Below are 57,671 nucleotides of genomic sequence, written 5' to 3'. Positions count from 1 at the left end.
GCACGGGCCGCAACCGAATCCGGCGAACGCGTCAGCGCTTGCGGGTGCCGAAGATGCTCCGGCTGATCTCCCGGCCGGCGACCGTGGCCGCCGAGCGCAGGAAGTTCTTGAACGCGGTGTTGTTCACGATCTTCTCCGCCATGGATTCGTCGATCGGCTCCGCCTTGGCCCGGCCGCGCGCAGGGGGCGCTTCCGGAGCCGCAGCGGCGGCGGCCGCGAGCTTCTCGGCCAGGATCTCGTAGGCCGAATCCCGGTCGATGGTCTGCCCGTACTTGCCGTACAGCGTGGACTGCTGTGCGCGGGAACGGATTCCGTCGTCACCGATGGTGTCCATGAGCGAGCGCGGCGGCTGCATGCGCGCCCACGCCACCGGGGTCGGGGCGCCCTTCTCCGACAGCACCGTGACCACGGCCTCGCCGATACCCAAAGAGGTGAGCGACTTTTCGAGGTCGTAGACCGCGGTCTTGGGATAGGTGCGCACGGTCTTGGACAGCGCCGCCTGGTCCTCGGGGGTGAAGGCGCGCAGCGCGTGCTGGATGCGCGCACCCAATTGCGAGAGCACCGGATTGGGGATATCGGTGGGCAGCTGGGTGCAGAAGAAGACGCCGACGCCCTTGGAACGAACGAGTTTGACCGTCTGCTCGACCTGCTGCAGGAACGCCTTGGACGCCCCGGTGAACAGCAGGTGCGCCTCGTCGAAGATGAAGACCAGCTTGGGTTTGTCCATGTCACCGATCTCCGGCAACGTCTGGAACAGATCGGCGAGCACCCACATGAGGAAGGTCGAGAACATCTGCGGGCGCGCGGCCTGCGCGCCGAGTTCGAACAGGGTGATCACGCCCTGCCCGCCGGCCACCCGCAGCAGGTCCGCCGGATCCAGTTCCGGCTCACCGAAGAAGGTGTCGCCGCCGTCGGCCTCGAGGTTGACCAGCGCGCGCAGGATGACGCCGGCTGTGGTCGCCGAGACGCCGCCGATGCCCTTGAGCTCCTCCTTGCCCTCGGGACTGGTCAGGAACGTGATGACCGCGCGCAGGTCCTTCAGATCGAGCAGCGGGAAGCCGTTCTGATCCGACCAGTGGAAGATCAGCCCGAGCGTGGATTCCTGGGTCTCGTTGAGCCCGAGCACCTTTGACAGCAGGATCGGGCCGAAGGAGGTGATCGTGGCACGGATCGGCACCCCGATGCCGTCGGTGCCGAGGGAGACGAACTCGCACGGGAAGCCCGTCGGCTTCCAGTCCGGATCCCCGGTTTCCTGTGCGCGCGTGCGGATCTTGTCGTTCTCCTGTCCCGGCTGCGCCAATCCCGAGAGGTCGCCTTTGATGTCGGCCACCACCACCGGAACCCCGGCGGCGGAGAGCTGTTCGGCGATGCCCTGCACGGTCTTGGTCTTACCGGTGCCGGTCGCGCCCGCGATAAGGCCGTGCCGGTTCATGGTTTTCATGGGGATGCGCACCCGCGCGTCGGGGTGCACGGTCCCGTTCACGATGACGGTGCCGAGTTCGAGGGCCAGGCCCTCGAAGGCGTAGCCCGCCGCGATGCTCTGCGCGGCGGCGGTGTCGGCGTCGGCGGGGGTCGCGTCGGCGGCGGCAGCCTTGCCCGCGCCGGTCTTCGACTCCTGCGCCGGCTCGGCCGCGGCTTTGTCGGCCGCTTCCTGTGCCGCGGCCTCCTGTTCGGCGGCCTCGGCGGCCGCCGCCGCTTCCGCAGCGAGCCGCGCCGCGTCCTCGGCGGCCTTTCGTGCCGCCGCTGCCTTCTCCTGCGGGGTGGTCATCGCGCTTCCCTCCGTCTGCTCTGCCAACTGCGACTGCTCCGACGAACTGCCCAACCAACATGCCGACCGCCTGGTTCTCGCGGCGCGCTGGCAAAGATAATGCCCGGTCGAACGGCAAGAGTGGGCCGACGCGGCCGGGCGCGGGGGTCGGGGAAGGCGAAACGACTACCCTTTCCCAGGTGTCAGACAAAGTGGTGTGGATAGATTGCGAGATGACCGGCCTACGCCTGGACAGCGACAAGCTGATCGAGGTCGCCGCGCTCGTGACCGACAGTGACCTCAATATCCTCGGCGAGGGTGTGGACATCGTGATCCACGCCGACGACGCCGCGCTCGCGGCCATGCCGCCGGTGGTGGTGGAGATGCACGCGCGCTCCGGGCTCACCGACGAGGTCCGGCGCTCCACGGTCACCCTGGCCGAGGCCGAGCAGCAGATCATGGACTACATCAAGCAGTACGTGCCGACCCCGCGGACCGTGCCGCTGGCCGGCAATTCCATTGCCACCGATCGCGGTTTCCTGGCTCGCGACATGCCCACCCTGGACGCGCACCTGCACTACCGGATGATCGACGTCAGCTCGATCAAGGAGCTGGCCCGCCGCTGGTACCCGCGCATCTACTTCGGTCAGCCGGAGAAGGGCCTGTCGCACCGCGCCCTGGCCGACATCAAGGAGTCCATCAAGGAGCTCCGCTACTACCGCCGGACCGCGTTCGTCCCCGCCCCCGGCCCGTCAACGGCGGAGATCGCCGCCGTCGCCGCCGAACTGAATGCCGAAAAGCAGACCGAAAATACGACCCAACCAGCCGATTAGGTTCTCGGCGCCGGGTCGCGCTACGATCTATCGCGCCGGAAACAACCGGCGATGGTGACCGTAGTTCAGTTGGTAGAGCACCAGGTTGTGATCCTGGCTGTCGCGGGTTCGAGTCCCGTCGGTCACCCGAGCACGAAGGCCCCGATCTCCGGATCGGGGCCTTCGTCGTTTTCCGCGGTGTCGGCGCCGCCCACTACTGTCCCGATCGTGTTGCCTATTCCGTTGCGGGTGGATGTTCAGGGCGCGATCGAGATCGCCGGGGCTGCTTTATCGTTCGAGTGGGCTTGGACGCGCGCGGACGTCGAGCGCTTCGCCCGGACCGTGGGCTGGGCACCACCGGATTCGCGTGGCGCGGCGGACGCGCCGAGCACGCGGACTTCCCTGTCGATCTGGGCGCCCGATGCCGTCTTCTGGCACCACGCCGGCGACCTCTGCCAGATCCACATCGCCGTGTCCGACGCCCCGGCCGGTGATCCTGCCGACAGCGAGCGACTGCGCACCTCGGCGGCCGGCGCAGCCGTGACAGCGCTCACCTCGTTGCTCGGCGACCCGGTGGACGGCCACATCGGCACCGCCGAGGGGTCGGTGTGGGAGCGAGGCGAGGTCAGCATCGGAATCTCCGCCGCGGACCGCGTCGAGCTGGTGCTGGTGAATCCGGCCTGGCAGAGGTTTTGGACACAGCGGCGGCGCGCCACCGCCGCGGGTATCGACTCCCTTCACCTCTCCGACGATCGAACGCGCCCCCACCCGGGTCGCCCATCACCCGAAAACGACTTCAACAGAACACGATTCGAGCCGAACTCGGATCGCCGGTGGAAGAGTTACGTCGACCTGGATCTGTCCGGAGCGCTCGCGATCACCCACACCGCCTCGGCGTTCGACTGGACCTGGACCCGCGTGGACGTGGAACGCTTCGCCGCCCACGCCGGATGGGAGCTGGAAGACGACGCCGCGCACGGAGACATGATCTACGCCGCCACCGGGTTCGAGGTGAACGATCCGAAAGCCATATTCTGGCTCGACGGCGAAGCCCTGACCTCCCTCGACATCATGATCAGCGATGATTTCAGTGACATCGACCTCGAGGACGAGGGTTATGCCCACCTGGTGACAGCGCTGGAGCTGGCCATGTGCGCGGCCCTGACCGGATTTCGCGACGAGCTGGGCGACCCGCTGCACGGCAGCCTGGGATCCGGCTCCGACCTGTGCTGGGAATTCCCGGGTTTCGTGGCCGGCCCGAACCACAACTACGACTCGATCCTGCTGCAGATCTCCGGTCCGGCCGAGCGCGAACAGGGCCTCGCGGACTCGGCCGAACGGGTCGTGTCCCGCGTCCGAGCCGCCATATGGGAGCAGCTCACGGCGGATTTCGCCGTGGTTGTGGCCGCCGTGCACGCGGGCGGTTCCGGCGTCCGGATCGAGGCCGGCGGGGGACGGTTCGCCACCGTCACCGGAGGCCCCGAGGGATTGGAGCTGACGCTCGGAGCCACGCCCACGGCGACGAGATGGAGATTCAGCGAAAGCACCCGGAACCACCTGGTCGAAGACCGAGGATGGACGGCGCCGAACCGCGCCCGACCGAACTGGCACAGGCGACTGGACGCGCCGGCGCTGTTCCGGGACTACCTGGACCTGGCCCGGTCGGCGATCTGGGCACTGCGGACGGCCGGGGAGGACTGCTCGCCTGCGACGCTGCGGTTGCACACCTCGGCGGCGGATCCCGGCGCCGCGTGGCCCTGGACCTGAAGGACGCGTCGAGCCCCGCCGGATCCACCACCGGTGCCCGCGCTCACGGCCGGTACGCGGTGACGAACTCCGTATCCGCACCCACCGCACCGACTCTCGCGGCGCCGCCGGGAGAACCGACGGGCTCGGTCCGGCCCGGGAGGACGTCGGTGAAGAACCGGGCGTTCTCGGTCACGAAATCTTCCTGGCCGGGCGGCATGTCGTCCTCGTAGTAGATCGCCTCGACGGGGCAGGCGGGTTCGCAGGCGTTGCAGTCGATGCACTCGTCGGGCTGGATGTAGGCCATGCGGCCGCCGACATAGATGCAGTCGATCGGGCATTCCTCCACGCAGGCGCGGTCGAGCACATCCACGCAATCCGCGCCGATGACGAAAGTCATTGCAAGCCTCCCTGGAGATAGGTGCCCGCCGGGTCGAGAAGGTGCGGGGGCACGGTTCAACCATCGCGGGGACGGGGGCCCTGCGGTAGACGGCGAACGGTGCGCACCTCATAAGGGCGGCTTATGGGGCCGGAGCGGGCGCGGGCACGCATAATCGACGCTTATGACCCTGCCCCCGGGAACGCCCGACCTCGAGGTGCTGGATCTGCTCGCCTCGGTCGCCGAACTCGGCAGTCTCGGCGCCGCCGCGCGCCGGCACGGCATCACCCAGCCCGCCGCGAGCATGCGGATCACCGCGCTGGAACGCCGGCTACGCCTGCGACTGCTCGAGCGCGGACCCACCGGTTCCACGCTCACCGAACCCGGGCGGGCGGTCGTCGGCTACGCGCGGCCGCTGCTGGCGGCGGCCCACACCTTCGCCGACGGCGTCGCCGGGCTCCGGACCGCCGATCAGCCGAGCCTGCGCATCGCCGCCTCGAAAACCATTGCCGACCATCGCATGTCCCAGTGGCTCACCGCGCTGCGCGCCGCGCGCCCGGAGGTGGCGGTGGCCCTCGAGGTGGGCAACTCGCGGCAGGTTCAGGACTGGGTGCGGGACGCGCACGCGGACATCGGATTCGTCGAAGGGCCGCATCCGCCGGTCGAGCTGGTCAGCCGGGTCCTGGGCGGCGACGACCTGGTGGTCGTGGTCGCGCCCGGGCACCCGTGGGCGCGGCGCACCGCGGTGACCGTGCCAGAGCTGGCCCGCACCGCCCTGCTGTGGCGCGAACCCGGCTCCGGCACCCGCGACACGGTGTGGGAGATCCTGGCCGCCACCGCCGAACCCGCCCGCCCCGCAGCCGAATTGGGCTCGGCCGCCGCGATCCTGGCGACCGCGCGCGGCGGACTCGCCCCGGCCATCCTGAGCGGCCTGATCGCCGAACCCGACCTGCGCTCCGGCGCACTCGTGGCCGTCCCCGTCGCCGACGCCGCCCTGACCCGCAAGTTCCGGGCCGTCTGGCGCCGCCAGGCCCCGCCCGCGGACCCCGCCGACCTGCTCGTGCGCATCGCCGAACAATTCGAACGACCGCCCGGCGCAGCCTGATTTCGCACCGGAATCGCTGTGCCAGAATGCGGCATGACCATCAAGATCGACGCATTGGATTCCGCGCTACTGGCGGAATTGGCGCGCGACCCGCGAACGCCGATCCTGGAATTGGCGTCCCGGCTGGGGGTCGCCCGCAATACCGTGCAGGCCCGGATGAAACGCCTGGAATCGGCCGGCGCGGTGCGCGGCTATCCGCCGAACGTGGATCTGCAGGCCCTGGGTTTCGCGGTGCACGCCTATGTCGGCGTGGAACTCGATCAGAACAAGATGGACGCCATTGTCGAAGCGCTGCGCGCGTTTCCGAACGTCCTGGAAGTGCACGCCACCACCGGCCGCGCCGATCTGCTCGTGCGCATAGCGGCCCGGTCGCAGCAGGATCTGCTGGCGATCATGCAGCAGGTCCACACCATCGCCGGCGTCAAACACACCGAGACGATGCTCGCCCTGGCCACGCCGATCGAATATCGCTGCCTGCCGCTGGTCGAGCATTTGACCCGAAATCCCGGCACGCCCTGATGTGATGCGGATCTCTTCGCGCTCGAGCAGAATGCTGCCCGCTCGCGAGTGCCGCAGATCACTTTTGAGCAGTCTGATCAGTTTTTCGACCGACTGTTGACACCCTCACCCCATCCCGGCAAGTTTCGCTGCACCGATTGCTTTACGTCCCTTCGTTCGCAGCTCACGACCTGGGCTGTGGGAAGAGTGGTGAGTAGTTCATGACCAGCGTTGCCTGCCCGTCCTCGCTACCGCGGACCACCGCGCCGTACGAGTTGGCCGACCGCTACCGCTCGGGCTCCGGCCCGGTCCTGCTCACCGGCGTTCAGGCCATCGCCAGACTGCTGGTCGAACAGCACGTGCGCGACATGCGCGCCGGGCACCGGGTCGCGACCTTCGTCTCCGGCTATCAGGGCAGCCCGCTCGGCGGGGTCGACAAGATGCTGCTGGGCATGCCGACCGTGCTCACCGAACACGACATCACCTTCGTGCCCGGCTTCAACGAGGAACTGGCCGCCACCGCGGTCTGGGGCAGCCAGGCCGACCTACCCGCCGGCAATCCGACCCACGACGGGGTCGTCGGGGTCTGGTACGGCAAGGGCCCGGGCGTGGACCGCGCCACCGACGCGATCCGGCACGCGAACATGTACGGGGTCAACGCCCGCGGCGGGGTGCTGCTGCTGGTCGGCGACGACCCGGCCTCGAAATCCTCGACGGTGCCCGCGGTCAGCGAACGGTCCCTGGCCGCCATGGGCGTGCCGGTGCTGTTCCCGCGCAACGCCGAAGAGATCATCACCATGGGTATGCGGGGCGTGGCTCTCTCCCGCGCCTCGGGCTGCGTGGTCGCGCTCAAGATCGTCGCCGATGTGGCGGACGGCGCGTGGACCGTGGACGGCTCGGTCGCCGACCTCGCGGTGACGGTGCCCGAAGTCCACTGGGAGGGCAAGCCTTTCCGCTACCGGCAGCGACCCATGGCGGCACCGACCGACAGCGTGCTCGCCGAGGCCGATCTGTACGGCCCGCGCTGGGATGTGGTGCGCGCCTTCGGGGCCGCGAACAACCTGGACGTGATCGAGGTCGACCCGCCCACGGCGCGTCTAGGAATAGCGGCCACCGGAACCACTTTCGACGCTGTGCGACAGGCCCTGCTCGACCTGGGCGTCGACGAGGCCGCCCTGCACCGCGCGGGCATTCGCCTGCTGCGCATCGGCATGCCGTATCCCCTGGGCGCACAGCAGGTCACCGAATTCGCCTGGGGGCTGGAGCAGATCGTGGTGGTGGAGGACAAGACCGCCTTCATCGAAACCCAGATGCGCGAGATCCTCTACGGCACGGTCGCACCGCCGCGCATCATCGGCAAGCTGGACGAGCGCGGCGCGGCGCTCATGCCCTCCGACGGCGAACTCACCCCCGGGCGACTACTCGGGCCGATGCGCCGGGTGCTGCGCGATCGCGTCGAGCTGAAAAAGGCCGCTCCCCCGGCACTCTCGCTGGAAGTGCTCTCGGCCAAGCGCACCCCCTACTTCTGCAGCGGCTGCCCGCACAATCGTTCCACCGCGCTGCCCGAGGGCTCGATCGGCGGCGGCGGTATCGGCTGCCACACCCTGGTCACCATGTCCGGGCGCGCCGACAGCGCGGTCACCGGGCTCACCCAGATGGGCGGCGAGGGCAGCCAGTGGATCGGGCAGGCCCCGTTCACCGATGTCCCGCACCTGTTCCAGAACATCGGCGACGGCACGTTCTTCCACTCCGGGCAGCTGGCGGTGCAGGCGTGCGTGGCGGCGGGGGTGAACATCACCTACAAGGTGCTGTGGAACGAAGTCGTCGCCATGACCGGCGCGCAGGACGTGGAGGGCGGGCTCACCGTCGCGGGCCTGACGCACAAGCTCACCACCGAGGGCGTGCGCCGCATCATCATCTGCGCCGATGATCCCAAGCGGCACAGGCGGCGTGCGCTGGCCCCGGGCACGCTGCTGTGGCACCGCGACCGGCTCGACGAGGCGCAGCGGCTGCTGCGCGAGGTCGAGGGCGTCACCGTCATCATCTACGACCAGCACTGCGCCGCCGATGCCCGCCGTCAGCGCAAGCGCGGCACCCTGCCCACCCGGAACACCCGCGTGGTGATCAATCAGGCGGTGTGCGAGGGCTGCGGCGACTGCGGCACCAAGTCCAATTGCCTGTCGGTGCAACCGGTCGAGACGGAGTTCGGCCGCAAGACCCGGATCGATCAGACCTCCTGCAACACCGACTACAGCTGCCTGGACGGTGACTGCCCGTCCTTCGTCACCGTCGAGGTGTCCCCGGACAAGAAGGGCCGCAAGGGTTCCGGGCGTACAACCGCCGAACCGCCGGCCGTGGCCGATCTCGCGTTCGGCGCACCGGTCGGCACGCAGAACGTGCTGCTGGCGGGCATCGGCGGCACCGGCATCGTGACCGTCAATCAGGTGCTGGCCACGGCCGCGCTGCGCGCCGGGTACGAGGTGGAGAGCCTGGATCAGATCGGACTGAGCCAGAAGGCCGGTCCCGTGGTCTCACATCTGCGTTTCTCCACGACCGCGCTCGAACCGTCGAATCGGCTCACGCCCGGCAGCGCCGACTGCGTGCTGGCCATCGACCTGCTGACCGCCGCCGATCACCGCTACCTGCAGTACGGCAATCCGGCGGGCACCATAACCGTGGCGTCGACGAGCGAGACGCCGACCGGGGACATGGTGTACGACCGGTCCGTCGCGCATCCGCCGGTCGCCGATCTGCTGGATCGCCTTGCGACCGTGTCCCGTTCGCTGCATCACTTCGACGCGCTCGCGGCCGCCGAACGGCTGTTCGGCACCACCGCGGCGGCGAACTTCCTCATGGTCGGCGCGGCCGTGCAGACCGGCGGGCTGCGGCTGCCCGCGGCGGCGATCGAGGAGGCGATCGGCATCAACGGCGTCGCGGTGCCGGCGAACATCGCGGCCTTCCGCTGGGGGCGGGTGGCGATCGCGGATCCGGCGGCCTTCGCGGCGGCGGTCGACGCGGTGCGAACGCCGGCCCGCGTGCCCGCGCTTCCCGCGGATCTCCTGGCGGACAACCCCTTCGAGGGTGAGGTACGCGAACTCGTCGAGCGCCGGGCCGGCGAGCTGGTCGCCTACCAGAACGTCAGGGTCGCGCGCCGGTACCTCGATACGGTGCGGCTCGCGTGGTCGGCCGAGCGCGCGATCACCGACCGCACCGACTTCAGCGCGGCCGTGGCGCGGGGACTGTTCAAGTTCACCGCGTACAAGGACGAGTACGAGGTGGCGCGCCTGCTGGTGGATCCGGCCTTCCTGGCCGAGGTCCGGGCGCAGGTGCCCGGTGGTGAGAAGCTCACCTACAAACTGCATCCGCCGGTCCTGCGCGCGCTCGGGCGCAAGAAGAAGATCGGGCTCGGGCCGAAATCACATGTGGCGCTGAAGGTTCTCGCCAAGGGCAAGGTGCTGCGCGGCACCCGGCTGGATCCCTTCGGGTACGCGCACGTGCGAAAGGTGGAGCGGGAGTTGCTGGCCCACTACACCGGGATGGTGCGGCGGCTCGCCGCCGAGCTCGACACCGCGGGTTACGACACGGCTGTCCGGGCCGCCGGACTACCCGATCTCGTGCGCGGCTACGAGGACATCAAGCTCGGCACCGTCGAGCTCTACCACTCGGGACTGCGGGAGCTCGGCATCGACTACTGATCCGGCTCAGGCACGTCCGAGGTCCGGGTCACCCGGTCGCATGAGGGGCGACCGGGTGATCGGGACGACCGATCACGTTCTCCGAACCACCATCCCGGCCCGAATCGATTCCGACCGCCGCGACTCCACCGACACGGCGGCCCAGACCTCTGCGTGGACTTGCTCGTCTTGCACGAAACAGCAAGTACCGCAATGAAAGACGAGAACCACGCCCCGCACGCTTCGGCCTGAACCGACGATGCGACACCGCCCGTCCAGGCCACCCGACACGCGAGGCCCGGCGAACCGAGACCATCACCCGGCCGACTCCCGGCCTCCCGCCGTGAAACAGCGGCGACCAGCGCCCCGCCCCGGCGGCCCACCCGGCCGCACCGGGCAGGGCATCCAGAAAGGAAGCACCCGTGACCGCAATGCACACCGACGCAGGGGTTTTCGCTCGCTCACACGAGCTGAGCCCGCGCAGCCACGAGCAGGTGGTGTTCTGCGAGGACGACCGGACCGGTTTGAAGGCGATCATCGCCATTCACTCCACCGCACTGGGTCCCGCGCTCGGCGGCACCCGGTTCTACCCGTACGCGAACGAGTCCGCCGCGCTGCAGGACGTGCTGCGCCTGTCCTGGGGTATGACCTACAAGGCCGCGGCGGCCGGGGTGAATCTCGGCGGCGGCAAGGCCGTCATCATCGGCGATCCCGCGCGCGTGAAAACCGAAGCGCTGCTGGCGGCGTACGCGCGCTTCGTGGATACCCTAGGCGGCCGGTACATCACCGCGGGCGACGTCGGCACCGACACCGGCGACCTCGATGTCATCGGCCGTCACACCGCGCACGTGACCGGTCGCAGCGTCGCCGCCGGCGGCTCCGGCGACAGCGCCCGTCTCACCGCGCTCGGGGTCTTCCACTCCATGCGGGCCGGGGCCGAGGCGGTGTGGGGCACACCGTCCCTGACCGGGCGCACCGTGGGCGTGGAAGGCGCGGGCAAGGTCGGCGGCGAGCTCGTCGCGCTGCTGCTCGCCGACGGCGCGGAGGTGTGCGTCAGCGACGTGAACGAGGCTGCACTACAGAGGATTTCACGAGCGAATCCCGCGGTGCGACTGTTGAGCACGGTGCGCACCGCGCCGGTGGACGTCTACGCGCCCTGCGCGCTCGGCGGCACGCTCACCGAGGACAGCGTGGCGGCACTCGAGGCGAAACTCGTGTGCGGCGCGGCCAACAACCAGCTCGCGCACCCGGTGGTGGAACACGCCCTCGGCGAGCGCGGCATCACCTGGGTTCCCGATTTCGTCGCCAACGCCGGCGGGCTGATCCAGGTCGAGGGCGAATTGCGTTCGGCCACAGCGGCGGACGTGGAATCGGATGTGGCCCGCATCTACGACCGCTGTCGCGACATCATCACCGTCGCGCGCGGCGAGGGCATCGGCGCGGGGGCGGCGGCGAACCGATTCGCCGAGCGCCGCCTGGACGCCATTCCGCGGGCGAACTGACCGCGGCGCCGGAAGTTTCGAGGAGGAGACAGTACGTGGCGATCACCAGCGGCATGTTCCGCACCAAATCCGTTGAACAGTCGATCCGGGACACCGACGACCCGGATTCCAAGCTCCGCAAGGACCTGACGGCCCGCGATCTCACCATTTTCGGTGTGGCCGTGGTCATCGGCGCGGGCATCTTCACCCTCACCGCGCGGACGGCGGGTTCCGTTGCCGGGCCCTCGGTGTCGCTGGCCTTCGTCTTCGCGGCGATCGCCTGCGGGCTGACGGCGCTGTGCTACGCGGAGTTCGCGTCGACGGTGCCGGTGGCGGGCAGCGCGTACACCTACGCGTACGCCACCTTCGGCGAGGTGATCGCCTGGATCATCGGCTGGGATCTCATCCTCGAGTTCGCGCTGGCGGTGTCGGTCGTGGCCAAGGGGTGGTCGCAGTATCTGGGCGAGTTGCTCGGGCACCAGGTGTCGATCGAGCTCGGATCGCTGCGGTTCGACTGGGGTGCGGTGACGATCATCGTGGTGGTCGGCACGCTGCTGGCGACGGGAACCAAACTCTCCTCGCGGGTTTCGGCGGTGGCGGTGGCCATCAAGCTGGGCGTCATCGCGCTCGTGCTGGTGGTCGGCGCGACCTACTTCAAGGCGTCCAACCTCTCGCCGTACATTCCGCCGTCGCAGCCCTCCGAGCACGCCGAGGGCGTGCGCCAGTCGCTGTTCGCCTGGCTCACCGGCTCCGGCGGCACCTCGTTCGGCTGGTTCGGCCTGCTGTCCGCGGCGAGCCTGGTGTTCTTCGCCTTCGTCGGCTTCGACGTGGTCGCCACCACGGCCGAGGAGACCAGGAACCCGCAGCGCGACGTCCCACGCGGCCTGTTCGGCTCGCTCGCCATCGTGACGGTCCTGTACGTCGCGGTCTCGCTGATCCTCACCGGCATGGTGTCCTACACCGAACTGCAGGGCGAGGACGCCACCCTGGCAACGGCTTTCGCCATCCACGGCGACACCTGGGTGAAGAACATCATCTCCGTCGGCGCGATCGCGGGCCTGTCGACCGTTGTCATGGTCATGTACCTGGGCCAGACCCGGATCCTGTTCGCCATGTCCCGCGACGGCCTGCTCCCCCGCTCACTGGCCCGCACCGGCGACCACGGCACCCCCGTCCGCCTGACCGTCCTGGTAGGCGTGGTCTGCGCCCTGCTGGCCGGTTTCGTGGACTTCGGCACCCTCGAGGAAATGGTGAACATCGGCACCCTGGTCGCCTTCGTCATGGTCGCGGTGGGCGTGCCGATCCTGCGCCGCACCCGCCCCGACCTGAAACGCGGCTTCCGCGTCCCCCTGGTCCCCCTGATCCCGATCCTCGCGGCCGTGGCCTGCCTCTGGCTGATGCTCAACCTCTCGATCGAGACCTGGCTGCGCTTCGTGATCTGGATGGCCCTGGGCATGCTCGTCTACGTCGCCTACGGCCGCAAACATTCGGTGCTGCGCAAGCAACCCGCACGGGAAGAGGTACCCGCGCGCTGACACCCCCGCGTCGGCCCCGCCGCGTCGGCCCCGCTCCGAATGGACCGGGGCCGTTGGCGTTCCGCCGGACCGACCGCGCCACCGGATCGGGTGTCGCCGATGTCGGGCACTGCGGGCAAGATCATCGGGAGGCCCGGTCGCGGGTGGGGAGTGCAAGTGGAGAGGCTGCGCGTGAACACGCACGATGACGAGGATCTGTGGGTCATTCCCGAGGAGTGGCGGGCCCGAGCGACCCCGGTTCGTGGACTGAACGACCCGCCACCGCACATCCCGAATCCGCATGCCGTCGAAGAATCGCAGCGGATCCTCGATCTCTATCGCCCCCAGCTCGAACTGTCCCTGAACGAGACGCGCGCGCAGGGGAACACCCGAATCGCCGAGGCCGGGTCGGCATATCTGAACGCCGCCGGCACACTCGCGGAACCGCTCGGCGCAGCAGCTGTCTGGACCCTGTTGCAGAACGACACCGTGAGTTGCGGTTGCCACAGGACCGACACCCACCACGCCCATCGGGCAAGGATGCTCGGCGACATCCTCGATGGCTGGATTCACACGCACGGTTACGCCTTCGCGACCGAGGCCGCGCTGTGCTGCACCGTCATGGACGAGCTGCCGCGGGGGCTTCCGTCCGAATTCCCCCGTGGCGCTTTTCCACTGGGTCCGATGCCCTCGGGGTACGAGGTACCGTGGACCTTCCGGCAACTCGGTCTCCCGCTGCGCACACGATTGGCGACCGCACCGGAGGACGAGTACCGAGCGGCGATGGCCCGGGCCGAACCTCTGCGCACGAACCCCGGCAGCTTCGCCATGCGGCTCGCGACCTCGTACCTTTTTCCCGAGCGCCAGGATTGGGTGGACGCGGACCTCACTTTCCCATTGCCGAAGGGCGGCAAGGCTGTTCGGTTTCTGCTGTCCGCGCTGAGCACGACGGATCAGCTTGCCTTCCGACTCACCTGCGGAACGGAGCACATCGATCGCCTGGACGGTGACTTCTTCGCCCTGCTGATCCGACTCGGCGTCCCCGCCACCACGCTGATCGTGCGCCAGTTCCAGCAAACCAGCGTCGTCGCCACCGAAGTCCTGCGCGAAGTCGCACAGCTGCTCGTCGAATTCCCTACCGACGAGGCATATCAGGCCCTGCTGGATCGCCGAGAACTGAAGCAGGTCGCGGCTGCCCTTCCGGCCGCGAATCGCCGCTATCCACGCCGGGCGATGCGATTGCTCTCGGCTCAGGTGGCCGAATCCGACGATGTCGCGCTGATCCGCATGTTCCGCAAGCACGCGGTCGAACACCGCGAACTGGTGGCCGACTACGCACATCCCGACACCCACCACCTGGTGGCATTGCGACACCACCTGCCGTGGGCGCAGCCCGACACACTGCCCGAACTCCTGATCTCACCCCCGTGGACGCGGCGGAGAAAAAGGCCCACAGCGCTTTTCGACACGATCGAGCACCGGCGGGCGGCACCGGCCTGGCGACCCGGGGAGAAAGAACGCTGGCGGGAATACCATGGCGCGGAAGCCGCCTACGGATACCACCGCACTCTGCCGTTCGACGACCAGCTGCGTGCCACACTGCCGGGCCACACAGCGCATCTGCTCGCCGACGCGCCCGATGCGGAAGCGCTGCACGGGCTTCGAACCATACGACCCGGTGCCCTGACCGCCTGGCGGGGAACCGCGCCGACGCGGCCACTGACCATGCTGCTCGGACGATTCGGCGCCGAGGCGGTCGGCTTCGTGCTCGCCGCGGCGACAGCGCGCCCGGCCGCCCTGGCACGCGCTCTGTTCCCGGTCGACGGCACCGCCGTCACCCTGGCCATGCTGCGCTGGCACGCGTCACACACACTGCGGGCGATCACCTTCGAATGGTTCGACCGGCATATCGGCACCGCCGCGACCGATCTCATCGCGGTGGCGCTGGGTCCGGCGGGCGCCGACCGCACTCTCGCCGAGAACGCGGTGCTGGATCTCACCGCGCGCGGCCATCGTGCCGCCATCGACGCGGCCGCCGCCCACCTCGGTGTTGCCGCCGAGAGCGCGATGTGCGCTCTCCTGGAGGGCGATCCGGAGCTGCTCAGGTCCGCGCCGACTCGATCCGTTCCGCGGTGGCTCTTTCCAGAGCTGCTACCTCAGATTCGCCTCCGCTACGAGGAGCATGCCCTCCCGGAGTTCGCGGCAGGCTATCTGATCACCATGCTCATGATGTCCACGCCGGCCGATCCGTATCCCGGCGTAGCACGGGTGCGGGCCGTGCTGAACCAGAACTCGCTGGCGGAGTTCGCCTGGGAGATCTTCGAATCCTGGTGCCGGGAAGGGCATCCCGGCAAAGACGTGTGGGCGCTGCACGCCTTGGGCCTGCTGGGCACCGACAGGATCGCCGACCGACTCGTCGCACGCATCGAGAGCTGGGCGGGGAGCTCGGCGCATGGCAGAGCCACCGCGGGCATCGCCGCGTTGGCGACGATGGGCACCGCAAGCGCCCTCGCCCGAGTGGAAACCATCGCGCGCGAATCCCCCTCGCGATGGCTTCGTGCCGAGGCGGAACGCCAACTGTACGAAGTGCTCCGAGCCCGGGGGCTGACCCCCGGCGAATTCCCCGAACAATTGGTACCCCGCCTGGACCTCGACGACAGTGGCACCCGAGCGCTGGACTACGGCCCGCGGCAATTCACCATCGGAATCGATAGGCGGATGCGGCCGACCGTCACTTCCAGCGGTCGCCACCTTTCCGAGCTACCGAAACCGGCTCCCACCGACGATCCGGAGCTGGCCCGGACGGCCCGCCGGGCATTTCGCACCTTCACCGAGGATCTGCAACTCATCACCAGCGAGCGAATTCGCCGGTTCGAACACGACATGCTGCGCGGGCGGCGCTGGCGGTCCGACGCGCACCACCGGCATTTCGCGGATCATCCCGTGTTACGTCAGTTGGGGCGACGCGTCGTCTGGGCCACGTTCGCCCCCGACGGCGCGATCACCGGATCCTTCCGGATAGCCGAGGACCTGACACTCGCCGATGTCAGCGACGCCCGCATCGAGGTCGGACCGGACACGCTGGTCGGTGTCGCGCATCCACTTCATCTCGGTGCTGATCGCGACCGCTGGCGCGCCTTGTTCGCCGACTACGAATTGCTCCAGCCGTTCGAGCAACTCCACAGATCCACGCCGGCTTTCACGCCCGAGGAGGCGGCGGAGAGCGTGAATTCCCGCTTCGCGGACATCACGGTCCCCACCGCCAAATTGATGGACATGGTGGCGAACGAGGGCTGGAGCGTCTACGAGCAGGACTGCATCGTGAAGCGAATAGGCCCCGACCTCGTCGCCCTGGCGCTCGACTCCGGCAATACCCTCCTCGATCTCGAGGCCGCCGAGCACACGATCCTCTTCCTCGAAGTCGGGAAGGGGAAGTTCGGCGACCTGGACCCCATCGCGGCCGCCGAACTCCTGCGCCGCCTGGAGCGCCTCACCGGAGCCCGCTCGTGACGACATCGCCGGGCAAGGAAGAACGCTGGCTCGTGCCGAAGAGCTGGCGGACGAAAGCGGCTCCGTTCCGGGGTGTGAACGATCCCGCGCCGCGGGCGATCGACCCGAATGCCGCTTCCGCGGTACAGCCGGTTCTCGAGGTGTACCGGCCGCAGATCGAGCGATCACTGCGGCTGACACGGGAACAAGGACATGGCGGGATCGCCGATGCGGCGGAAGGGTATCTGGAGGCGGCCGGAACCGGGTCCCCGCTCGGCGCCGCGGCGATCTGGTCACTGGTGGCCGAGGATTACCACAGCTGCGGGTGTACGTCTCCGCTCGTCCACGCCGAACACCTCGCGGAGGGCATTCTCGACAGTTTCCTGGATAGCTGGATCCTGTTGCGCGGGTATGGGTTCGCAGCCGAAGCCGCGGTGCTCTGCAATGAGCTCGATCCGCAGCGCGGCTTCGACACCCAGAAGCGCTGCCACCACTATCCGTTGCGCCCCATGCCCGCCGGTGAGGGCAGCCCGTGGGCATTTCGGCGGTTGGCGCTGCCGGTGCGGGCTCGCCTGGCCGAAGCGCCGGAGCGGGAGTACCGGGACGTTGTGGCGCGGCTGGCGAAACTGCGCGCGGCGCCCGGGACCGTGACGATTCGCGTGTCGACCTCGTACCTGCTTCCCGAACAGCAGGATTGGGTGAACGCCGATCTGACGACGCCCGCTCAGCGGGGTGCACCGTCGCCGCACAGGCTGCTCGCCTCCGCGTTGATCAGCCCGGAGCAGCTCGAACTGTTGCAGCCGAACGATATCGACGACAAGGTCGAGTACAACCTGCTCACACAGGTGGGGATCGCGGCAGTTCCGCTCGTGATAGCCGGATTTCGGACAATGAGCACGGACTGGATGCCCACTATTCGAGCGGCAGCCGGCCTCCTGGCCGAATTGCCCACCGATGACGCCTATCTCGCATTGCTCGACCGCAGCGACCTCAAACCCGTCGCGGCGGCACTGAGCAAGGCGGGCAAGCGGTATCCACGCCGTGCGATGCGGTTGCTGTCCGCACGGTTGGCGGAGACCGAGGATGCGGTGCTGCGCAAGGTGTTCCAGCTTCATGCGCTTGCACATCCTGAACTCGCGGCGGAGTTCTCGCCGGTATCGGAGACCGAGCCGGTGCTACCGGATGCCGATCCTCGGGATCTTCCCGAACTGCTCACCGCGCCGCCCTGGCCGACCGAGCGTCCCTACCCGCATCTGATCCCGCTGGCCGCGCCGCACCGCCCTGTCGTCCTGCGGTGGGCGCCCGGGGAACGCGAGCAATGGTGCGAACCGGCCCGGTTGGACTACCCCTACGACCCGGAACTGTCCTGGGACAGTCAATTGCGTGAGGCCATCGCGGCGGGAGCGCACGCCGCACTCCTCGATGCCGCGCCGGCCGAGTACGCCCTGGACGCGCTGCGAACCGTCGAGCCGGGCACGCTGTACTCCTGGGGCTTCGAACCCGCCCACTCTCCGCTGCTGCGACTGCTCGCCAGGTACGACATAGCGGCCGTGGGTTTTGCGGTGGCGGCCGCGCGCACCGATCCGGATCTGCACGCCGAGATCCTGGGTCCGTTGGACGGCACCGAGATCGCGCTCATCATGTTGCGTTGGTGCGGGGCGAAAGCCACCCGGGACCGTGCACTCCCCTGGTTCGAGCGGCATGCGGGGACGGCCGCGATCGACGTGGTGGCGGTCGCGCTGGGTCCGGTGGGCAAGGATCGCTCGCTCGCCGAGGCGACGCTGCGCGAACTCGTCGCACTCGGGCATCGACCGGAAATCGACGCGGCGGCGGCCGAGCTGGGATCCGCTGCCGTGGCAGCGATTTCGATAGTGCTTCCGGCTGATCCACTGCGGCTGCTGGGGGTGCCGGTGCGGAAGCCGCCGACATGGCTGGCACCGGAGCTGTTGCCGCGCATCCGAACACGCAGCGCCACGGCGGTGCTACCGCTCGCGGCGACACGGCATCTGCTGACCATGTGCCTGCTGACCACCCCGGATGAGCACTATCCCGGCCTGCCCACCGCCCTCGCGGTACTCGACCCCGACGACGTGGCCGACTTCGCGTGGGCTGTCTTCGAATCCTGGGAAGCGGCCGGATATCCCGGTAAGGATGCGTGGGTCCTGCACGTGCTCCGGCTCGTGGGCACCGAGGCGACCATGTCCCGGCTGGCCGCGGTCATCGGAACCTGGCCGGGCAGATCCGCCTACACCAGAGCGACTTCCGGACTGGCGGTCCTCACCGCGTTCGGCACGAGAACCACACTGCGGCTGGTGGAACGTATGACCCGGAAGCCGACATCCGAATGGCTCCGGAGCGAGGCCACCCAGGTGCTTGCTGCCGTCAGCGCGGCCCGGGGCGTCGATCCCGACGCCTTCGCCGAATACCTGCTCCCCGACCTGGGCTTGGACGCGGACGGCACCCGCGTCCTGGATTACGGGCCAAGGCAATTCGTGATCGGTATCGACGCGGCCCTACAGCCCACGGTCACCCTGAACGGCACCCCGCGGGCCACCGCTCCCGCGCCCGCCGCCTCCGACGATCCGGTCGCGGGACCGGCGGCGCATCAAGCCTTCCGCACCTTCAAGGCCGACCTGAAAACCTATACGAAAGAACAGATTCAGCGCCTGGAGCGGGCTATGGTCACCGGCCGCCGCTGGACCCCGCGGACCCACCGGGAGCTCTTCCTCGACCATCCGGTGCTGCGCCCGCTGGCGCGCCGCGTCGTGTGGGCGACCTTCGGCCCGGACGGTGCGCCCACCGGATCCTTCCGGATCGAGGAGGACCGCACACGCGCCGACGCCACCGACACCCTGTTCGACCTGCCCCCGGACACCTTGATCGGCGTCGCGCACCCACTCCACCTTCCGAACTCCCTGGGCCGATGGCGAGAGGTGTTCCACGACTACGAACTCCTGCAGCCCTTCGAGCAGATCGACCGCGCCGCTCCGGTTCTCACACCGGAGGATGCTGCCTCGAACCAGCTAGCCCGCTTCGTCGATCGCACCGTCACCACGGGCAACATCTACGGCCTGAGCAAGGACTACGACTTTGCCTGGAATCTCACCGACGGCATCTGGACCCAGCTCGACCCGACGCACATCCTGCGAATCCGATTCGATTCGGGCTCCGGTCATTTCGACCAGAATGCCAGCGGTCACCGCATAGTCGCCATCGACCTCGACCACGGGACCTTCGCCGACCTCAGCCTGACCCCGATTGCGCTGACCGAATTCCTGCGCCGTCTGGAACGCTTCGCGCACCTGCGCGCCGCCCCCGCGGCGCGCTGAGGATTCCACTCGGCCGGGAGGGGGCTCGCCGCCCGCAAGCTCCGATCACACCGCGTACGGCCGTCGGCTCCCGCTCCGGCCATCGATACCGTTGCGGGCGAGCCGAGTCGGATGTGCTTGCGATCAGGCGGGCGGTTCAGTCAAGGACAGGACGGCCGCGACGATCGCGTCCCATTCCGCGCGCGGCGGCATCTCGTGGCCGGTGTGGGCCAGAACGTGCAGGCGGGCGCCGGGGATCGCGGCGGCCAGGGCCTTGCCGTGGGCGAGGGGGAACAGGGGGTCCTCGTCGCCGTGCAGGACCAGGGTGGGGGCGGCGACCTCGGCGAGGCGGTCGCGCCAGGAGGGGCCGGGGTCCAGGAGGAACGGGTTGGTCAGTTGGGCGGCGATGTTCGAGGCGTGGGCCACGACCCGGGTCGCCTGGGCGCGGCGGGCGGGCTCGTCGAAGGGGCGGGACGTGGCGGCGAACGGGCGTTCGGCGGCGACCAGGTACTCCGCCACCGCGGCCGGGTCGGACCAGTCCGGTTCGGGCGCCGCGCCGCCGAAGAAAGCCTCGAGCTCGGGGGTCATGGGCGGGAGATCGTCGGCCCCGTGGCCCGGGCCACCCGGGGTCGACGACGAGAGCACCACGGCGGCAACGCGTTCGGGGTGCTCGATGGCGAGCAGCTGCACCACGGCCGATCCGCCCGACATGCCGTAGAGCGTGGCGGCGGACAGACCGTAGGCATCCAGGACCGCGAGCGCGTCACCCACCACGTCGCGCAGGCCGTGCGGCGGCGCGCCGACCTCCGAGCTGGACGACTTACCGGAATCCCGTGCGTCATAGCGGATTACGTAGCGTCCGCCGGCCACCAGCCGCTCGATGAACTCCTCGTCCCACGCCAGCATGGAATCCCCCGCGCCGTGCAGCAGCACGATCGCCGGATTGCCGGCGTCGCCGAAAGCCTGGGTGTGCAACACGATTCCCGCGTTCTCGACGTTCCGCTCGATACCACTCATGACCCTGCCTCCATCTCCGTTACATGTAACGCAAACCCTAGCGGCAACTTCGTTACATGTAAACAGAATCGGCTAAACTGACCCCATGTCCCGCCCCACCGCCCGCGACCTCGACGCCTGGCACGCCTATCGCCGCCTGCACCTGTTCGCCGACGCCGAGATCGCCCGCGAACTGGAGCAGGACACCGGCCTGTCCATGCCCGACTACGAGGTACTCACCGGAATCGACGACCTCTGGACCCCGGAATCCTGCGTCCGGGTCCGCGGCCTGGCCGCCCACCTGCACTGGCCGCACAGTCGCCTGTCCCGCCAACTCGGCCGCATGGAGAAGCGCGGTCTCATCGCCCGGGAAGCCTGCGAACGCGACGGGCGCGGCGACGACGTCCTGCTGACCGAGGCCGGCCGCACGGCGCTGCAAGACTCCACACCCGCACACCGGGCATCGATCGCCCGCCACTTCACCGATCTGCTGACCCCGGCCCAGCTGACCGCCCTGACCGAGATCGAACAGGCCGTCGCCCGGAATCGGACCACCGGATAGCTCCGGCCCGCACTCGCGCGGCGCGCCGGTTGCGGCGGACCGGGCCGATTCGCGAGGCTGACGGGGTGCGACTCATCGATCTGTCGGTTCCACTGCGCAGCGGCATGCCCGTCTATCCCGGCGACCCGGAGGTGGCGATCGAGCCGGCGTTGACGGTGACGGGGGCCGGGGTCAACGTGCTGCGGGTGCACATGGGGTCACAGAGCGGAACCCACGTCGACGCACCCCGGCATATCGACGACGCGCTGCCCGCCCTGGACGCGGTGCCACTGGAACGATTCACGGGGCCGGCGGTGGTCATCGACGCGCGGGGACTCGCGCCGCGCACGGCCATCGGGGCCGCGGCGTTCGAGGGGCGGGTCGCACCCGGACAGATCGTGTTGATCTGCACAGGTTGGTCGGATTTCTGGGGGACGGACGACTACCTCGGCCACCCGTTCCTGAGCGTGCGGGCGGCCCGCTACCTCGTCGACGCCGGAGTTCGGACCGTCGGCATCGACGCGCTCAGCGTGGACCCGACCCCCGCGCACGACATTCCGGCGCACCTGGTGCTGTGCCGGGCACACGCGGTGATCGCCGAGAACCTCACCGGACTGGCGGCGGTACTGGCCGCCCAGGAGGCCGGGGACACGGTCGAAGCGTCCCTGTTTCCGCTGCATATCCCCGGCGCGGACGGCGCCCCGGTGCGCGCGGTGGCCCGGATCCTGCCCGCGGCGAGGGCTCGGGCATAACGCTTCACCGTGCTAGCGCCACGGGTCGATCACGGGTATCCCCGCCGCCACGAACGGGGTGACATCCCGTGTGGCCACACTGAATTTCGACACGTCCGCGATGGCGGCGATCATGCCGTCGGCTGTCGCGACGGCAGATCCCGCGGCTCGCGCGGCAGCCATCAAGCGTCCATAGCTTTCGGCCGCGTCCAGGTCGTAGGGCAGCACGCGCCCTGCGAACAGCGGCAGCAGGTGATGCTCGAGCTGTTCGAGCAGAATGTCGCGGCGGCGACCGTCGGGCAGTAGCGCAGCGCCGTAACGCAATTCACCGACGGTCACGGCGGTCAGGTACAGGGTCTCGAGGTTCTGAGCGTCGATCCAGGCGATCACTCCCGCATCTGGAGCCTTGCGCAGCGGTTCACTGATGACATTGGTGTCGAGAATGATCACTAGTCGAACTCCAGAGGCTCGGCCGGCGTGCGATCCCGGTTGTCGAAAACGGCGTGCTCGTCATCGGTCAGCCCGACGTCACGCCCGATGCCGGCCAGGAGCGATCCGAGCTTGATCCGGCCGGGCGGCTGCACGGCATCGGTGATGATCTGCCGCAGCTCGGCTTCGGCACTGCGCCCGTGAGCGGCCGCACGCTGCTTTATCGCGCGATGAACTTCCTCGGATAGGTTCCGCACCACAACGCTCTTCATCTGATATCAGCTCCTCGGGGTTGCTATCAATGATAGCGTTGCCACAGAGTGATATCACGCATTCGACGCCGATCGAGGATGCCGAGGGCTCGGACATAACGCTTCGCTGTGACGGATGTGGCACTGTATCGGAATTTGTGGCGCGCAACACTCGATCTTCGTAAACTGCTGGGCGACACCCGGGCGGCGTCGGGGCCCCCGTTTTCCAATGCTCGACCAGAGAGATCCACGTGAACCGTTCCGCCGTCACCACCTTGCTAGCCACCGCGGCCATCATGGTCGCCGCTCCCGCAGCCAGCGCGGACATCGTCCTGTCCGAAGTTCCGAACTCGGTCGCCGAAAAGAAGAAGAACGACGACCCGATGCAGACGATCGCTCCCGGTTCCGGCGGATCATCCGACGACATCAACACCGGCACCTCGGGCGGCCTGGCCACCACCGGTTCCACCGGCACCGGCTCGTTCGGCCTGCCCAACCTCGACAAGCTGCTCTTCGGCGAATTCGACTCGCTCTGCGCGGTCACCGGTAGCGCCTGGACGATCCTGGGCGAGACCAGCTTCGGCTGCGGCAACCTGGAGAAGAAGCCCGGCGACGGCTTCTGACGCCGAACCCCCGACGGGTTCCAGCGCGCACTTCGAGCATGCGAAAGGGGCGCCGACTACACGGTCGGCGCCCCTTTCGCTGTCCTGACTCAGCGGTTGTCGTCGGCGTTGCCGGCCTTCCACTGCTCCCACGGGATGTTCCAGTCACCGAGGCCGTCGACGCCCGAGAGCGTCCCGCCCACGGTGTTCTTGACGATGGTGATGTCACCGCGCTTGGCGTTGTCGTACACCCAGCGCGCGTTCTCCGGGCTCAGATTCAGGCAGCCGTGGCTGGTGTTCGACGAACCCTGCGCCCCGACCGACCACGGCGCGGAGTGGAAGAAGATGCCCGAGTACGAGATTCGGGTCGCCCAGTCCACCGGCGTCTTGTAGCCGTCGGGCGAGTTCACCGCGACGCCGTAGGTGGAAGAATCCATGATGATCTTGTCGTGCCGGTCGGCGACGATGTAGATCCCGTTGTCGGTGGGCGTGCTGTTCTTGCCCATCGAGGTCGGCATGGTGCGCACGACCTGACCGTTCTTCTCGACCGTCACCTGCTTGGTGTCGTCGTCGGCGGTGAAGATCGTCGCGTCGCCGATGGTGAAGCTCGACGTGATGTCGGTGTCGCCGACCAGACCGTTGCCCAGATCGCGGCCGTAGACCTGCACGGCCACGTCGACCTTGGTGCCCGGCGCCCAGAAATGCTCGGGCCGCCAACGGACTTCGCGGTTGTTCACCCAGTAGAACGCGCCCTCGACCGCGGGGGTTGTCGTGATCTTGATGGCGTTCTGCGCGGCCTTGCGGTCCGGGATGTTCTCGTCGAACTGGATGGCCACCGGCTGACCGATGCCCACGACCTCGTTCTCACCGGGCAGCAGGTAGGGGTGGGTGCGGTTGTTCGGGGAGATGGTGGCGAAGCTCAGCGAGGTGCTGCTCGCGCCGCCCAGGCCGATGGCTTCGACCTTGAGGGTGTAGGTGCGCGCGAAGCCGAGCTGTTCGGTCAGCTTCCAGGAGCGGCCGTCCGCGGCCATCTCCCCCGCGACCGCGCGGCCCTCGGGGTTGGTCAGCGTAACCGAGCTGAGCTTGCCGTCCTCGACCTTCAGCACCAGCGGATCGGCGGGCGAGAAGCCCTTCTGGCCGTCCTTGACCGGTGCGATCAGCTTCGGCTTGACGAGCTCGCTGATGGGGTTGGAATCGATTGCGACCGAAGAGGAATCGGGTGTGCTCGACGAACAGCCCACCAGGGCGAGGGCGAGGACGGACAGCACCGCCGTCGACCCCAGCCACGTCGAACGGCGCCGGCTCGACCGGAGCCGACCCTGACCAATACTCATTGCAACCCCAATTCACGTCTCGGTGCGCAGCTGGACACCGAGGATTCGGCCCCGACCACACGTGTTCGACCCACCACGCCCGCGGGGATCAGGTCGAGATCACGCCTGCAGTCATTCTGCCAGGCACCACCGACCTGACAAACGACAACGCGTCCGGACCCCTCGGGGTTCATCCGGTTCATCACCCGCGGGCCGCACTTCGTTAACACCGTTCGAGGAGATCTTCGAACCACGCAAAAACCACCGACAACCAGGCGATTTCATATTTCGCGGCAGAGCCTGTTAATGTTTCTACCGCACCGCAGAGAGGCCGACACCGAGAGGGAGAGGCCGCGAAGCACGGAGCATGCGCCATTAGCTCAATTGGCAGAGCAGCTGACTCTTAATCAGCGGGTTCGGGGTTCAAGTCCCTGATGGCGCACTTCAGAAGGCCCCCGGCGATTCGCCGGGGGCCTTCTTCTTTTGTTGCCGAATCGATGCCGGCCCCGATCCCTTCGGCGGGTCGCCCGAATACCCACGGTCCCGCTCCCCACACCGAACGTGAGCAGAACCACATTCACCATTCCCCCAAATCACTCACTCGACCGCTGCCGGACACCCCGGTAGCTGCCGGGGGCCTTTTCCCGCAGTGCGGGTGGCCCGATCGTGATCTCCCGGCGCGGCGAGCCGCCCTGTCCGGTTCGGCGTGATTGTTAGCGTCGCCGAGTGGACCCCAACCCGCAGTGGTCACCGGAAACCGCCGTGCCCGAGGCGGACTCCGCGATCGCGCCGCGCACCGCGCGCCTGATCGTGCTCGGGTGCGTGATCGCGCTGATCGCCGCGCTGGCCGCCCTGGGCGTGCTGGCGCTCGGGCAGTGGCGCGACACCAGGGACACCGACGCGGGCGACCGGATCACCAGCTCCGCGGCGGGCATGAGCTTCGCCGCCCCCACCGGGTGGGAGGAGATGCCCCAGCAGGACGGCGGCGGCCTGGTCTTCGGCCAGGCCGCGCTGACCCGGATCGACGGCGCCGACGGCATGATCCTGCTGGGCCGCCTGGACCAATCCCTGTTCGCCGCCGCCGAATCCGACGACGCGCGGGCCGCCTGCGAGCTCGGCGGCGGGATGGGCGAGTTCTTCTTCCCCGACTCCGGACAGCGGATCGACGAGACGAGTCACGACCTCACGGGCCGGGACACCACCGGCAAATCCTGCTTCTACCGTGTCGATTTCGACGACACCGGCGCCACGACCGCCGAGGTCTACGCCGCGGTCGTGCGCTCGGGCGAGCAGCGCTGGTGGATCACCTGGCTCAGCGACACCGACGCCCCCATCGACCTCGACGCGGCCGCCCGGCTGGCCGAATCCATTCGGCCGCTCTGACTTCGGCGAGCCCTCAGCCGAGTTCGAGGCTCGTCACCCCGAAGACCCGATCCTGCCGGTGCGCCCGCAGCGGCCCGGTGTACATGCGCGCGGTGTCGAAGGTCGGTGTCAGCCCGGCCTTCTCGAACAGTTCGACCGCGGGCGCGTTGGTCAGCGGCACGTCGATCGCCAGCGCCCGGCCGCCGGCGTGCGCGGCCAGCGCCGCGACCAGTTCCCCGGCATCGGCCGCGCTGTCGGCGAACAGCGGGCCCACCCGCAGCGAATCCCGTGCGGGACGGACGGTTCCGAAGCCGGACACGACGCCGTCGACCTCGCGCACCACGGTGTGGTGCCCGGGCTCGGCGAGCCAGGCGTCCAGGAACCGGGGCCGATCGGCGGGCAGGCAGCCGGAGTCGTAGCGATGCAGGGCGGGCGCGTCGGCGGCGGTGGCCGCGCGCACGGCGGCGCCGGGGGCGGGCACGGCGGGAACGCCGACGAATCGCGCACTGCGATAGGCAAGTTCGAAGCCGCTGCGCCGATAGTCGTCCTGCCGATCGGGGACTCCGTCCAGGCCGATGGTCCGGGAGCCGGCGTGCGCGATCCCGGCCTTCCAGGTCGCCAGGCCCAGTCCGGTGCCCCGCCGGTCGGGCCGCACGAGATAGAACCCCAGGAACGCGTACTCGGTCCCGTAGTTGACCACCGAGATCGCCGAGACCGGTTGCCCGTTCAGGCGGCCGAGCAGAAAGCCCTCGGGATCCTGGGCGAAGAAGGCGGCGATGTCGCGCTCCCCCGGATTCCAGCCCTCGGCCGCGGCCCACTCGCGGACGAGGGACCAGTCCGCGGCGGTGGCCGTCTCGATGGTGAACACGTCAGCGGCTCCCCTGGCATCCGGCATCCCACCACGGTAGTGGCCCGCCACCCCCGCGGGGTCCGGTTGCCGCGGATCGGGGCGGCGCGGTCGCCGGGGATCGATGTCACCGCCCTGGACTAGGCTGAGCGACGTTCCCCAACCCTGTGAGCAGCCCATGAACGACTTCGCCCATTCCGATTCCGCCTCCAGCAGCCGCATGGACAAGGCGCGGCGACTGGCCGCCTACACCTGGCAGCGCGACATCTCCGGGGCCGAACTGCTCGCCATGCCCATGGCCGAGCGACGCAAGCTGGCCCGCGCCGCCGAGGCGAATCCGCCGAGCACCGACGAGACCTGGCAGGTCGTGGCGCGGCTGCTGGCGGAGAAGGACTCGTGGGCCGCGCGCAATCCGGGCCATCCGGCCGCGCGGCGGGAGCGGGCCGACGAGAAGATTCTCTGGGTGAAACCCCCGGTCACGCCCTGGCTCAGCTGACCCGACCCTTGACAGCAAGAAATGAACGGGGGTTCACTGCTTGAGTGTCACCCGACTTCGAGAACCACGCAGGAACCCGGCCCGCCGCCTGGCGCGATGAGCTGACCGGCGGCGACGATTCGCTCTTCGCCGACCGCCCCGCCCCCGACGGCGAATTCACCGGACGCACACTGACTTACGAGGTGACCGGCCGCATCGCCCGCATCACCTTCAACCGGCCCGAACGCGGCAACGCCATCACCGCGGACACCCCGATCGAGCTGGCCACCGCGGTGGAGCGCGCCGATCTCGATCCCCGCGTGCACGTCATCGTGGTGAGCGGGCGCGGCAAGGGCTTCTGCGGCGGCTACGACCTGTCGATCTTCGCCGAGAACGGCATGGAACCCGCGCCGGGCGCGCAGCCCACCGAGGGCACCGTGCTCGATCCGGTGGTGCAGGCCCGCAACCACAATCCGTGGGGCACCTGGGATCCCATGGTCGACTACGCCATGATGTCGCGCTTCAACCGCGGTTTCGCCAGCCTGCTGCACGCGAACAAGCCGACCGTGGCCAAGGTGCACGGGTTCGCCATCGCCGGCGGCACCGACATCGCGCTGTACGCCGATCAGATCATCTGCGCCGCCGACGCCCGCTTCGGCTATCCGCCCACCCGGACCTGGGGCATTCCCGCGGCGGGCATGTGGGCCCACCGCGTCGGCGATCAGCGGGCCAAACGCCTGCTGTTCACCGGCGACAGCCTCAGCGGCGCCCAGGCGGCCGAATGGGGCCTGGCCATCGAGGCGCCCGCCGCGGCCGAACTCGACGAGCGCACCGAGGATCTGCTGCACCGTATTTCGCAGGTGCCGATCAATCAGCTCGTCATGGCCAAACTGGCGCTCAACAGCGCGCTGCTCGGCCAGGGCGTGCTGAACTCCGGCATGATCAGCACCGTGTTCGACGGCATCTCCCGGCACACCCGCGAGGGTTACGCCTTCCAGATGCGCTCGGCCACCGCCGGTTTCCGCGAGGCCGTGCGCGAGCGCGACGAGCCGTTCGGCGACTGGAAGCGCGCGCAGTTCGATCGGCCGGACACCGAGAGCTAGCCGAGATCGGTGCGCTCGGCCTCGGTGACCACCCGGTCCGCGAGCGAGCGCAGCGCCGCGGCCTCGCCCGCGTCCATCTCGTCGATGAACAGCCGCCGCACCAGTTCCACGTGATTGGGCGCGGCGGCTTCGAGCGCCCGCCGCCCGGCCTCGGTCAGGCGCACCTCGCGCCCGCGCGCGTCGTCGGCGGCCTGGCAGCGATCGATGAGTCCGCGTGCGGCCATGCGGGACAGGTGCTTGGACAGCCTGCTCTTGTCCCAGCAGATCTCCGCGCCCAGATCCTTCGCGCGCAACTGCCCGTTCGCCGCGGACAGCGCGACCAGCACCTCGTAGTCCGAGGTGGACAGTCCGTCACGGGTCAGTCCGGCGGCGATCGCGGCATCCATGCGCTGCCGCAGCCGGATATAGGATTGCCAGGTCGCCTGTTCTTCGTCGCTCAGCCAACGAACCATGCGGTCCATGATATCCCGCTTTAGTTGACATGGACACTAACCCGGTGTATCGGCGCGCACGCGGCCGCGGCGGCGAACGTGTCGTAAAGTACGGGCAATTCGTCCACGACGCACGGCCGGAGATCGTTACCCGCAGTAGCGATTTCCGGAGCGAACGGACGGGACCCCTTCCCGCGGAACACCTTCGCGGGGGCGTCGGTCCGTAGCCTTTTACCTGGATGAATAGCTCATCCGGTTGACAATGCAACGGTCCGCAGAAACAGTAGACGCCGGACCCGTACCGGCCGCCGTGCCGCAACCCCGCGGCAGCGGTGGCAATCCGCGCCGAACCGGGCCTATACCAACCTATTGCGCCGACATTGAGGAATACATGAACGTTCGCCGGCTTCTCGTCACCGCCAGCGTCGCGGGACTGACGACCTTCGCAGCCCACGGGGTTGCCCTCGCCAACGTGCCCACGGGATCCTCCGGCACCGGGTCGTCCACCATCGATACCGGCTCGGGCGCCACGGGCTCGGCCAACCTGGCCCAGACCGGCTCCGCCGGTGGCTCGTACAAGAATTGCGACGAGGCCCGGCACGCCGGCCGCGCCCCGCTCTTCCGCGGCGAGCCCGGTTACGGCCCGCACCTGGACCCGGACGGCGACGGATTCGCCTGCCCGACGGTCTGATTCACCCCGGACTACGCGAAACCCCCGGTGCCGATGGCACCGGGGGTTTCTCGTGGTCCCGTATCGCTACGCCGGGTTCAGCGGAAAATCTTGACCAGCACCAGCGTCACGACCAGCGCACCCGCGCCGATGAGGCTGTACTTGATCTTCGGCTCGTTCACCTTCGCGATCAGCGCGTGCTTGGTGTTGTCGGCCAACCGCTGCGGATCGGCCCGCACCGCGAGTTCGTCGAGGGTGTTCGCGAGCCGGCTTCGCGCGGCCTCGATCTCCCGCTCGATCGCCTCGGTATCTCTCGCCACGTCACACTCCTGTCTGAAAGCCGCGTTCAGCGGCACTGTCGTCTCGAGGCCCCGCGCGCGGCCGGACTGCGGCTCGCGCGCCCGCTTACGAGCGGTGCTGTGGAGTGTATCGCTCACACCGCGTCGCGCCCGTCTACTACGGTGGCGGCATGACCGAGAACCACCGACTCAGTCCCGGCGACACCGCGCCCGCCTTCACACTTCCCGATGCCGACGGCAAGGAGGTGTCCCTGGCCGACTACCGCGGCCGCAAGGTGATCGTCTACTTCTACCCGGCCGCCAGCACGCCCGGCTGCACCAAGCAGGCCTGCGATTTCCGGGACAGCCTCGCCGAGTTGAACGGCGCCGGGCTGGAGGTCATCGGGATCTCGCCCGACAAGCCCGCCAAGCTGGCCAAGTTCCGCGACGCCGAGGAGTTGACCTTCCCGCTGCTGTCGGACCCGGACAAAGAGGTGCTGCAGGCCTACGGCGCCTTCGGCGAGAAGACCATGTACGGCAAGACCGTCACCGGGGTCATCCGGTCCACGTTCCTGATCGACGCGGACGGCAAGATCGAGGTCGCGCAGTACAACGTGCGCGCCACCGGCCACGTGGCCAAGCTGCGCCGGGAACTGTCGGTCTGATACCCGGGGCTGGCTGATCCGGCCCACGACACAGAGAAGTCCCGACCCCCACCGGGCCGGGACTTCTCGAATCTCGGTGCAGCCCCCGCACGCGCCGAGAATCAGATTCCCGCACAGGGCATTCCGCGCCGGACGCGCGCTGTCAGCGCCTCAGACGCGGGGCATGGTCTGGGCGGCCCACTGCAGCATCATGCGCCAGTGCCCGTCCCACCAGCTCGCGAACTCGGGGGTGCCTAAAGCGGGCGGCGCGATCTCGCCCGGGAACAGCCCGCCCTCGGCGGGCGACCCGACCGGATGCGTCGGCGCGGGGATGATGGAGTCGAAATTGCCGCCGGTCTGGGGCTCGGGCTGCGACTTCACCAGCGGCTTGGAGGGGCGCGCCTCGGCGTGCGAATCGAGCGCCCCGCCCCAGTTCAGGGTGGCCGGGTCGATGACGACGATCTCCGGATCCGGTTCCGGCGCGGGCTCTTCCAGCATCGGCGCCAGCACCTCGGTGGGCACGGCGGCGTCCTCGGGCAGCACGTCCACGAAAGGTCCCGCCGAACCGGTGTCCACCGGGGCGGTTTCGACCGGCGCGGCTTCGACCGGGGCCGTGGTGTGGAGGTCGACCGGCTGCGCCTCGGTGGTGACGCGGGAGTCGGCCAGCATGGGCTCGGGCACCGTCTTGGACCCGCTGCTCGCGGAGTACATGCCACCCGCGACCAAACCGCCCGCGAGCACGCTCGCCGCCGCGAACAGGGCGGCGGTGCCTCTGGCCCGGCGGATACGCTCGGCCGCCTCACCGGCGTACTCGACCTCGGGCAGCGCCGACAGCGCGGCGCCGATGGCGGGCGCCGCGGTGGCCACCGCGCACGGGATGACGGGCGCGCCGAAGCCGGCCTCCAGGGCGCCGACGACCGCGGGACCGCTTGCGGCGGAACCGATCAGCACCACGGCATCCGGTTTGACCCCGGCCGCGTCGAACTGATCCCAGGCCGCGGTGACCGCGGCGCGCATGGCCTCCTCGGTGGTGCCGCCGCCGTTCAGCGTGACCGAGGCGAGCACGCGGGTGCGCTCGGGGTCGATCAGGGAGAAGGTCTGCGCGCCGGGCACGACCTCGCAGATGGCGAGATCCTCGAACTCGTCCACCCAGGTCATGGCGCGGGCCACCGCGAGATGCGCGGCCTTGGCCGACACCATGGACGCCTCGTGCCACGGGCCGGCGGCCAGCTTGGTGACGATCGCGCGGCGTTCGGCGGCATCGTGGTAGGCCACGGCCGCACCGACGATGTCGCGATCGGGGCTCAACTTGCCCGCGAGTTCCTCGAGGACCAACTCGACGGCGGCGGCCAGATCGGCCTTGGTATCGCCGGTGATCTTCTCCACCCGCTCCAGCACCACGCGCTCGGGCAACTTGTCGCCGGTGTCGGCGAGGGCCACGGCACGCACGGTACCGCGCTCGGTGGCGACACCGATGGTCACCGCGGAACGAACTACTGAGGTGGGAACCACAGATCAGCCTTCCAAGGTCGCTATTGTTCTGGTCATTTACCTCTATGTCGAGACAGCCGGGAAGCAGCTGCGATGGAGGTTCGTCGCCATTCCCGGGTCCGGATGGGTAAAAAACGGGGCGAGATGGGGACACACGAACTACCGCAGCGTGTCATCGGAGTGTCGCTACCTCTAGGCTGTGAACGTGGATGCGCGCACGGGAACCAGGTCGACACGGCGACCGGACCCTGCGTTGGAGTTGCAGGACGACCCGCAGGAACTCATGCCGCGTCGCCGCCCGACGCAGGAACGAAGTAAACGAAAGTTCGACGCGCTGCTGCAGTCCTCGCGCGAATTGCTGGTCGAGGTCGGCTTCGAATCGTTCACCTGCGAGGAGGTCGCCGCCCGCGCGGAGGTGCCGATCGGCACCCTCTACCAGTTCTTCGCCAACAAATACGTCATCGTCTGCGAACTCAATCGCCAAGACCTGGTGGCTGTTTCACAGGAGCTGGCCGACTTCCACGGCGAGATTCCGTCCATGGACTGGCTGCGGCACATGAACGCGCTGGTCGATCACCTGGCCGACCTGTGGATGACGGATCCGTCGCGCCGTGAGGTCTGGCTCGCGATGCAGTCCACGCCCTCCACGCGCGCCACCGGCGCGATTCACGAGCGGGAGTTCGCCGAGGCCGTCGCGCTGATGCTGCGCCAGCTCATGCCGCGCACGCCGCGGGGGCGCCGCTCGATGATGGCGCAGGTGCTGGTGCACGTCGTCTATTCGATGCTGAATTTCTCGGTGCAGGACGGCCTGGCGCACGAGGACGCCGTGGCCGAACTCAAGCGACTCATGGTCGCGTATCTGCTTATCGCGGAGAAGGAATCGCGCCCGGGCGGGCAGCGCAACTCGCTCGAACCCGAGGCCAACTGAAGCCGAGCGGCCCCGGCCGGCGCACGATGACTCTCAGTTCTGCAGCAGGTCCGCTAGCTCGCCCGGATCCTCCAGCACCACCATGGCGGCAGCGGTGTCCCCGTCGTGGGTCAGCGACAGATGCACCCGCACCCGCGGCAGGAATTCCGCCGCGAGCCCGTGCAGCTTGATACTCGGCCGCCCCCAGGCGTCGTTGACGACCTCGATGAGCGGGTACGGGTTGTCACCGATCTGCGGGCTGCGCGCGAAACGCGATGAGGCCCAAGCCTTGATCACCGCTTCCTTGGCGGCCCAGCGGGCGGCGTAGCTGCGTGCGGGATCGGTGCCCTTGCTTTGGCAGTAGCGCCGTTCTCCAGCGGTGAAACTCTCCCGGATCATGGTGGTTCCGGTGCGTTCCAGTTGTTCGGCGAATTCGGAGATGCAGACCAAATCCAGCCCGATACCAAGGATTGTCACTTGTGGGGACTCCTCGATTCCTTCTTGTGCGATCCAATGGGCGCAACATACCAGCGGAGCCTACGGTTCCGTAGGCTCCGCTGGTCGTGGGTTCAGTTGTGCCGCGTCCCACTCGGCCCCGCCGCTACCGGCGGGGCGGGCCGGGGGTTACCGGCAGGCCGGGCCGGGCGGGACGGCGACATAGGTTGCGTCGCTGCCCAAACGGGCCTGGGGCGAGAGCAGCAGATCGGCCTCGAGCTGGCGCGACTGCTTGGCCGGGGTCCCGTCGCCGCCGAGGCGGCGGTCGGCGGGGCGCTCGTACAGCGGGGCGCCGCCGCACATGGCCTCGGTGATCCGCTGGCGGCCGGCGAGCTGACGCTCCTGGGCCCGGCGCCGGTACTCCTCGCGCTTGTCCGGGTCGATGGCGGCCACGAACGCCTGCGGGTGCACGATCGCCACCAGGCCCGAGACGTGCCCGAAGCCGAGCGAGGTGACCAGACCGGCCTTGAGCGGGAAGCGATCTCCCAGGTCCAGGGCCTCGCGCACCCACACCAGGTGCGGGTAGGCGCGCATCTTCTCGTCCACGCAGTCCAGGCTGCGGTTGGGCGGGATGACGCCCTGTTCCAGCACCTGGCACAGGCCGATCATCTGGAACGTTGCCGCGCCGCCCTTCGCGTGACCGGTGAGGGTCTTCTGCGAAATCACGAACAGCGGAGCGCCTTCCGAGCGGCCGATGGCCGTCGCGAGCCGCTCGTGCAGCTCGGACTCGTTGGGATCGTTGGCGGCGGTGGAGGTGTCGTGCTTGGAGATCACCGCGATCTCGTCCGGCGACACGCCCAGCTTGCCGAGTTCCTTGGCCAGCTTGGACTCCGGGCCGCCGCGGCCCGCGCCCAGCGCGCCCAGGCCGGGCGCCGGGATGGAGGTGTGCACGCCGTCCGCGAAGGACTGGGCGTAGGCCACGACGCCGAGCACCGGCAGGCCCATCTCCAGCGCGACGCTGCCGCGGGCGAGCAATACCGTTCCGCCGCCCTGGGATTCGACGAAGCCGCCGCGACGGCGATCGTTGGCCCGGGAGAAGTAGCGGTCGCTGATGCCCTTGGCGGACATGACGGCCGAGTCCGCGGTGGCGGACATGTCGCCGAAGCCCACGATGCCCTCGATGCCGAGGTCGTCGTAGCCGCCGGCCACCACCAGATCGGCCTTGCCGAGCCGGATCTTGTCCGCGCCCTCCTCGACCGAGACCGCCGCCGTGGCGCAGGCCGCGACCGGGTGGATCATGCCGCCGTAGGACCCGACGTAGCTCTGCACCACGTGTGCGAGAGCGACGTTCGGCAGCGCCTCCTGCAGGATGTCGTTGGCGCGCGGCTCACCGAGCAGGTTGTCGATGTACAGCGAGCGCATCGAGGACATGCCGCCCATGCCGGTGCCCTGGGTGTTGGCGACCATGGCCGGGTGCACCCAGCTCATGAGCTCGGCCGGGCTGAAGCCGGAGCCGAGGAACGCGTCCACGGTGCAGACGATGTTCCACAGCGCGACCCGGTCGACCGAGGCCGCCATGTCGGCGGAGATGCCGAAGCGGGTCGGATCCCAGCCGGTGGGGATCTGGCCGCCGACGAAGCGCGAGAGCTTGGTCTTGCGCGGGACGCGAATCTCGGTGCCCGCCTTGCGGGTCACCTGCCAGTCGCCCGAACCCTCGACGGGGGTGATGACGGTCTGCTCGGGGCTGGAGGCGTGGAACGCCCGCGCCTCGGCCTCGCTGTTCACGACGAAGGTCAGGTCCTTGTCGAGGAAGATCGAGGTGAGCAGCGGCACCGTGTTGTCGATCATGGCGCCGTCGTCGCCGTAGCGGCGCACGCCGCAGCGCTCGACCACGGTGTCGTGGTACTTCTCGGCCAGCTCGGATTCGGCGACGTAGTCACCGGATTCGGCGTCGTACCAGCCCGGCTTGGGATCGTTCTCCCAGGTGACCAGACCGGTGGTCCAGGCCAGTTCGAGCACGCCCGCGGCCGAGAGCTGGTCCGAGACCTCCATTTCGAAGCGGGTGCGCGCCGAACCGTAGGGTCCGAGCTCGCCCGCGCCGACGATGACGACCATGTCGTCGAGGTCGGCGGTGACCGTGCCCCACTCGGGGACGGGCAGCTTCGAGCTCAGGGTCGGCGGGGCGGGCAGGGCCGAAATGGTCGCGGCGGCAGCCTCTTCGGCGTCCGCGTCGACGGCTTCGGCCTGCTCGCGGGCTTCCTTGGCCAGGGCGGGCAGGTCCAGCTTGGCGCGCGCCAGACCACCGGTGAGGTCGATCTGCTGCGGTCCGGTCGCGGTGACGATGCGGGCCCGCGAGGTGCACCACTTGAGCAGCTCGTCGGCCATCTCGGCGGTGGACCAGGTGTGCACGCCGGCCTTCTCCACGGCCTCGACCAGCGGGTCGTTGCCGCCCATGAGGCCGGTGCCGCGCACCCAGCCGATCAGCGCGTGCACCAGGGTGACGCGCTCGGCCCAGGACTTCTCCGCGCGCCACTTGGCGACCACGGCGTCGAGCGCGGCCTTGGACTCGCCGTACGCGCCGTCACCGCCGAACATGCCGCGGTTCGGCGAACCCGGAAGCACCACATGCAGTTTCGCGTCCACGTTGTGGTCCGCGCCGACCTTGGACAGCCCGCCGATGAGGCGCTCGACCGACCAGAGCAGGACCCGCATCTCCATTTCGGCGCGGGCGCCGGCGTCGGCCAGGTCTCCCGCGACGCGGGGCGCGGCGAAGGGCAGCAGCAGCGACGGGATCATCGCTTCCTTGACCAGCACCTTGGCGCCACCGGCGTTGTCGACCTGCTCGTTGCCGATCCACTCGACGAGCGCGTCGACATCGCTGTAGGAGGCCATGTTCGCGGGCACGACCCACAGGGTCGCGCCGTTGCGGGCGTGCTCGCGGTACAGCTTCTTGTAGAAGCCGATCCGATCGTCGTTGAGCGAGGAGGTGGTGGCGATGACCGTCGCGCCGCCGGCCAGCAGGCGCCCGGCCGCGGCCGCGGCGATGGAACCCTTGCTGGCGCCGGTGATCACGGCGATGTCGGAGGACCACACGCCCGGCTCTTCGACGGTGACGGCGGCCTCGGCGATCCGGCCGTAGACCCCGGCCAGCACCGAGCGGGCCTCGCTCTTGGCGCGCTCGCGCCACCAGTTCGCCTGTGCGGCAACGGCGGATCCGGCGCCGAGGTAGCCCTCGACGTCGAGATCGGCGGCGTCGGCGTCCACGCCCAGCCACAGCCGGGCCAGATCCTCGCGGGCGCTGGCCCAGCGATCGTCGATGAGCAGCGCCTTCTTGGCGTCGAACGCGGGGGCCACCAGACGCGGCCAGTCCGTGCCCAATTCGGCCGAGACCAGATCGACGAGGGTGTCGTCGGAGGCTTCGGGCGCGGAGATCTGCTCGGTCAGGCCGAGCTGCTCCAGGATGACCCGGGCGGTGGTGGCGAGCACACCGGTGTTGCCGGTGATCTGCTCGGTGAACTCACCCAGGGCGGCGGCGTCGACCGTCGCGCCCCCGCCGCCACCGGCGGACGGCATGGACACCGCGATCCCGCGGCGCGCGGCGACGGCCTGCACGGCGGCGTCGATGGCCGCGTCGACGGACGCGCCGTCGTTGAGCCCGCCGGTGACGAGCCCGCCCATGTCCCCGCCGCGCACGCTGGCGCCCTCGCGGGTGCCGAGCGAGACCTCGGCGGTGACGTGGCTGACCCAGCCGTCACCCAGATCCCAGACCTTCTTGACGCGCTCGCCGATGGCGGCGGGCCGCTTGCCGGAGGGTCCGAAGACCTTGCGCAGGTGATCGCCGACGGCGTCGGTCAGCACCGAGCCGAACGGCTTGTAGGTGCGGGCCAGGCGCTCGACGGTGGCGGACAGCGCGCCCATGTCGGCGTCGGCCGCACCGTCGATGGCGCCGAGCGAGAGTTCCGCGCCGAGGTCGACCAGCAGCTGGTTGCGCCGCGAGGAGACGCCGTCGCACAGGCCCTCGATGGTGTCCACCGGACCGATCTGGTCCATGCGCAGCTTGGTCCACAGCGCGATGAGCACGCGGGTGGCGTCGGCGGCGCCGAAGGCGATGTCGTCCGGACGCGGGCCACCGGAGGACACCGGGGCGGCGGCAGGCGCGGCGGCGACGGGAGCGCTTGCGGCGGAAGCGGTCTCGGCGGGAGTCTCCTCCGGCTCGTCGACCGGCGCGGGATCGGTGTCGGTGGCGTAGACGATGCCGGACTCGCGCTCGATGTTGAGCACCTCGACCACGGTGTTCGAGAAGCCGGGCAGCTTCAGGGTGTTGGAGGCCAGGTTGGCGGTGGTCGGGGTGGCGGCCAGGCCGACCTCGACGAACCGCTCGACGCCCAGACCGCCGTGCTCGACGTCGGTGAAGAGCAGATCCTGGGTCTCGATCCAGCGCACGGGGCTGGCGAACTGCCAGGCCAGCAGCTCCACGAGCACCACGCGGCACAGTTCGACGGGCTTGGCGGCCCAGTCGTCCCACGCGGCGAGCACCTCGGCGAGCGGCTCGGAGGGCACCAGATCCGCGATCTCCTGGATGAATTCGCGCTCGAGGCTGAACGGGCGCGGCACCAGGTTCGGGATGTAGCGGCCGACCAGTACCTCCGGGTGCAGGTCCGCGGGCAGCAGGCCCTGCAGCTTGGTGCGGAAGTCCGGGACGCCCGCGCGCAGCACGGTGGAGTGGAAGGGCACGTCGATGCCCGGGATCAGGATGTAGGCGCGCTTGCCACCGGTGATGGCGCGCAGGCGTTCGATCTCGGCCTCGAGGGCGTCGAGGCCGGCGACCGTGCCCGCGATGGCGTACTGGGCGCCGCGCAGGTTGAGGTTCACCACCTCGAGGAACTCGCCGGAGGCTTCGCCGATGCCGTTGATGAAGTCGACGACCTCGTGATCGGCGACGCCGATCTGCGAGGGCCGGATGGCGGCCATCCGATAGTCGCTCAGGCCCTGGGCATTACGCGGGACCAGCTCGTGCATGGCCGAACCGCGCTGGAACACCACCTCGAGCACCGCGTGCAGCGGCAGCACCCCGGCGACGGCCGAGAGCGCGTTGTACTCGCCGACCGAGTGACCGGCCAGCATGGCGCCCTCGATGAAGACGCCCGCCTCGCGGAGTTCGGCGACCTGCGCGACACCGAGGGTCGCCATGGCGACCTGGGTGAACTGGGTCAGGTGCAGCACGCCCTGCGGGTGCCGGTACTCCACGCCCCGCGCCTTGAGGTAGGTCGGGTTGTCGCGCACGACGGCGAGAATCGAGAAGCCGAGGGCCTCGCGGGTGTGCTTGTCGGCGTCGTCCCAGACCGCCTTGGCGGCCTTGCAGCGGGTGCGCGCGTCCAGACCCATCCCCTTGGTCTGAATGCCCTGGCCCGGGAAGGCGTAGACGGTCTTGGGCGGGGCGACGCGACCGGTGGCGGTCATGACCAGATCGCCCTCGATGCGGCAGGAGACCTCGATGACCTCCGCGCCCTGATCCACGGCGACGCGTTCCACGCGCACGTCGATCTGCGCGCCGAGCCGGACCATGCCCAGGAAGCGAGTGGTCCACGCGGTCAGCGTGCGCGGGGGCACCTTGTCCGCGAGGTCGACGGCCGAGACCGCGTGCTGGGCGGCGGCCGAGAGCCACATGCCGTGCACGATCGGGCTGCCCAGACCGGCCAGCTTGGCGGCGGAGTCGCTGGTGTGGATGGGGTTGAAGTCACCGGAGACCTGCGCGAAGGCGGCCATGGCGCGCGGGGCGACCAGGGTGACGTCGCGCCGGCGGCGGCGCGGGGTGTCCTTCGCCTGCTCCGAGAGCACGCCGGCGGCGCGCGGCGGATCGGCGAGTTCGCCGGCGCCGGTGCGGCCGCGGATGGCGAAGCGCTCGGTGAGGGTGGCGACGATCGGCATCGACATGCCGGTCTCGGGCTTGTCGAGCATGCCGGAGATGCGCACGCGCACCTCCACGACCCGGCCCATGTCGGTGTCGATGGTTTCGGCGGCCTCGGCCTTGACGGCGAGAACGCTTGCCGCGGAGGGCAGTTCGCCGTTGAGCTGGATCCGGTGATCCAGGTGCACCAGGTCGAGCATGCCCTCGATGACGCTGCGGTCGTCGGCGGTCCGGGTGGCGCCGAGCACCGCGAAGACGGCGGGCCAGCACGCGCCGACCAGCACGTCGGGCACGGTGCGGCCGAGGGTGCTCAGCCCGTCGGGCAGGCCGGAGCCGGTGACGCCGGCGTGATCGGCGATCAGGTCCGGGCTCCAGGCCACGTTCAGGTGCGCGACCTTCGCGCCGTCGACGGTCTTGACCTCGGGCAACGACTGCCCGGCGGCCACGGCCAGCAGCGCCGACATGGCCACGTCGGCGTCGGCCTCGGTGATGACCGGCGCGCCGCCGTTGTAGACGGTGACCGGCACGGTGATGCGGATCCGGACGGCGTCGCGGCCCAGCAGCGGCACCGCCAATTCGACGTAGGAGTGGTCGGATTCGGGTCCGGTGACCGGGGTCAGGGTGGCGCCGGTGGACGCGTGGTGCGCGCCCTGTTCGGTGGTGACCCAGTCGTTCAGGTCGCCGAGGCGGTGGATCGGGTTGACGGTCGTGCGGCCGGACCACTGCACGTCCGGGGCGGCCAGCACGATGTCGATCGCGCCCGCGGTGACATCGGCGCGGCGGCGGCCGTCGACCGCGGCCGGGACGACGCCCGCACGAACCAGGGAGTACGCGGTGTCCTGTTCGAAACGGTCGAGCAGTTCGCCGACCGGCTCGTCCACGCGGGTGATGCCGGCGACGGCGACGGTGCCGGGGATGACGCACACCTGATCGGCGGAGTAGCGCGGATCATGGGCCTGCCACAGCGAATCCGAGCGCCACCAGCGGCGCACGTCGCCGTCCACGACGGGGACGAAGTTGACCGGCTTGCCGGGGGTCTTGCAGAGCGAGACGAAGAACGGGACGTCCGCCGGGTGCAGCACGGTGGTCGCGACGGCCGGGTACGCCTCCTTGAGGGTGCACAGCGCGCGCACCGGCTCCTCGAAGTCGGAGTCGTCGGCGAAGAGGGTCTCGATCTCGCCGCGATCGGCCGGGTTGAGCCGGGATTCGGTGCGGCGCATCATGTCCGCGAAGCGGGCGCGCCAGGTGATGTCGAGCCAGACCGAGGCGGTGGCGTCGCTGATGGCGTCGCCGAAGTCGCCGCCGCAGTCGAAGTCCTTGCGCCGGTCCAGGCCGACCGCGAGCTCGACGTAGCGCTCGAGCCATTCGGTGTAGGTCATGGTGCCGACGTCGCCGAAGTACGGCTTGGCGGTGCCGTTGAGCGCGGTGATGATCTCCTCGCGGCGGGCGGCCACGGCCTCGGCGTCGCCGGCGACCTCGTCGAGCAGGCGGCCGGTGCGCGAGGCGGAGTTGTCGATCTCGTGGATGTCCGCGCCCAATTGGCTGCGGCCCGAGGCCATTCCGCCCGCGGCGGTGCCCGCGCCGACCCAGTCCGGGGTGCCGGGGGTGTCGACGAGCAGCTGCTTGACCTCGGGGGCGGTGGTGGCCTCGAGGGTCGCCATGGCGGCGGTGCCGATCAGCACGCCGTCCAGCGGCATGACCGGGTAGCCGTAGCTCTTGGACCAGGCGCCGGTGAGGTACTCGGTGGCGCGCTCGGGGGTGCCGATGCCGCCGCCGACGCAGACGATCACGTTGGCGCGGCTGCGCAGTTCGGTGTAGGTGTCGATGAGCAGGTCGTCGAGGTCTTCCCAGGAGTGGTGGCCACCGGCCTTACCACCCTCGATGTGCATGATGACCGCGTAATCCGGTGCGGCGTCGGCGATTCGGAGCACGGCGCGGATCTGGGCGACGGTGCCGGGCTTGAAGGCGACATGGGTGATGCCGACCTCGCTGAGCTCCTCGATCAGCGCGACGGCCTCGTCCAGCTCCGGAATGCCGGCGGTGACGATGACGCCGTCGAACGGCGCGCCCGCGGCCCGGGACTTCTGCACCAGGCGCTTGCCGCCGAGCTGCAGCTTCCACAGGTACGGGTCCAGGAACAGCGAGTTGAACTGCACCGAGCGGCCCGGATGCAGCAGCTGCTTCAGTTCGGTGACGCGGTCGGCGAAGATCTGCTCGGTGACCTGGCCGCCGCCGGCGAGCTCGGCCCAGTGGCCCGCGTTGGCCGCGGCGGCAACGATTTTGGCGTCCACCGTGGTCGGGGTCATGCCCGCGAGCAGGATGGGCGAGCGGCCGGTGAGGCGGGTGAAGGCGGTCTCGACCACGACGCGGCCGTTGGGCAGGCGCACCGGCTTGGGCGCGAACTCGGACCAGGCGGGGGCGACCTCGGGGGCAGCACCGGGGGTGAACAGGCTGCGCTGGCCGGGGCGGGTGGAGGCGGCGACCACGCCGACGCCGGTGCCCTTGAGCGAGCCCGCGGTGAGGCGGGTCAGCAGGTCGCCGGGGCCCAGGTCCAGGATCCACTGCGCGCCGTCGGCGACGGTGGTGTCGACGATGGTGACCCAGTCGATCGGGTCGACCAGGACTTCCTGGGTGAGGGCGGCGGCCAGTTCGGCGTCGAGGCCGCACTGCTCGGCCCAGCCGCGCACGACGTCGACGGTCTCGCCGAGGGCGGGGTGATGGAACGCGGCCTCGACCGGGATGTCCTCGAAGACGGGGGCGAAGACCGCGCCGCCGCGCTTCTTGCCCTCGCGCTCGGCGGCCTGCTCGTCGTGAATTTCGGTGCAGCGCTGACGGACTCGGTCGAGTTGGGCGACCGGGCCACTGAGCACCGCGCGGCGGCGGCCGTTGCGGATGGACAGCACGGCGGCCTTGGACTCGTCCACGCCGAGCGCGAGCTCGTCGACGACGGCCTGCAGCTGTTCGGGATCGACGTTGGAGACCGCGACCATCGGGGAGCGCTCACCGATGGGCATGAGGCCGCGGCGGCGGGCGACCAGGCCCGCGGCGGCGCCGATCAGCTGGGCGATGGCGAGCAGTTCGGCATCGCGACGGCCGTGCGCCTCGGCGGCGGTGGCGGCGATGCGGCCCTGGGAGTGGCCGATGACCGCGGCCGGCGGCTGGGCGACGATGTCCAGGCCCTGCAGGCGCAGCGCGCGCAGAGCGGCGATCTGGGTGAGGAAGACACCGGGCATGGAGACCGCGGCCGAGCGCAGCACCTGCGCTGTGGGCGCCGCCGACACCTCCCCCTGGTCCGGGTCGGCGAGCTCTTCCTCGAGCATCCAGGCAATCGGGTCGAAACCGACCGGGCGCACCACGAGCAGCTGCGCCGCAACGGGTTCGAGCGCCTGCGCCGCCTCGTTGACGAGCGCGGTCAGCTCGGGCTCGAGCGCGGAATCGCGCCCGATCTCCTCCAGTTCGGTGAGCCACGCGGCGCCCTGGCCACCGAAGGCCAACGCGTACGGGGCGCCCGCCAGCAACCGATCGAGCAGTGACGACCTGACTCCGCTTTCCCGACTCTTCCCCGCAAGCCTGGCCTTGGATCCGGTTCCGGTGCTCTCGTTGATCGTCAAGACGTTCGACTTCCTTCTCCTGGCGGCCCGCCCCCACAGGACTGGGCCGCGCTCACGGTGCGCAGGTGTTCCTCCGGCCTACTGGCCCTGGTAGATGGCGAGGATTCCACAAAATCATGAGGATCTCCTCATGTTTGGTCGCGGGCCTCCGGCGTACTCCCGGGTATTTCGGTACGGACGTACCAGAACATTCAGAAACATGACCCTCCCTCATGTTTGAAGGCGCTGGTGAGGCCGGTTACATCGGTGAAGGAAATATGAGGGCTCCTCACATTGGCGGTTACCAAATCGTTATAAGCCCAGGTAGGGTTACCGACCAGTACGCCACGCCCGCCCGGTGCTTCTGGTTCCTCGCGAGGCCCGGTAGAGTTTGGACGGTCGTACCGTTAGCGCGAGTGGCGAAATTGGCATACGCGCCAGATTTAGGTTCTGGTGTCCACGGACGTGCGGGTTCAAGTCCCGCCTCGCGCACTTCAAGATCCCGGCAAATCGCCCACCCCGGCGACGCCGGGATTTTGCGTTTCGGAAGGTTGCCAGACAGTTCCCCAGCGCCGCAGTAACTATCGAGCAACCCTCGCGCGTTCGGGCGCAACCGCGACGGCCGGATCCGGGCGGTGCGGCATCATGCCACGGCCGCGACGGGCCGCCCCGGCGTTTCCCGGCGCGAAGTCGTTGAGCGGGACGGGATCTGGCAGGCGGGGCCCGCTGTGGTCACGCTGACGGCGCACAGTCCCCTCTCCGCAAAGGCTCTCGAACGATGAAGTTCCCCCGCACCGGTACCGTTCTGCTCGCCGCCGTCTCGGGCGTAGGGCTCGCGATCGCTCCCGTCGCCGAGCCCGCGCCCGCCTCGGCCGACCTCGGCGGCCTCGGCGTGCGCTACGTCAACTCGGTGACGCTGCCGGACGATCTGAGCTTCGGCGGGTTCCCGGTGGGCGGACTGTCCGGCATCGACTACAGCCCGGCCGCGCGAAGCTATCTGGCCGTCAGCGACAACCGCGGCGAGCAGGGGCCGGTGCGGGCCTACACCCTCGAGCTGCCGATCGGCGCGGACGGCACGCTGGGTCAGCCACGCTTCGACACCCTGATTCAGTTGCGCGACAACGATGGTCGGCCGTACGCGCCGCGCGCGGCGGACACCGAGTCGATTCGCTGGCTGCCGACGCAACAGGGCTTCTATTACACGAGTGAGGGCGAGGCCAAGACCGGCCGCCCGGGTTTCCTGCGGCAGGCGGCGATGGACGGGTCCTTCGTGCGCGACCTGCCCGTCCCGGCCGCTTTCACCCCGGAACTGGACGATGCGGGCGTCCCGGTCGCGGGTATCCGCGACAATCTCGGATTCGAGGCCATGGCACCGTCGTTCGACAACACCGCACTGGTCGCGGTCAGCGAGAACGCGCTCGTGCAGGACGGCCCGGCCGCCGGCACGGAGGTGGAGAGCCGGGCGCGGCTGGTGCAGATCCAGGTCGCCACCGGCGCCGATCTCGCCGAGTACATCTATCCCACCGACCGGGTCGCACCCGGGGCGATACCGTCCGCCGCCGGTGTCGCGGAGATCCTCCCGCTCGATGCCGGGCGGTTCCTGACCCTGGAGCGCGGCTACGACCCGCGTACCGGCTTCACCGCCCGCATCTACGAAACCTCGGTTGCCGGTGCGGATCCGGTGACCGGCCTGGCGGTCGCGCCCGCCACTGCCCGCGCGATGAGCAAGAAGCTGCTGTTCGATTTCACCGCCAACGGCATCGACCCGCAGTGCGCCGAGGGCATGACCTGGGGCCCCGCCCTGCGCGGTGGCGCCCGCTCCCTGATCCTGGTGTCGGACAACAACTTCGGGGTGGCGGGCAAGACCGCGTTCCACCTGCTGGCAGTCGAGAGCGGCGGTATCAGCACCGGCAGCTGAGCGCGGACGGCGACGCGGTCGCTCGAAACCGGTTGGCTCGGTGTGAAGTACACGCGACTCGCGGCGGGGACCGAGCAGGGCGGGTGCGGGCGGGGCAAACCGGGTGGGCGATGAACACGGTCCGGGGTGGAGCCGGGCGCCGCTGACCACACCGGCGCACCCACTCGGCCGCGCAAACATGAGCAACCGGCTCGGGCCGCGCGTGGAGCTGCCATCGACGCAGCTCAGCGCGGCTTTCGAGCATCGGTGGCCGGACCGCGGACGCGAGTTGTCACCCGACCGAATCGGCCCGACGCTGAGGGCATGGAGTATCGCGAATACCTGAAATTCGTTCCGGCGCGGTTCGTGTCGGACCCGTTCCTCGAACCGGTATCCACCTGGTGGGAGTGGCGGGACCGCCGCGTCCACGTGGCGCGGACCGTCGACCCGCAAGCGCCCGTGCGGGTCCTGGCGATCCACGGCGGGGGCGGGCACGCGGGCCTGCTCTGGCCGCTGGCCGCGCAGGCGGGACCGGCGGGCGCGGAGGTGCTCGCCATCGACCTGCCGCTGTACGGGGACACGGTCGAGCCGCACCCATGCTCGGTGCGGTACGGCGACTGGGTGGAGCTGCTGTGCGAATTCGCCAGAGAGCAGGCGGCATCGGATCCGCGGCCGCTGGTGGTGTTCGGGGCGAGCATGGGCGGCATGCTGGCCTACGAGGTGGCGGCCCGGACCGGCGTGGTGGCGCACGTCGTGGCGACCTGCCTGCTCGATCCCGCGGACCCGGCCGCCCGGCGGGCCGCCGCGCGCTGGTCGTTCACCGGCCCGTTCGCGCCCGCCCTGCTGGGCGCGGTGGAACCGGTGCTGGGCGGGGTGCGGGTCCCGATCCGCTGGCTGGTTGACATGCGCAACATGAGCCTGAACCCCGACCTGACACGGCTGTGCGCGCACGATCCCCGCGGCGGCGGAGTCCGGGTGCCACTGGGGTTCCTGTCGAGCTTCCTCCGATACAGCCACACCGCACCGGAGCTGTTCACGAAAACCCCTGTCACCCTGGTACATCCCGCTGAGGATCGCTGGACGCCGCCTGAGCTGAGCGTGAGCGTCCTCGAAAAGCTCACCGTGCCTACCGAACTCGTACTCCTCGACGGCTGCGGTCACTTCCCCGTCGAGGAGCCCGGCATCGATCAGCTGGCCGATGCCCTGCGCGGGGTCCTCGCGGCGGTGCGCTCGACCGCCTCGGGCTCTACACGGGCCATAGACTGACCGGAACTGCCGGTCGATGACGGCTCACCTGCCTCGCCGGACCGCTCACGTGGAGCGTCGGGCACCGAGTTCTCGGACTGCGAGCCGTCCGATCGAAATCAGTTCACCGAGCGCTCGTTTCGGCGGATCCGGGGCGCCGGGGCGGGTCACCGAGTAGCCGGTACACCAGGTCCATCAGCTGGTCGGTGTCCACGGAACGGTAAATCAGGACGCGGTGCAGGTGGGTGTCGATGCCGTGCACCACGGTCCGGGCGGTCAGCGCCGGGTCGGGATCGCCCCGGCCGCAGCGCGTCAGGTGGTGGGCGACCTCGTCGGCGAGGTGTTCCTCGAACGCGCGCAGCGCGGCCAGTTCCACCATGTCGCGCGGGGCGACGCGGTGCATGAGCGCGTGCAGGACCGGCCGATCACGGTGCAGCTCGACGACGGTGTCCAGGATCGTCCGCAGGGTCTGCTCGAAAGGCGGTTCCGTTCGGCGTAATTCGGCGAACACCACCCCCAGCCGGACCGCGCCGTCACTCAGATGGCGCTCGGCGAGCGCGCGCAGCAACGCGTGCTTGTCCGGAAAGTATTGGTAGAGCGTGCCGATCGAGACACCGGCCCGTTCCGCGATCCGGTTGGTCGTCGCCGCCAAACCCTCGCGCGAGAACATCTGCGCGGCCGCTTCCAGCACGATCTCCACCGTCTCGCGGGACCGGCGCTGCCTGGGTGTCCGGCGTCGGACTTCGGTCATATCCCCCACGGTAGTTCGTCCGGGCCCGGCACGGTGCGCCTCATGGGCGGCGCCCATCGGCCCCGGTCACCACCTGGTCAGCCCGGTGAAGCTGTCCGCGCCGATCGCACGGCGGTCGATACCGTGCCGGATGAGCAGCTCCCTGGTCGTCTTCAGCATCGCCGGCGGTCCGGCGACGTAGTAGCGCGCGTTCGGGTTGGCGGCGGCGACCCCGAGCAACACCTCCCCCAGCGTGCCGCGGTCGCAGCGATGCCAAGGAAAGTCCGATGCCTCGTACTCCTCGGCGCACAGCGTGCCGCGACTCGCGACCTGGACCACGGTGACCGGCTGGGTGGGGCGGCGCTGCGCGGTGAAGCGCACCATGGACCGGAACGGCGCCATGCCGACGCCGCCGCCGATGAGAACCACCGGCGTGGTGGTGAATTCGGGGAGCACGAGCGTCCCGTGCACCCCGAAGAACCTGACCTGCGCACCGGGCTCGAGGGTGCGCAGCGTGTACTGATACCTGCTGTTGGAGGAACCGTCGACCAGAAAGTCGATCGTCTCGTCGAGCGGGCTCGAGGCGATCGAGAGCTCCCGGATATTGGTGCTGAGGCCGAGCACCGGGCCCGGCAGCATGAGGTGGCCGTACTGGCCCGCGGCGAATCGGATCGGACGGGCCGGCCGGAATCGGTAGAGATGGGTCAGGTCGTACTCGCGTCTGCGATCCACGAGGGTGAGGGTGGGCATGAGATCTCCTGTGGCGACGGACTCGCCGGGTCGGAAGGGTGAATCGTGGTGCGCCCGAATGGTCGCGGCGCTCAACCCGCGGTGACCGGTAGCACCGGGTCCGGTGTGCGATCACCCGGCTCGGCCGTATCTGCGGCGTCCGGCCCGCTGAGGTCCGAGCGCCGGATCCGGGCGGCGAACACGATGCCCGCCAGCGCGATGAGCGCTGTCACGGTGAAGGTTTCGTGGTAGGCGGTGAAGATAGCGCCCTGCCGGGCTACCGCGTCGACGGCATCACCCGCCGCGTCCAGGTGCACACCGGACCGCACGCTCAGCAGCGTTGCCACCACCGCGACGCCGACCGCCGCCGCGACCTGTTTCGCCGTGCTGAAGACCGCCGACGCGCGGGCGGTGGCCTCACCGGTGATGGTCGCGAAGGTCGCCGCCTGCAGCGGAATCATGGTCAGCCCCATGGCCATTCCGAGCACGAACAGAATGCCGCGCAGCAGCCACAGGGAGCTGTCCGCATCGACGAACAGGAAGCCCAGATTGCCCAGCGCCGTCCCTCCGAGGCCCGCGATGAGCATCGGCCGCGGTCCGAGCCGGGTGTAGAGCGAGCTCGCCAGGGGCATCACCGCCACCATGCCCAGGGCCTGGAACGCGGTGATCAGCCCGGATTGCGTGGCGCTCAGGCCGAGTTGCTGCTGCAGCAGCAACGGCGCCAGGAAGAGCACGCCCATCATGGCGCCGGTCGCGACGCCGGTGACGATGTTGCCGAGCCGGAACAGCCGATCACCGAACAGCCGCAGGTCCAGCAGTGGCGCGCGTTTCCGCAATTCCAGCACCACCAGCGCCACGCCGAGCACGAAACCACCACCGGCGGTGAGCAGTACGATCGGATCGGTCCAGCCCGCGCTCGGCCCGCGTTCGAGTCCGAAGAGCATTCCGGCGAGCGCGGCCCCGGCCAGCACGAAACCCGCCGCGTCGAAGCGGCCCGGCACGCTCACCTCGTCGTCGTCGCGCAGCGCGAAGACCACGAACGCCAGCGCGGCGATGCCGATGGGCAGATTGAGGTAGAAGATCCAGCGCCAGGAGGCGGCGTCGACGAGCCATCCGCCGAGCACCGGCCCCAGCGTCGGCGCGAGTGCGGCCGGAACCGCCAGGACCGCGGAGGCTTTCGCGCGTTCGCCGGGCGGGAAGGCCCGGAACAGCATGGCGGTGCCGACCGGGGTGAGCATGCCGCCGCCCACGCCCTGCAGGAATCGCGCCGCGGTGAGCATCTCCAGGGAGGTGGCCAGCCCCGCGACGAGCGAGGCCGCGGTGAAGATCACCACCGCGAAGCCGAAGGTGCGGCGGGCCCCGAACCGATCCGCGACCCAACCCGAGGCGGGGATGAAGACGGCCAGGCTGATCAGGTAACCGGTGACCGGCCATTGCAGCCGGCTCGCGTCGGCGCCGAATTCGCGGCCCAGCGCGGGCAGCGCGGTGTTGAGAACCGTCATGTCGAGCAGTTCCATGAACAACCCGAACACGAACGCCGTGGCCACGAGCCACTTGTAGGGCACACGCATCGCTGCTCCTCGACGGGCCTGGGTGGTGATCGCAGGATCGCCACATCGGATGAATGTACGATACGGTATCGTACACTTAAGGCCGGGTCAACGCCGTCCCACCTGCATGAACAGGCAAAACGGCCGGTCGACACGGGCCCGAATGGTTAGATTGATACGAAACCGTCTCGTATGAATGGGAGCCGCGAATGTCCGCGCCGAAGTCCTCGCTGCCGCGCAGCCGAATGACGCCCGAGCGCATAGGCGAGCTCTACGACGCCGTCCTGAGCCTGCTCGCGGAGGTCGGCTACGACGCGCTGACCATCGACGCGGTCGCCGCGCGGGCGCGCACCAGCAAGACCACGCTGTACCGGCAGTGGAGCGGCAAACCCGATCTGGTGGCGAGCGCCCTGCGCCACATCGGACCGGCCCCGGAGGCCGATTTCGACACCGGGAGCCTGCGCGGCGACCTGCTCGCGCTGGCCGCACGGCAACCTGACGATGACCGAGCGGCCGCAATCATCCCGGCCATGAACGAGGCGGCGCGGCGCGATCCCATGCTGCACAACACTTTACGTGAACTCATCTTCGATCCCACCATGCGCGCGTTCACCAGCGCACTCGATCGCGCCGAGGCCCGCGGCGAACTCGCGCCGAACTCCCCCGCCCGCGACTACATCGTTCACCTGATGATGGGCGCGAGCATGGCCTACACCGTGATCGAGAACCGGGCGCCCGACGCCCGTTTCATCGAGCGCTATATCGACGCAGTGGTCATGCCCGCGCTGGGCGTGCGCTGACGGCGGCCGGGTGCGGCCGCCCGGTGGCGACGCGAACGGGGTGCGCCCCGATCACGCGGGATCGCGCCGGTCGTCCAGGTAGTGCCGCAGCACGGCGGCGAGCAGTTCGACCCGGGGCGCGTCCGCGTCGGACAGCGGGCGCAGGGCGGTGTGGATGGCATCGCCGTCGAAGAACGTGCTCACCAATGAATCCAGGGCGGACAGCTGCTCGGGGGTGAGCCCGCGCAGCGCCGGGATGGTCGCGCCGTCGGTCCGGGGTAGCGGCGAATAGGCCGCCCGGACCGCTCGAAGTCGTTCGCGCAGTGCGGAATCCGTCCGGGCGGCGACGGTCAGTTCCAGCCAGACGGCGTTGAGCGGATCGTGTGCGACCGCGCGCCACCGCGCGAGCACCTCGCCGATGTCGCCGTAGTCGGGCAACTCCTCCATCCCAGTCGCGAGCTGCTCCATCCGCCGCCTGCCGACCTCCTCGGCCGTGGCGGCGACCAGATCGGCGAGGGTGTCGAAACGGCCGAAGAGACCGCCGTGCGACACCCCCGCGCGCCAGCAGACCTCCTTGACGGTGACCCCCGTGTATCCGGCCTCGACGATCGTCAGAATGGTCGCGTCGATGAGCAATCGGCTGGTTTCGGCCCGCCGCTCGGCCTGCGTGCGCCGAGTCCCCGCCACGTGCTTCCCTCTCCGCCGAGCCTCACCCGCGGGGTCGAATTCCGTCCCGCGGGTCCGCCCCGGTGCGCTGACCGCACCGGCTGCGCGTACGTCAATGTCCCTGGCGCACAGGCTCGTTCGCACTGCGGTGCGCGCGCTGACGACGCCACTCCAGCGCGAGGACGACCCCGCCCGCCAGGAAGAGCAGGACGCTGGCCACGCCCGCGATCACGGCCCAGCCCCCGAATCCGTAACCGCCGGCGACCAGGGTGAGGCCGAGGCCGAGTATGCCCAGGCCGATCAGCACGATCCCGACGATGTTGACACCGTCCTCGATGCCCTCGCCGGCGTGTTTGCGCGGGGTCCGCGCGATGCGCTGCTGCCAACTCTGCGTCATGACACCTCCTCGCGCGCCGATGCGGCACGCTCCGATTCATCCCTGTTCCGGCACTACCCCCCGATTCGGGATCGAATCCCCCGGCCATAAACACCTGGCCTTGTAAGGTCACCCTAAGTTAGGCTTCGATCATGGGTGAACAGGTGTCGCTGGGTGCGATCCAAGAAACACTGTTGATTCCGCTGTACGGCCGCGCGCAGGACGCGCGGCGGCGGCCGAGCGTCCTGAACGACCGGCGCGCGATCGAGCTCGTCGAAGCCATCGACTACGACTTCACCGGTTTCCGCGGCCCCTCGCTGTCCGGTTCGGTGTTGCGCGCCTCCATCTTCGACGAATACGTGCGCGGGTTCCTGCGCGAGCACCCCGAGGGCACCGTCGTCGATCTCGGCTGCGGTCTCTCGACCCGATTCGACCGGCTGGACAACGGCAGGTTGCGCTGGTTCGACCTCGACGTCGAGGACACGATGGCCTTGCGGCGCAGGTTCTTCCAGGACGGCGACCGCTATACCATGATCGCCGGGTCGCTGTTCGACACCGACTGGTTCGAGCGGGTCACCGAGCGCGGCGGACCGCTGTTCCTGCTGAGCGAGGCCGTGCTGCTCTACTTCCCGGCCGAGCGCGTGCACGCGGTGCTACGCCAGCTCGCCACCCGATTCCCTTCCACCCCACTGGCTTTCGATACCGGCGGGCAGCTCATGATGAAGAGCCAGGACCGAAATCCGGTCTTCCAGGCGGTCACCGCGCGCATGCAGTGGGTCTGCGACGATCCGGCCACCCTGCAACAGCACGGTCTGCGCCTGCAGGATTCGCGCACTTTCGCCCAGCCGCAGCCGGCCGTAGCCCGCGACTGGCCGTTCAAATACCGTGCCGTGGCCAAGCTCTTCGGCTGGGCGCCGGCGGTCACGACCTACAAGCTCAACCTGTTCACCACCGACCCGGCCTGAGCGCCGAGACCGGCCCCGGCGGCGATACGCTCCGGGGCCGTGTCCGGCTAGACGCCGAGCCCGCGCGCGAGCACCGGCCAGGACGCGACCAATTCGTCGTCCCAGTAACCCCAGGAATGGGTGCCGTAGGGCCGCAGCACGACCGTGGCCGCGATACCGAGTTCGTCCAGCCGCTCGCCCATGCTCCGGGTGCACTGGTCGGTGGCGGCCTCGATGATGCCGCCCACCAGCAGCTGATTCGCCAGCGCGCCGACGCCCGTGCCGACCATGCGGCGGTCGCCGACCCGGTCGTAGGGTCCGGGCAGGCCGTTGCCGCTGGACAGGTAGAGCTCGATTCCGCGCAGCCCCTCCGCGTTCAGGTACGGATCATTGGCGATCCAGTGCGGATCCTCCGAACCGCCGTACATGTTCGCCGCGTCGCTGCCGCTGTAGCCGACGGTGAGCCGCACGAACGCCTGTCCGATGGGATCGGAGATCCGGGCGCAGCCGCTGTAGGCGGCCACCGCGCTGTAGAGGCCGGGCTTGGCGATCGGCAGTTGCAGCACCGAGGTGCCGGACATCGACACGCCCGCGATGGCGTTCACGCCGTTCGAGCCCAGGGCCGCGTTCATGAGCGGCGGCAGTTCCTCGGTCAGGTAGGTCTTCCACTTGACCACGCCCAGGCGCGGATCGGGTGAGCGCCAGTCGGTGTAGTACGACCCGGCGCCGCCGATCGGCTGCACCACGTTGATGCTCTTGTCCGCCAGGAACTCCTCCGCGCGCGTCTGGTGATCCCAGGTGCCGATGCCGATGCCGCCGCTGCCGCCGTTGAGCAGGTACAGGATCGGGCGCGGCACGGTGGTGTCGGCCGGGCGCTGCACCTCGACGGTGAGTTCGGTGTCCATGGCGACCGAGTACACGGTGAACACCAGGTGCCGGTCCTGCTCGGTCCGCGACCGCACGACGTACGACCCGTTGGGCGCGACGACGGCGCCGGGTGGTGCGGTGGCGGCGGCGGGTGGTGCGTCCGGCTCGCTCGGTTCCGGGGCGGCGGTACACAGGGCCGACGGCAGGAGAACGGTGAGAATGCCTGCGGCAATCAGCGCCGCCGCGGCGCGCATGGACGAGCGAGAAAACACCTGCTGGGCCTACTTCTTCCGCACCGCTGCCGCGTGCTCGCAGCGGCGTTCAACTTCTGATTAGCTGGAACGACGCCCGCACCCTACGACAGATTCGGCGGGTATGGGTGTGCGAAGTCTGTCACCCGTTGATAAACGGCAGGTTTCCAAATCCTGACAGCGCGGTTGGTTCTGCTCCGGTGGAGTCTTACTCCCCTGCGGCGCGCCGGTCCGGGTTACGGTGGAGGGCGTCTGCTCACCGATCGATCGTTCCGTGGAGGCGATTTGCGCGTCATCGCTCGCATACTGCTCGTGGTGCTGATGCTGGCCGGTGGCGCCGGTCTGGTGGGTCCGGCGGCGGTCGCCGCGCCGGTGAATCCGGCCATCGACGAAGTCAGCGCGAGCGAGATCGACCAGTTGCTGGCCGTGCGTCGCGACGCGCCCGCCGGCATCGGCAAGGGCGAGTTGATCGAGCTGCTGTCCGCGCGCTTCCTGGGCACGCCGTACGGCGCGAATATGCTCGTCGGATCGGCGGACCGGCCCGAGGAGCTGATCGTCGACCTGCGCCGGGTGGACTGCTTCACCTTCCTCGATTACGTCGAGGCGCTCACACGGTCGACGACCCGCGCGGAGTTCGTCGCCAATCTCGTCGACACCCGGTACGCCGGTGGCGAAGTCGCGTTCGCCAAGCGCAAGCACTTCTTCACCGACTGGGCGAACACGCCCCGGATCGCGGCCACCGACATCACCGGGACCCTGTCCCCCGTCGCGGTCAGCGTGCCGAAGCGGCTGAACGTCAAGGGCGACGGCGGTTCCTATCTGCCCGGTCTGCCCGCCGTCGACCGTGCGATCACCTACATCCCGGCGGGTGCGGTGAACGACGCGGTCGTCTCGCAGCTGCGCACCGGTGACTACGTCGCGGCCTACGCGGATCTGCCGGGCCTCGATGTCACGCACGTGGGCATTTTCGTGCGGACCCCGAACGGCCCGGTCTTCCGCAACGCCAGCTCCCTGGCCGCGTACCAGGTGGTGGATACACCGTTCGCCGAGTACGTCGGCACCACCCCGGGGCTCGTGGTCCTTCGCCCGCAGTGAGTGGGCGCCCATCCATCGTGCGGCTGTGATGGGGGCGGCGGGACCGGTGGGTAGCCGCGAAGCGACATCGGTGAAAGATCGAGGGCCGCACCGGTAACCGGTGCGGCCCTCGATCGGCCTAGTGCCCGGCGATCACGCCGGGCGCGCGGTTCACAGCACCAGGATCGGCTTGATGGTCGTGCCCTCGTGGGCGTCGTGCAGCGCGGTGTTGATCTCGTCGAACGCGTAGCGCCGCGAGATCTTCTCGATCGGGAACTTGCCCGCCCGATGCCATTCGATCAGCTGCGGAATGAATTCCTGTGGGTCGCAGCTGCCCTCGATGCAGCCGCGCACGGCCTTGCCGTTGCCGATCAGGTGGCCGATCTCGAAGTCCATGGTCGCCTCGCCCAGGCCGACCAGCACGAGGGTGCCGCGCGGGGCCAGCGCCAGCAGCGCCTTGGCGATGACCGGATTGGCCGCGGTGGTGTCCAGGGCGAAGTTCGCGCCGCCGCCGGTGGCCGCCTGGATCTGGGCCACGACGTCCTCGGCCGCGCCGTCGATGGTCGCCGCCGCCCCGAGTTCCTTTGCCAGGGTGAGCCTTTCGGCCGACAGGTCGACCGCGACCACGTTCTCGACCCCGAGCGCCCGCGCGGCCAGCAGCGCGGACATGCCGACCCCGCCGACCCCGAAGATCACGATGGACTCGTGCGCGGCCGGCCGCATGACGTTGGCGACCGCGCCCGCACCGGTCTGCACACCGCAGCCGAACGGGGAGCTGGCGACGAGATCGACGTCGTCGCCCACCACGACCACGCTGCGCCGCGAGACCAGCGCGTGAGTCGCGAAGCTGGACTGCCCGAAGAACACCCCCATCACCCGCTCCCCGTCCTGGCTCAGCGGTGAGGTGAAGTCGGAGCGCCCGCCCGAGGTGTTGCGCACCACGAAGTTCTCGCAGTAGGACGGCACGCCCGCGGCGCACTGCCCGCAGTCCCCGCAGCTGCTGTAGGTCAGCAGCACGTGATCGCCGACCTTGACGTCGTCGACGTCCGACCCGACCTGCTCGACGATGCCGGACCCCTCGTGCCCGAGCACGATCGGCAGCTCCGCCGGAAACACGCTCTTGGTCACCAGGTCCGTATGGCATACCCCGCTCGCGACGATCCGCACGAGCACCTCGTCGGCGCGCGGCTCCTCGAGGGTGACGGCTTCGAGCCCGAGCGGGGCCTGCGCCCCGCGCGCAACCGCGGCTGTGATGTCCACCGGGACACTTCCCTTCCCAAGGTCGGCGAAGCGACTCTCACGCCGATTCACCTGCACCCTAGGCGACCGGGAGCGGTATTTCTAGAACCTGTTTCAGTTGGTGGACACGTGCCTTGACAGCTGCCCGGTCAGCTCCCCGAAAGCACCAGCAACAGATCGCCGCCGTCGACCTGCTGGACCCTGCCGATCGCCACGCGATCGACCACGCCCGCGTGCGGTGCGGTGATCGCGGCCTCCATCTTCATGGCCTCGATGGTGGCCACGGTGTCGCCGGCGTCGACGCGGTCACCCTGGGACACCGCGACGGTCACCACGCCGGAGAAGGGCGCGGCCAGCTGGGCGGGGTCGGTGGGGTCGGCCTTCTCGGCCATGGGGACCTGCTGAGCGAGGGAGCGGTCACGCACCTGGACCTGGCGGAGCTGGCCGTTGAGGAGGCAGACGACGGTGCGCAGGCCGCGGTCGTCGGGCTCGGAGACGGCTTCGAGGTTGATCAGGAGGGTGACGCCCTTGTCGAGCTGGACGCGGTGCTCCTCGTCGTGGCGCAGGCCGTAGAAGAACTGGTTGGCGGACAGGGCGGAGATGTCGCCGTACTTCTCGCGGTGCGCGAGGAACTCGGCGGTCGGTCCGGGGAACAGCAGGCGGTTGAGGGTGGCGCGGCGTTCGGGGGACGTGCCGTTCAGGCCCGCTTCGTCCTCGGGGGTGAGCGGGGTTTCCGGCTTGGCCGCGCCGCGTCCGGCCAGGGCGCGGCTGCGGAACGGCTCGGGCCACCCGCCGGCCGGGGTGCCGAGTTCTCCACGCAGGAAACCGATCACCGAATCGGGGACGTCGAAACGCGCGGGGTCCGCGGCGAAGTCGTCGATCTCGACGTTCTTGCCGACGAGGGCGAGGGCGAGGTCACCGACGACCTTGGAGGACGGGGTCACCTTGACCAGGCGGCCCAGGAGCCGGTCCGCCGCAGCGTATTTCGCCTCCACCTCCTCGAACTGATCTCCCAGGCCCAGCGCGATGGCCTGCTGGCGCAGGTTCGAGAGCTGACCACCGGGAATCTCGTGGGTGTACACGCGACCCGTCGGGCCCGGAAGTCCGGACTCGAAGGGCGCGTAGACCTTTCGCAGCGCCTCCCAGTACGGCTCGAGGTCGCACACGTTCTGCAGGTTCAGGCCGGTGTCGTGCGGGGAATTCGCGGTCGCGGCCACGATCGCCGACAGCGCGGGCTGACTCGTGGTCCCGGCCATCGGCGCCGACGCACCATCGACGGCGTCCGCGCCTGCCTGCCAGGCGGCGAGGTAGGTCGCGAGCTGACCACCCGGGGTGTCATGGGTGTGCACATGCACCGGCAGATCGAACTCACGACGCAACGCCGTCACCAGCGTCGTCGCCGCGGGCGCGCGCAGCAGGCCCGCCATGTCCTTGATGCCGATGACGTGCGCACCGGCTTCCACGATCTGCTCGGCCAGTTTCAGGTAGTAGTCGAGGGTGTACAGATCCTCGTTCGGGTTCGACAGGTCCCCGGTGTACGAGAGCGCGACTTCGGCCAGCGTGGTGCCGGTTTCGCGCACCGCGTCGATCGCCGGGCGCATCTGGTCCACGTTGTTGAGGGCGTCGAAGATGCGGAAGATGTCGATACCGGTTGCCGCGGCCTCGGAAACGAATGTGCGCGTGACCTTTTCGGGGTATGGCGTGTAGCCGACGGTGTTCCGTCCCCGCAGCAGCATCTGCAGGTTGATGTTCGGCACCGCTTCGCGCAGCGCGGCGAGGCGCTCCCACGGGTCCTCGTACAGGAACCGCAAGGCCACGTCATAGGTTGCGCCGCCCCAGCATTCGATGGACAGCAGCTCCGGCGTCATGCGCGCCACGTGCCCCGCGACCGCGAGGAGCCCGCTGGTCCGGACCCGCGTCGCGAGCAGCGACTGGTGCGCGTCGCGGAAGGTGGTGTCGGTGACAGCGAGGGCCTTCTGCTCGCGCAGCGCGCGGGCGAACCCCTCCGGACCCAGTTCGAGGAGCCGATCCCGCGATCCGGCGGGCGGCGGCACCGTCATGTCGAGGGCGGGCAGCTTGTCGTGCGGATACACCGTGGTCGGGCGCGGACCGTGCGGCTTGTTGACGGTGACGTCGGCCAGGTAGTCCAGAATCTTCGAGGCGCGATCGGCCGATGTGCGCTTGGTGCGCAGTTCGGGCCGCTCGTCGATGAACGAGGTGGTGACCCGGCCGGCCTGGAAGTCCGGGTCGTCCAGAACAGCCTGCAGGAAGCCGATATTGGTGGCCAGACCGCGAATGCGGAACTCGGTCACGGCCCGGCGGGCGCGGGCGACCGCGGTGTTGAAATCGCGCCCGCGGCAGGTGAGCTTGACCAGCATGGAGTCGAAGTAGGCACCGACCTCGGCGCCGACGTTCGCGCCGCCGTCCAGGCGTACGCCCGCGCCGCCCGGCGAGCGGTACCCGGTGATACGGCCGGTGTCGGGCCGGAACCCGTTGGCCGGATCCTCGGTCGTGATACGGCACTGCAACGCCGCACCGCGAATGACGATCGAGTCCTGACTCAACCC

The 57,671-nt window shown here is 69.5% G+C and carries 43 protein-coding genes and 3 tRNA genes; 26 read left to right on the top strand and 20 right to left on the bottom strand.

What is annotated here, in order from left to right; translation table 11 throughout:
* Positions 1–31 precede the first annotated feature (31 nt).
* A complete protein-coding gene (locus tag ACWIGI_RS34205) occupies positions 32–1,768 on the bottom strand; it encodes a helicase HerA-like domain-containing protein (RefSeq protein WP_454207416.1) in 1,737 nt (578 codons plus the stop codon).
* A 179-nt stretch (positions 1,769–1,947) separates the two neighbouring features.
* On the opposite strand from ACWIGI_RS34205, the gene orn reads away from it, so the two are divergent.
* The 3 genes from orn to ACWIGI_RS34190 all read left to right on the top strand — a co-directional run bounded on the left by orn (position 1,948) and on the right by ACWIGI_RS34190 (position 4,326).
* Positions 1,948–2,580, top strand: a complete 633-nt coding sequence (gene orn / locus ACWIGI_RS34200; RefSeq protein WP_454207414.1) for an oligoribonuclease — start codon at positions 1,948–1,950, stop codon at positions 2,578–2,580.
* A 54-nt stretch (positions 2,581–2,634) separates the two neighbouring features.
* Positions 2,635–2,707 (top strand) — tRNA-His (locus ACWIGI_RS34195).
* Between the two features lie 80 nt (positions 2,708–2,787).
* Positions 2,788–4,326 carry a DUF6301 family protein gene (locus ACWIGI_RS34190; protein ID WP_454207413.1) on the top strand — a complete coding sequence of 513 codons (1,539 nt, stop codon included), beginning with the start codon at positions 2,788–2,790 and terminating at the stop codon, positions 4,324–4,326.
* A 43-nt stretch (positions 4,327–4,369) separates the two neighbouring features.
* Here ACWIGI_RS34190 and fdxA read toward each other — a convergent pair whose 3' ends face one another.
* On the bottom strand, positions 4,370–4,705 hold the full coding sequence (gene fdxA, locus ACWIGI_RS34185) for a ferredoxin (protein WP_454207411.1): 336 nt from the start codon (positions 4,703–4,705) through the stop codon (positions 4,370–4,372).
* A 163-nt stretch (positions 4,706–4,868) separates the two neighbouring features.
* Between fdxA and ACWIGI_RS34180 the strand changes: the two genes are divergently transcribed.
* The 7 genes from ACWIGI_RS34180 (at position 4,869) to ACWIGI_RS34150 (ending at position 19,774) form a co-directional block, all read left to right on the top strand.
* The gene (locus ACWIGI_RS34180) at positions 4,869–5,789 is read left to right on the top strand and encodes a LysR family transcriptional regulator (protein ID WP_454207409.1); all 921 of its coding nucleotides are present in this window, start codon (positions 4,869–4,871) and stop codon (positions 5,787–5,789) included.
* Between the two features lie 33 nt (positions 5,790–5,822).
* A complete protein-coding gene (locus tag ACWIGI_RS34175) occupies positions 5,823–6,308 on the top strand; it encodes an Lrp/AsnC family transcriptional regulator (protein ID WP_454207408.1) in 486 nt (161 codons plus the stop codon).
* Positions 6,309–6,508: 200 nt separating this feature from the next.
* Positions 6,509–9,982: an indolepyruvate ferredoxin oxidoreductase family protein gene (locus tag ACWIGI_RS34170; RefSeq protein WP_454207406.1), complete on the top strand. Its 3,474-nt coding sequence runs from the start codon at positions 6,509–6,511 to the stop codon at positions 9,980–9,982.
* Between the two features lie 410 nt (positions 9,983–10,392).
* Complete coding sequence (locus ACWIGI_RS34165) at positions 10,393–11,463, top strand: Glu/Leu/Phe/Val family dehydrogenase (RefSeq protein WP_454207488.1); 1,071 nt, start codon at positions 10,393–10,395, stop codon at positions 11,461–11,463.
* A 53-nt stretch (positions 11,464–11,516) separates the two neighbouring features.
* Positions 11,517–12,977, top strand: coding sequence for an APC family permease (locus tag ACWIGI_RS34160; RefSeq protein ID WP_454207486.1), 1,461 nt, complete (start codon positions 11,517–11,519; stop codon positions 12,975–12,977).
* Between the two features lie 171 nt (positions 12,978–13,148).
* Positions 13,149–16,466, top strand: a complete 3,318-nt coding sequence (locus ACWIGI_RS34155) for a DUF4132 domain-containing protein (RefSeq protein WP_454207404.1) — start codon at positions 13,149–13,151, stop codon at positions 16,464–16,466.
* Complete coding sequence (locus ACWIGI_RS34150) at positions 16,463–19,774, top strand: DUF4132 domain-containing protein (protein WP_454207402.1); 3,312 nt, start codon at positions 16,463–16,465, stop codon at positions 19,772–19,774. Before ACWIGI_RS34155 ends, ACWIGI_RS34150 begins: the two co-directional genes overlap by 4 nt.
* A 123-nt stretch (positions 19,775–19,897) precedes the next feature.
* Here the strand turns inward: ACWIGI_RS34150 and ACWIGI_RS34145 are convergent, their stop codons facing one another.
* Positions 19,898–20,770 carry an alpha/beta fold hydrolase gene (locus ACWIGI_RS34145; RefSeq protein ID WP_454207400.1) on the bottom strand — a complete coding sequence of 291 codons (873 nt, stop codon included), beginning with the start codon at positions 20,768–20,770 and terminating at the stop codon, positions 19,898–19,900.
* Between the two features lie 85 nt (positions 20,771–20,855).
* Between ACWIGI_RS34145 and ACWIGI_RS34140 the strand changes: the two genes are divergently transcribed.
* Positions 20,856–21,311, top strand: coding sequence for a MarR family winged helix-turn-helix transcriptional regulator (locus ACWIGI_RS34140; protein ID WP_454207399.1), 456 nt, complete (start codon positions 20,856–20,858; stop codon positions 21,309–21,311).
* A gap of 65 nt (positions 21,312–21,376) precedes the next feature.
* Positions 21,377–22,042 (top strand): cyclase family protein, encoded by a 666-nt coding sequence (locus ACWIGI_RS34135; protein ID WP_454207397.1) that lies wholly within the window; start codon positions 21,377–21,379, stop codon positions 22,040–22,042.
* A gap of 12 nt (positions 22,043–22,054) precedes the next feature.
* On the opposite strand, the gene ACWIGI_RS34130 is transcribed toward ACWIGI_RS34135, so the two are convergent.
* Positions 22,055–22,471, bottom strand: coding sequence for a PIN domain-containing protein (locus tag ACWIGI_RS34130; RefSeq protein ID WP_454207395.1), 417 nt, complete (start codon positions 22,469–22,471; stop codon positions 22,055–22,057).
* On the bottom strand, positions 22,471–22,722 hold the full coding sequence (locus ACWIGI_RS34125; protein ID WP_454207393.1) for a FitA-like ribbon-helix-helix domain-containing protein: 252 nt from the start codon (positions 22,720–22,722) through the stop codon (positions 22,471–22,473). The genes ACWIGI_RS34130 and ACWIGI_RS34125 overlap by 1 nt, the downstream gene beginning before the upstream one ends.
* Before the next feature lie 230 nt (positions 22,723–22,952).
* Between ACWIGI_RS34125 and ACWIGI_RS34120 the strand changes: the two genes are divergently transcribed.
* Positions 22,953–23,324, top strand: a complete 372-nt coding sequence (locus ACWIGI_RS34120) for a hypothetical protein (protein ID WP_454207391.1) — start codon at positions 22,953–22,955, stop codon at positions 23,322–23,324.
* An 89-nt stretch (positions 23,325–23,413) separates the two neighbouring features.
* Here the strand turns inward: ACWIGI_RS34120 and ACWIGI_RS34115 are convergent, their stop codons facing one another.
* A complete protein-coding gene (locus ACWIGI_RS34115; protein WP_454207390.1) occupies positions 23,414–24,637 on the bottom strand; it encodes a L,D-transpeptidase in 1,224 nt (407 codons plus the stop codon).
* 348 nt (positions 24,638–24,985) lie between these two features.
* Here ACWIGI_RS34115 and ACWIGI_RS34110 point away from each other — a divergent pair.
* Both ACWIGI_RS34110 and ACWIGI_RS34105 read left to right on the top strand, forming a co-directional pair.
* Positions 24,986–25,058, top strand: a tRNA-Lys gene (locus tag ACWIGI_RS34110).
* 284 nt (positions 25,059–25,342) lie between these two features.
* Positions 25,343–25,999, top strand: a complete 657-nt coding sequence (locus tag ACWIGI_RS34105; protein ID WP_454207388.1) for an APA family fibronectin-binding glycoprotein — start codon at positions 25,343–25,345, stop codon at positions 25,997–25,999.
* 13 nt (positions 26,000–26,012) lie between these two features.
* Here ACWIGI_RS34105 and ACWIGI_RS34100 read toward each other — a convergent pair whose 3' ends face one another.
* Positions 26,013–26,873, bottom strand: coding sequence for a GNAT family N-acetyltransferase (locus ACWIGI_RS34100; RefSeq protein WP_454207386.1), 861 nt, complete (start codon positions 26,871–26,873; stop codon positions 26,013–26,015).
* Between the two features lie 130 nt (positions 26,874–27,003).
* On the opposite strand from ACWIGI_RS34100, the gene ACWIGI_RS34095 reads away from it, so the two are divergent.
* Positions 27,004–27,321 carry a hypothetical protein gene (locus ACWIGI_RS34095; protein ID WP_454207384.1) on the top strand — a complete coding sequence of 106 codons (318 nt, stop codon included), beginning with the start codon at positions 27,004–27,006 and terminating at the stop codon, positions 27,319–27,321.
* 44 nt (positions 27,322–27,365) lie between these two features.
* Positions 27,366–28,403, top strand: a complete 1,038-nt coding sequence (locus ACWIGI_RS34090) for a crotonase/enoyl-CoA hydratase family protein (protein ID WP_454207382.1) — start codon at positions 27,366–27,368, stop codon at positions 28,401–28,403.
* Here ACWIGI_RS34090 and ACWIGI_RS34085 read toward each other — a convergent pair.
* Positions 28,400–28,855 (bottom strand): MarR family winged helix-turn-helix transcriptional regulator, encoded by a 456-nt coding sequence (locus ACWIGI_RS34085; protein ID WP_454207380.1) that lies wholly within the window; start codon positions 28,853–28,855, stop codon positions 28,400–28,402. The genes ACWIGI_RS34090 and ACWIGI_RS34085 overlap by 4 nt on opposite strands.
* A gap of 370 nt (positions 28,856–29,225) precedes the next feature.
* Here ACWIGI_RS34085 and ACWIGI_RS34080 point away from each other — a divergent pair, with 370 nt between their 5' ends.
* Positions 29,226–29,525 carry an excalibur calcium-binding domain-containing protein gene (locus tag ACWIGI_RS34080; RefSeq protein WP_454207379.1) on the top strand — a complete coding sequence of 100 codons (300 nt, stop codon included), beginning with the start codon at positions 29,226–29,228 and terminating at the stop codon, positions 29,523–29,525.
* Between the two features lie 77 nt (positions 29,526–29,602).
* Here the strand turns inward: ACWIGI_RS34080 and ACWIGI_RS34075 are convergent, their stop codons facing one another.
* Positions 29,603–29,824 carry a DUF3618 domain-containing protein gene (locus ACWIGI_RS34075; RefSeq protein WP_354989321.1) on the bottom strand — a complete coding sequence of 74 codons (222 nt, stop codon included), beginning with the start codon at positions 29,822–29,824 and terminating at the stop codon, positions 29,603–29,605.
* A gap of 149 nt (positions 29,825–29,973) precedes the next feature.
* On the opposite strand from ACWIGI_RS34075, the gene bcp reads away from it, so the two are divergent.
* On the top strand, positions 29,974–30,447 hold the full coding sequence (bcp, locus tag ACWIGI_RS34070) for a thioredoxin-dependent thiol peroxidase (RefSeq protein ID WP_454207377.1): 474 nt from the start codon (positions 29,974–29,976) through the stop codon (positions 30,445–30,447).
* Positions 30,448–30,597: 150 nt separating this feature from the next.
* Here bcp and ACWIGI_RS34065 read toward each other — a convergent pair whose 3' ends face one another.
* Positions 30,598–31,908 (bottom strand): hypothetical protein, encoded by a 1,311-nt coding sequence (locus ACWIGI_RS34065; RefSeq protein WP_454207375.1) that lies wholly within the window; start codon positions 31,906–31,908, stop codon positions 30,598–30,600.
* Between the two features lie 292 nt (positions 31,909–32,200).
* Between ACWIGI_RS34065 and ACWIGI_RS34060 the strand changes: the two genes are divergently transcribed.
* Positions 32,201–32,845, top strand: coding sequence for a TetR family transcriptional regulator (locus ACWIGI_RS34060; protein WP_454207484.1), 645 nt, complete (start codon positions 32,201–32,203; stop codon positions 32,843–32,845).
* Positions 32,846–32,878: 33 nt separating this feature from the next.
* Here the strand turns inward: ACWIGI_RS34060 and acpS are convergent, their stop codons facing one another.
* Together acpS and ACWIGI_RS34050 are read right to left on the bottom strand one after the other, a co-directional pair.
* Positions 32,879–33,301: a holo-ACP synthase AcpS gene (gene acpS, locus ACWIGI_RS34055; RefSeq protein WP_454207373.1), complete on the bottom strand. Its 423-nt coding sequence runs from the start codon at positions 33,299–33,301 to the stop codon at positions 32,879–32,881.
* Between the two features lie 147 nt (positions 33,302–33,448).
* Complete coding sequence (locus tag ACWIGI_RS34050) at positions 33,449–42,778, bottom strand: fatty acid synthase subunit beta domain-containing protein (RefSeq protein WP_454207371.1); 9,330 nt, start codon at positions 42,776–42,778, stop codon at positions 33,449–33,451.
* Positions 42,779–43,167: 389 nt separating this feature from the next.
* Here ACWIGI_RS34050 and ACWIGI_RS34045 point away from each other — a divergent pair.
* The 3 genes from ACWIGI_RS34045 (at position 43,168) to ACWIGI_RS34035 (ending at position 45,920) form a co-directional block, all read left to right on the top strand.
* Positions 43,168–43,249 (top strand) — tRNA-Leu (locus ACWIGI_RS34045).
* Between the two features lie 286 nt (positions 43,250–43,535).
* Positions 43,536–44,675, top strand: a complete 1,140-nt coding sequence (locus ACWIGI_RS34040; protein WP_454207370.1) for an esterase-like activity of phytase family protein — start codon at positions 43,536–43,538, stop codon at positions 44,673–44,675.
* Positions 44,676–44,978: 303 nt separating this feature from the next.
* Positions 44,979–45,920: an alpha/beta hydrolase gene (locus ACWIGI_RS34035; RefSeq protein ID WP_454207368.1), complete on the top strand. Its 942-nt coding sequence runs from the start codon at positions 44,979–44,981 to the stop codon at positions 45,918–45,920.
* Positions 45,921–46,023: 103 nt separating this feature from the next.
* Here ACWIGI_RS34035 and ACWIGI_RS34030 read toward each other — a convergent pair whose 3' ends face one another.
* The 3 genes from ACWIGI_RS34030 to ACWIGI_RS34020 all read right to left on the bottom strand — a co-directional run bounded on the left by ACWIGI_RS34030 (position 46,024) and on the right by ACWIGI_RS34020 (position 48,929).
* Positions 46,024–46,650, bottom strand: coding sequence for a TetR/AcrR family transcriptional regulator (locus ACWIGI_RS34030; protein WP_454207366.1), 627 nt, complete (start codon positions 46,648–46,650; stop codon positions 46,024–46,026).
* A 66-nt stretch (positions 46,651–46,716) separates the two neighbouring features.
* The gene (locus tag ACWIGI_RS34025) at positions 46,717–47,379 is read right to left on the bottom strand and encodes an FAD-dependent oxidoreductase (RefSeq protein ID WP_454207365.1); all 663 of its coding nucleotides are present in this window, start codon (positions 47,377–47,379) and stop codon (positions 46,717–46,719) included.
* A 71-nt stretch (positions 47,380–47,450) separates the two neighbouring features.
* Positions 47,451–48,929 carry an MDR family MFS transporter gene (locus ACWIGI_RS34020; RefSeq protein ID WP_454207363.1) on the bottom strand — a complete coding sequence of 493 codons (1,479 nt, stop codon included), beginning with the start codon at positions 48,927–48,929 and terminating at the stop codon, positions 47,451–47,453.
* A gap of 188 nt (positions 48,930–49,117) precedes the next feature.
* Here ACWIGI_RS34020 and ACWIGI_RS34015 point away from each other — a divergent pair, with 188 nt between their 5' ends.
* The gene (locus ACWIGI_RS34015; protein ID WP_454207362.1) at positions 49,118–49,708 is read left to right on the top strand and encodes a TetR/AcrR family transcriptional regulator; all 591 of its coding nucleotides are present in this window, start codon (positions 49,118–49,120) and stop codon (positions 49,706–49,708) included.
* 51 nt (positions 49,709–49,759) lie between these two features.
* Here ACWIGI_RS34015 and ACWIGI_RS34010 read toward each other — a convergent pair whose 3' ends face one another.
* Positions 49,760–50,374 carry a TetR/AcrR family transcriptional regulator gene (locus ACWIGI_RS34010; RefSeq protein ID WP_454207361.1) on the bottom strand — a complete coding sequence of 205 codons (615 nt, stop codon included), beginning with the start codon at positions 50,372–50,374 and terminating at the stop codon, positions 49,760–49,762.
* Positions 50,375–50,465: 91 nt separating this feature from the next.
* Positions 50,466–50,750 carry a hypothetical protein gene (locus tag ACWIGI_RS34005; protein ID WP_454207359.1) on the bottom strand — a complete coding sequence of 95 codons (285 nt, stop codon included), beginning with the start codon at positions 50,748–50,750 and terminating at the stop codon, positions 50,466–50,468.
* A gap of 131 nt (positions 50,751–50,881) precedes the next feature.
* Between ACWIGI_RS34005 and ACWIGI_RS34000 the strand changes: the two genes are divergently transcribed.
* A complete protein-coding gene (locus tag ACWIGI_RS34000; RefSeq protein ID WP_454207358.1) occupies positions 50,882–51,694 on the top strand; it encodes a class I SAM-dependent methyltransferase in 813 nt (270 codons plus the stop codon).
* A gap of 47 nt (positions 51,695–51,741) precedes the next feature.
* Here the strand turns inward: ACWIGI_RS34000 and ACWIGI_RS33995 are convergent, their stop codons facing one another.
* Entirely contained in the window at positions 51,742–52,794 is a 1,053-nt protein-coding gene (locus tag ACWIGI_RS33995) for an alpha/beta hydrolase (RefSeq protein WP_454207483.1), read from the bottom strand.
* Positions 52,795–53,112: 318 nt separating this feature from the next.
* Between ACWIGI_RS33995 and ACWIGI_RS33990 the strand changes: the two genes are divergently transcribed.
* Entirely contained in the window at positions 53,113–53,886 is a 774-nt protein-coding gene (locus ACWIGI_RS33990) for a DUF1460 domain-containing protein (RefSeq protein WP_454207481.1), read from the top strand.
* Between the two features lie 150 nt (positions 53,887–54,036).
* Here ACWIGI_RS33990 and ACWIGI_RS33985 read toward each other — a convergent pair whose 3' ends face one another.
* Both ACWIGI_RS33985 and ACWIGI_RS33980 read right to left on the bottom strand, forming a co-directional pair.
* Positions 54,037–55,125, bottom strand: a complete 1,089-nt coding sequence (locus tag ACWIGI_RS33985; RefSeq protein ID WP_454207356.1) for an NAD(P)-dependent alcohol dehydrogenase — start codon at positions 55,123–55,125, stop codon at positions 54,037–54,039.
* A 128-nt stretch (positions 55,126–55,253) separates the two neighbouring features.
* The coding region (locus ACWIGI_RS33980; protein WP_454207355.1) for a pyruvate carboxylase at positions 55,254–57,671 on the bottom strand (2,418 nt) is incomplete at its 5' end.

It is taken from the genome of Nocardia sp. NPDC055321, assembly GCF_053645575.1.
The sequence above is the reverse complement of the archived record's forward strand: the minus strand, read 5'-3'. Positions and strand labels throughout refer to the sequence as shown.

What these genes read in the sequence shown, in the direction of transcription:
- ACWIGI_RS34205 (WP_454207416.1), bottom strand. Translation starts at nt 1,768, where the DNA reads ATGACCACCCCGCAGGAGAAGGCAGCGGCGGCACGAAAGGCCGCCGAG.
- fdxA (WP_454207411.1), bottom strand. Translation starts at nt 4,705, where the DNA reads ATGACTTTCGTCATCGGCGCGGATTGCGTGGATGTGCTCGACCGCGCC.
- ACWIGI_RS34180 (WP_454207409.1), top strand. Translation starts at nt 4,869, where the DNA reads ATGACCCTGCCCCCGGGAACGCCCGACCTCGAGGTGCTGGATCTGCTC.
- ACWIGI_RS34175 (WP_454207408.1), top strand. Translation starts at nt 5,823, where the DNA reads ATGACCATCAAGATCGACGCATTGGATTCCGCGCTACTGGCGGAATTG.
- ACWIGI_RS34170 (WP_454207406.1), top strand. Translation starts at nt 6,509, where the DNA reads ATGACCAGCGTTGCCTGCCCGTCCTCGCTACCGCGGACCACCGCGCCG.
- ACWIGI_RS34165 (WP_454207488.1), top strand. Translation starts at nt 10,393, where the DNA reads ATGCACACCGACGCAGGGGTTTTCGCTCGCTCACACGAGCTGAGCCCG.
- ACWIGI_RS34160 (WP_454207486.1), top strand. Translation starts at nt 11,517, where the DNA reads ATGTTCCGCACCAAATCCGTTGAACAGTCGATCCGGGACACCGACGAC.
- ACWIGI_RS34145 (WP_454207400.1), bottom strand. Translation starts at nt 20,770, where the DNA reads ATGAGTGGTATCGAGCGGAACGTCGAGAACGCGGGAATCGTGTTGCAC.
- ACWIGI_RS34140 (WP_454207399.1), top strand. Translation starts at nt 20,856, where the DNA reads ATGTCCCGCCCCACCGCCCGCGACCTCGACGCCTGGCACGCCTATCGC.
- ACWIGI_RS34125 (WP_454207393.1), bottom strand. Translation starts at nt 22,722, where the DNA reads ATGAAGAGCGTTGTGGTGCGGAACCTATCCGAGGAAGTTCATCGCGCG.
- ACWIGI_RS34115 (WP_454207390.1), bottom strand. Translation starts at nt 24,637, where the DNA reads ATGAGTATTGGTCAGGGTCGGCTCCGGTCGAGCCGGCGCCGTTCGACG.
- ACWIGI_RS34100 (WP_454207386.1), bottom strand. Translation starts at nt 26,873, where the DNA reads ATGCCGGATGCCAGGGGAGCCGCTGACGTGTTCACCATCGAGACGGCC.
- ACWIGI_RS34095 (WP_454207384.1), top strand. Translation starts at nt 27,004, where the DNA reads ATGAACGACTTCGCCCATTCCGATTCCGCCTCCAGCAGCCGCATGGAC.
- ACWIGI_RS34085 (WP_454207380.1), bottom strand. Translation starts at nt 28,855, where the DNA reads ATGGTTCGTTGGCTGAGCGACGAAGAACAGGCGACCTGGCAATCCTAT.
- ACWIGI_RS34080 (WP_454207379.1), top strand. Translation starts at nt 29,226, where the DNA reads ATGAACGTTCGCCGGCTTCTCGTCACCGCCAGCGTCGCGGGACTGACG.
- bcp (WP_454207377.1), top strand. Translation starts at nt 29,974, where the DNA reads ATGACCGAGAACCACCGACTCAGTCCCGGCGACACCGCGCCCGCCTTC.
- ACWIGI_RS34060 (WP_454207484.1), top strand. Translation starts at nt 32,201, where the DNA reads ATGCCGCGTCGCCGCCCGACGCAGGAACGAAGTAAACGAAAGTTCGAC.
- ACWIGI_RS34040 (WP_454207370.1), top strand. Translation starts at nt 43,536, where the DNA reads ATGAAGTTCCCCCGCACCGGTACCGTTCTGCTCGCCGCCGTCTCGGGC.
- ACWIGI_RS34035 (WP_454207368.1), top strand. Translation starts at nt 44,979, where the DNA reads ATGGAGTATCGCGAATACCTGAAATTCGTTCCGGCGCGGTTCGTGTCG.
- ACWIGI_RS34030 (WP_454207366.1), bottom strand. Translation starts at nt 46,650, where the DNA reads ATGACCGAAGTCCGACGCCGGACACCCAGGCAGCGCCGGTCCCGCGAG.
- ACWIGI_RS34025 (WP_454207365.1), bottom strand. Translation starts at nt 47,379, where the DNA reads ATGCCCACCCTCACCCTCGTGGATCGCAGACGCGAGTACGACCTGACC.
- ACWIGI_RS34020 (WP_454207363.1), bottom strand. Translation starts at nt 48,929, where the DNA reads ATGCGTGTGCCCTACAAGTGGCTCGTGGCCACGGCGTTCGTGTTCGGG.
- ACWIGI_RS34015 (WP_454207362.1), top strand. Translation starts at nt 49,118, where the DNA reads ATGTCCGCGCCGAAGTCCTCGCTGCCGCGCAGCCGAATGACGCCCGAG.
- ACWIGI_RS34005 (WP_454207359.1), bottom strand. Translation starts at nt 50,750, where the DNA reads ATGACGCAGAGTTGGCAGCAGCGCATCGCGCGGACCCCGCGCAAACAC.
- ACWIGI_RS34000 (WP_454207358.1), top strand. Translation starts at nt 50,882, where the DNA reads ATGGGTGAACAGGTGTCGCTGGGTGCGATCCAAGAAACACTGTTGATT.
- ACWIGI_RS33995 (WP_454207483.1), bottom strand. Translation starts at nt 52,794, where the DNA reads ATGCGCGCCGCGGCGGCGCTGATTGCCGCAGGCATTCTCACCGTTCTC.
- ACWIGI_RS33990 (WP_454207481.1), top strand. Translation starts at nt 53,113, where the DNA reads ATGCTGGCCGGTGGCGCCGGTCTGGTGGGTCCGGCGGCGGTCGCCGCG.